Source organism: uncultured Ramlibacter sp. (genome assembly GCF_936925435.1).
In the GTDB taxonomy this organism is placed as follows: domain Bacteria; phylum Pseudomonadota; class Gammaproteobacteria; order Burkholderiales; family Burkholderiaceae_C; genus Ramlibacter.
Genome location: NZ_CAKZHQ010000020.1, coordinates 57,672 through 100,110, shown reverse-complemented (window position 1 = coordinate 100,110; position 42,439 = coordinate 57,672). Strand labels below are relative to the sequence as shown.

Genomic DNA, 42,439 nt, shown 5'->3' with positions numbered 1-42,439 from the left:
GCCAATCCGGGTCCCGCGACCGATGCGAGCGCCCGGCCCGACCGTCACGACCGGCGATAGCAGAACGCCCTCCTCGAGCATGGCCTCGGCGTGCAAGGCCTTCGAGGCAGGCTCGTGCCGTCGCGGCGCGTGGAGCCTGGCCACCGCGGCGGCCCACGCGGCCTGCGGGTGTCGGGTCAACAGCGCCGCGCAGGTCGCCGGAAGGAAGTCGCGATGTTCTGGACGCACGAAACAAGCGCCGGCCCGCGTCTCGGCGGCGGCGTCCTTGCGCTTTGCGTCGGAGAAGAAGGTGATCGCCTCGGCGTCAGCGGAATCCAGCGGCGCGGCGTGGGCGATGGTTTCCAGCTCCATCCACACCGACGGCTCGAGCACGCGCGCCGCCTCGAGGCTGGGCGTGAGGGCGGTGCGCACGTCGTCGCGCGAGAGGCGCGATCCGGCCAGGCCGGCGGCGAGCGCCAGGGCGCCGGCATAGGCCATCTTGGTCCACGGCACAGCCGTGGCGAACATCTGCACAGGAATGACGCCGAACCATGTGATCGCGGCCAGCCCGCTCACCAAAAGCCCGGTCAGGGCCGCAGGCGACAGGCGCCGCGCCGCAAGCGCTCGGCGTGCCGCGCGTGCTGGCGCTGCTGCGCTGGCCCGATGCCTTCCGCCCCGATGGCACCGTGACCGCCGGTAACGCCTGCCCGCTCAACGACGGCGCCGCCGCCGTGGTGGTGATGACGGCCCAGAAGGCCCAGGCGCTAGGCCTCAAGCCCCTGGCGCGCATCGCCGCCTTCGGCACCACCGGCCTGGACCCGGCCACCATGGGCATGGGCCCGGTGTCCGCGACAAAGAAGGCGCTGGAGCGCGCCGGCTGGAAGACCGGCGAGGTCGACCTGTTCGAGCTGAACGAGGCCTTTGCCGCCCAGGCCTGCGCCGTCAACAAGGCGCTGGACATCGACCCGGCCAAGGTCAACGTCAATGGTGGCGCCATCGCCATTGGCCACCCCATCGGAGCGTCGGGCGCCCGCATCCTGGTCACGCTGCTGCACGAGATGCAGCGCCGCGACGCCAAGAAGGGCGTCGCCGCCCTGTGCATCGGCGGTGGCATGGGCGTGTCGCTGGCGGTCGAACGCTAACTGTCATCCCGGACTTGATCCGGGATCCATGACCCCTGCGCGCATGGGACTGATGTCCAATGGACGGCGGCCGTGCGCCCCCGTCTACTGGGCGCTCACCTGGAAGGCGTCCCATGCTCGAGACCATCGGAGACCTGCTGCCGCTTGCCGTGGCGACCTCGCTGAGCCCGCTGCCGGTCATCGCCATGATCATTCTGCTGACGTCTTCCCACGCCCGCAGCGCCACGCCCGCCTTCCTGGTGGGCTGGATGGCGGCCATTGCCGCGGCCGTGGTCGGCTTTGCCTTGCTGTCCGAGCTGGGCATGGGCCAGAGGCGCGGCGGTGTCGTCGGGCCCATCGTCAAACTGGTGGTCGGGTTCTTTCTGCTGGCGCTGGCCTGGTGGCAGTGGCGCCAGCGGCCCGAGCCGGGCGAGGTGGCGCAATTGCCGCGCTGGCTGGAGGCGGCGCAACGCATGGGGCCGCTGCAGGCCGCCGGCCTGGGCTTCATCATCTACGCAGCCAACCCCAAGAACCTGGCCGTGGGCCTGGCGGCGGGCGTTGTCTTCGGTTCGGCCGACCTGCCCCTGCGGCAAGCCGCCTTTGTGTGCGCCTTCTACGTGCTGGCCGGCGCCGTCACCGTCATCGTCCCGGTGGTGGGCTACCTGGTGGCGGAGCAGCGCGTGCGGCCCATGCTGGGCGAGATGCGCGCCTGGCTGACGCAGAACAACTTCACCCTGATGGCCGCCTTGCTGCTGGTGATCGGCGCCCTGATGGTCGGCAAGGGCATCTCGGGGCTGGGCGCGGCGCTGCGGATTTGAGATTTGGTTTGTCATCCCGGACTTGATCCGGGATCCATCGTGGCAAGCACCGATCCTGGCCCGCGCCGGCCGGCATCCGGGCTGCGGCCTACGGGCATCGTGCCGCCTGCCGGCGGCATTCCCTGTGACGCCCGGGAAACGTGCCGCGCTCTCCGGGCCAACCGGTGCCGGTCGCCGGCGCATGCCCAAAGGCCGCAGCCCGGATGCCGGCCGGCGCTGGATCGGCCGTTGTGGCTGGCGTGATTGCAAAAAAGAGGTTCTGCAATCAGTTCGGCCTGTAGCCCCCGGAAAATGGACTTCTCTTGCTATGAATTGAGAAGCAGATGGACTGTGAAGTGAAAGTTTTAACGAGATTTGCAGCACGGGCTTCTGCTCATGCACGCACCAATTCAAGCTTGATCCATGGTTGCCAGCCAGACTTGCTTTCATTGAGCTCCCAAAGCCCTTTCAGGCGATTCTTCTGAGCGTCGAAGCTGCCGCTAAACCGCACCGTCTTTCCCTGGATGCTCCAGCGCCGCCCCTTGAGAGCGACAACAAAGACTTCCATCGACCCCTGATCATCGAAAGATCTGGCGAAATGCTGCTTCTTCGAAGCGTCGAACCCCATCACTTCCATCGATCGGGTGGGCTTGCCATCAAAACGCGCATCGACCTCATGCACGATGAAATGCCTGCCGGGCAACCATCGATAAGTATCTGTGGCCGACAAGGTGCTCGCTGGACTTGCCTGTGTTTCAAGAACTTCGCCGGTGGTGTTCCAGGTGCCAATGAAAATCTCGAACCGGGACATACGGTTTGCTGGCATAGCTTCTCCGTTTGCTGTGACTGGTCTTGGCGGTGCCATGATTCGCACTTCTGCGCTTCCCAAACGATCGCCGCAAGCCGTTTTATTGTCAAATCAGCCTCTAGCCCCTGCTGAATGGACCTTTCATGCTATGAATTCAGGAGCGGACGGTCCGCGCGCTTGATCCCCGCAAGCCCGCCACCACGGCCCATCCAGCGCCGGCCGGCGCATGCCGGGGTAGGGGAACGTGAAGATGCATCCCGGATCAAGTCCGGGATGACACTATCGAGCCCGGGATGACAAATGTCAGGCCGGGTCCGCCAGCGAGCGCACCCGCTCCTGCAGCGGCGGCAGGAAGCTGGCGTCAAACAGGCGCTCCGGCGAGGGCGGATGTGCCAAGCCCTTGGCCTGCGCCATCAGCTCGGTGGTGCGCGCCAGGCGCAGCGGGTCGGCGGGGCCTATGCCTTGCGTCGCGCCGTCGGCGTGGGCCATCTCCAGCGCCAGCGTGCCCGTGAGTCGCGCCTTGTTGGCGGCACGGTCGATGGCGGGGTTGCGGCGCACGACGGCGTCGATGGCGGCTTCAATTTCGTTGACCGTGTCCACCAGGCCGCGGTTGATGGCGCGCACCAGGCCTTTGACGGCCTCGGGATGGTCGCGCCGCAACGCCGGCGTGACCATCACCGCGCCGCCGTAGAGCGAAGGCACGTGGTGCTGCCATTCGAAGTGATGCAGCACCGCGGCGGGGTCGAGGCCGGCCTCGATGCTTTGCGCCTTGATGGTGTTGACGAAGCCAAACAGGCCGTCCCACTTGCCCTGCAACATCAGCGGCACGATGTCCTTGTGCGGCAGGGTCGACACCTCGATCTCGATGCCGCTCGCGTCGATGCCGCAGGCGGCGCAGAACTCGGGGAACATGCGCCAGGCCGCGTCATTGGGGTGGGTCACCAGCTTGCGGCCTTCCAGGTCTTTGGGGCTGCGCAGCGGGCCGGCCGCCGGCACGGCGATGGTGTAGGGCGAGCGGTTGTGCATGACGTAGACGCCATAGGGTGCGTCCTGCGGCCGTGCCGAGGCCCACTCCACCAGGGCGTTCATGTCGCCGTAGCCGGCGTCGTACAGGCCGTCGGCCAGCTTGGGCACGGCATTGGCCAGCGTGTCGCCCTCGGTGAACTCCAGCTCCAGCCCCTCGTCGCGGAAGTAGCCGCGGTCCTGCGCCAGGAAGAACCAGGCCTGCGGGCCTGAGTAGAAGGTGTTGAGGATGAAACGCAGCTTCAATGGATGCCTAGAGTTTGATGCCGGCGCTCTTGACCGTGGGCCCGAGGACAGTGACCTGATTTTTCACCAGCTCGTTGAACATGGCCACCGATTCCGGCTTGGCCGCGATGCCCAACTCGGCCAGCTTCTTCTGGATCTCGGGCATGACCAGCACCTCGTTGCAAGCCGCATTGAGTTTGGCCACCACGGCGGCCGGCAGCTGGGCCGGGCCCGACAGGCCGAAGAAGTTCTCCAGCACCAGCTTGGGCTGGCCGAATTCGACGATGGTTGGCACCTCGGGCATCAGCAGTGAGCGCTGGGTGCCGGTCACCGCCAGCGGTACCAGCTGGCCGCTCTTGAAGAAGGGCACGTAGGAGGTGATGACGTCGATGCCAATGGGGATGGTGTTGGCGATCAGGTCGGTGGTCATGGGCGCGCCGCCACGGTAAGGCACGTGGACCATGTTGATGCCGGTGAGCTTCTTGAGCAGCTCGCCATCCACGTGGCCGATGGAGCCGGGACCGCCCGAGCCGTAGTTGATGCTGCCTTCCTTGCGGGCCTTGGCTTCGAACTCGGCATACGTCTTGATGCCCGAGGCCTTGCTGGCCATGATGACCAGGGGCGCCGCGCCCAGCGAGGCAATGTGGGTGAAGCCCGTGACCGGGTCGTAGGGCAGCTTGTCCAGCAGAAAGGGGCCCAGGGCGATGGGCGTGGTGTTCGACAGCATCAGCGTGTAGCCGTCGGCAGCTGATGTCGCCACGGCGGCGCCGCCGATGGTGCCGCCGCCGCCGGGCTTGTTGTCCACCACGACAGGCTGGCCCAGCTTCTTGGTCAGTTGCTCGGCCATCAGGCGGGCCAGCACGTCGCTGGAGCCGCCCGGCGGGAAGGTGACGATGATCTTGATGGGTTTGTCCGGCCAGTCGGCGGCCAGGACCGGCAGGGTGGCAGCAGCCATGCCGGCGGCCAGCAGTTGCAGGGCGCGGCGGCGCGTGGAGAGAGCGCAGAAGTGGGTCATGGCAGGCCTTGGTTGTGCAGGCCACGGATTAGCAAGGATGGTGCCATTGGTCGGGTGCGCCTTCCAGCGCCTTCCAGCGCCGGCCGGCATTCGGGCTGCGGCCTGTTGGGCATGCACCGGCGACCGGCATCGGTTCATCCAGAGAATGAAGATGCATTTTCCCGGGCGTCACAGGGAATGCCGCCGATCAGGCGGCACGATGACCGTAGGCCGCAGCCCGGATGTCGGCCGGCGCAGGCAGCACCGAAAGCTCGAAGAGGGGCTTCGATAGGCTCAGCCCGAACGGGGTGCTAGGACAATTCAATCGCCACCGGCTGGTGGTCCGACACCTGGGTCTCGCTGTCGATCGTCATGCTGCGCAGCCTGTCCTTCAGGCTGTCACTGACAAAGACGAAGTCGCAGGCCACGGGCACTGGCCCATAGGTGCGGTCGTGCAGGCGGAAGGTGGGGTCGTGCGGCGCCTCACCGTGCAAGAGCTTCCAGCTGTCCCACAGGCGTTGGCCTTCGCCAAATGGCTCTTGTATCGCAGCGTACTCGGGCTCCGAGGGCTCCAGGTTGAAGTCGCCGCAGAGGATGGCATTGGCGGTGTGGGCCTTGCTCTGGAAGGGCGAGCCGTCGCTGCTTTGCGCCGACGGCTGCGCGGCCTGGGCGCAGGCTTCGATGTGCAGGGCGCGCAGGGCCTTGGCCTGGGCCATGCGCTGGGGCTTGGAATAGAACTCCAGATGCGTGGTCATGATGCGCACCGCACCCAGCGCCGGGTCGCACACCGTCACCACGGTGGCCATGCGCGGCATGCTGCGCACACCCTGGTCGGCCGGATAGGGCAGGGGGTGGTGCTGCACATGGGCAACGGGCAGGCGCGTGGCGATCAGGTTGCCGAACTGCTGGGGCGCACCTTGGGGCGACCACTCGTTGACCGCCGCGCCAAAGAACACCTGGTAGCCGGGCAGCAGCTCGCGCAGGATCTGGACCTGGTCATGGCCCGGGTTGCCCAGCAACCTGGGGTAGTGGACCGAGATCTCTTGCAGGCAGAGCACGTCGAAGTCGGCCAGCGCGCGCGCGCCATCGACGATGCGCTGTGGGCTGACGATGCCGTCGTTGCCGCAGCACCACTGCGTGTTCCAGGTGACCAGTTGCATGGCCGCAGTCTATTTGATGCCGGCCCGCATGAAGCTCTGCACGAACTGGCGCTGGAACAGCAGGAAGGCGATCAGCAGCGGCGCCGATGTCATCAGCGTGGCGGCCGTGATGATGGACCAGTCGACGCCCTGGTCGACCGAGGAAAACACCTGCAGGCCCACCGTCAGCGGCCGCGAGTTGACGCTGTTGGTGATGATCAGCGGCCACAGGAAGTTGTTCCAGTGGAAGCTCACCGACACCAGCGCAAAGGCGGTGTAGACCGGCTTGGCCAGCGGCACGTAGACGCGCCACAGCACCTGCATGGCGCTGGCGCCTTCCACCCGCGCCGCCTCGTCCAGCTCCTTGGGGATGCCCAGGAAGGTCTGGCGCAGCAGGAAGATGGCGAAGGCCGAGGCGAAGTAGGGCAGGCCGATGGCCAGCAGGGTGTCGACCAGGCCGAGTGCCGCCATGGTCTTGTAGTTCTCCACCAGCAGGATGTCCGGCATGATCATCAGCTGCACCAGCACCAGGGCGAAGGCCACGTTCTTGCCGCGGAACTCGTAGCGGGCGAAGGCGTAGGCGGCGAGGGTGGCCAGCACCAGCTGCACGCACAGGATCATGGCCACCAGGACGGTGGTGTTGAAGAAGTAGCGGGCAAAGGGCGCGGCCTCCCAGGCGCGGCGGAAGTTGTCCAGCGTCAGCGGGGCCAACAGGCTGAAGTTGGTCGAGAACTCCACCGGGTGGAAGGCCGTCCAGGCGGCATAGACCAGGGGCAGGATCCACAGCAGGGCCAGCGCCCAGGCTGCCACCGTGTCCAGCCAGCCCGGCTCGTTGTAGGCCAGGCGTTGCGAGGGTGCGGCGCTCATTTGTAGTGCACCTTCTTGTCCAGCACGAAGAACTGGAACAGCGCCACGCTGGCCAGCACCGCCACCAGCACCACGGTGATGGCCGAGGCGTAGGCCGTGTCCCAGAACTTGAAGCCCACCTCGTACAGGTGGTACAGGAGCAGGGTCGAGGCGTTGTCCGGCCCGCCGCGCGTGAGCACGAAGACGTGGTCGACCATGCGAAAGCCGTTGATCACCGCGTTGATCAGGACGAACAGGGTGGTGGGCATCAGCAGCGGCCACTGCACGCGCTTGAAGAAATACCAGCGTGATGCGCCCTCGATTGCGGCGGCTTCGCGCAGGCTGGGGTTGAGCGTCTGCAGCGCCGCCAGGTAGAAGATCATGAAAAAGCCCGCTTCCTTCCACACGGCGACCAGGGTGATGCAGGCCAGGGCCGTGCGCTGGTCGCCCAGCCAGTTGTGCGAGGGCAGGCCCAGCGCGCCGGTGACCTGCTCGAGCAGGCCGTACTGCGGCGTGTAGAAGAACAGCCAGATGTTGGCCACCGCGATCATGGGCAGCACGGTGGGCGTGAAGAAGGCCATGCGCAGGAAGGCGCGGCCGGCGATGCGCTCGTTGACCCACAGCGCCATCACCAGGGCCAGGCTTATGGACAGCGGGATGGTGGCGCCGGCGAACCAGAGGTTGTTGACTACAGCCTTCCAGAACACCGGGTCCTCCACCATCGACTGGTAGTTCCCGGGGCCGACCCACACCGCGGGCCGGCTGCCCTTGGGCGTGGAATAGAAGCTGTCGACCAGCGTGGCGACTGTGGGCCAGTGCGTGAACGCGACCAGCAGAACCAGCGCGGGCAGCAGCAACAGCCACGCGTGGATGGACGCGTGGCTGGGCCCGTTGAGGGACCGTGCGGACACTTACTTGTACTGGCGCAGGATGCGGTCGGCTTCGGCCTGCGCGTCCTTCATGGCCTGGGCCGGCGTCTTGGTTCCGGTCAGGGCGGCCTGCAGGCCGTCGTTCAGTGCCTTGGTCACGCGCTGGTTGTCATGGGTGGAGAACTCCGCCACCGAGACGGGCAGCTGGTCGCGCGCCACCAGGGCCGGCGGGAAGTCGCGGCCGTACTTGCGCAGCGTGTCGGTCTCGTAGGCGGCAGGCGTTACGGCCACATAGCCCGTGTCCATGCTCCATTGGGCGGCGCGCTCAGGCTGGGTGATCCACTTGATGAACTTGAACGAGGCTTCCTGCTGCGCCGGAGATGCCTTCTTCGAGATGTAGAAGTTGCCGCCGCCGGTGGGCGAGCCCTTGCGCTTGGCGCCGGGGATCATGGCCACGCCGAAGTCGAACTTGGCGTTGGCCTTGACGTTGGTCAGGTTGCCGGTGGTGGTGTACATCATGGCAACCTTCTTCTCGAAGAAGTCCTTGGGCGTCGTGCCCCACTCCACCACGCCGGGCGGGTGCACGCCGGCCTTGCCCAGGTCGACCCAGTATTGCAATGCTTCCACCACCTTGGGGTCGTCGAACTTGACCTGGGTGCCGGCCTCGTTGGCCAGGATGGCGTCGGCCGGCGTGGTCAGGGTCTGGAACAGCCAATAGGGGAAGCCGCTGGAGGGGATCTGCACGCCCCATTGCGTGACCTTGCCAGAAGCGTCCTTCTTGGTCAGCTTGGTGGCGGCGTCCTTCAGTTCAGCCCAGGTGGAGGGCGGGCTGTTCGGGTTCAGGCCGGCTTCCTTGAGCAGCTCCTTGTTGTAGAACATGACGACGGTGGAGCGCTGGAAGGGGATGCCCCAGGTCTTGCCGCCGGTCTGGCTGTTCATCATGAACGCCTTGTAGAAGCTGCCCAGCCACTTGCGGTCGTCGTCGGTCTTGATGAAGTTGTCGAAGGGGACGATGGCCTCTTCGTCGATCAGGGTGAACATGTCGGTGGACAGCAGCACCGAGGTGACGGGCGGCGTGCCGGCCTTGTGGGCCGTCAGGGTCTTGACCAGGGTCTCCTGGTAGGTGCCGGCGTAGACCGGCGTCACCTTGATGCCGGCATTGGCTTTCATGAAGTCGGCGGCGAAGCCATCGATGGCCTTGGCGATCGGGCCACCCACGGCCACCGGGTAATAGAAGGAGACTTCGGTGGTCTGGGCTTGGGCGCTGCCCCAGCCCATGGCGGCGGCGGCGCCAGCGGCCAGCAGGAAGCGGTGGAAGGTCTTGCGTTGCATTTTGGTTTCTCCTCGGTTGGCTGGTTTTTACTGGACGCGCTGGCCCAGGGAATCGAAGTGGTGCATGGCCTGGTCCGGCCAGTCCAGCAGCACCTGGCTGCCGGCTGCCAGTTCGGCCTGGCCGGCGGTGCGAACGGTGACGGTTTCGCTACCGATGCCGCAGTGCAGGATCAGGTCGGCGCCCAGGTATTCGACGCTGCGCACCGTGGCCGGCACGCGGCCGCCCAGGGTCACGGACTCGGGCCGCATGCCCAGCCAATGGGCTTCACGGCCACCCGCGACCGTGCTGCCGGCGATCTGGCCGCCATCGAGCCGCAGCAGGTTCATGGCTGGCGTGCCGATGAAGCTGGCGGCAAAGGTGGTGGCGGGCCGGGCATAGAGCTGGCGCGGTGTCGCGGCCTGCTCGATGCGGCCCTTGTGCAGCAGCACCACCTGGTCGGCCATGCTCATGGCCTCGGCCTGGTCGTGGGTGACATAGACCACCGTCAGGCCCAGGCGCTGCTGCAGCTCACGCAGCTCGGTGCGCATCTCCTGGCGCAGCTGGGCGTCCAGGTTAGACAGCGGCTCGTCCATCAGGCAGACCTTGGCCTGGGCCACCAGGGCCCGGCCCAGGGCCACGCGCTGCTGCTGGCCGCCCGACAGCTGGCCGGGCTTGCGCTGCAGCAAGGGCGTCAGGCCCAACAGCTCGGCGGTCTCGGCCAGCCGTCTGGCGGTCTCGGCCGCCGGCAGCTTGCGCACCGACAGGCCGAAGGTGATGTTGTCCGCCACGTTCAGGTGGGGGAAGAGGGCGTAGTTCTGGAACACCATGGCCACGCCGCGCTGGGCAGGTGGCAGATTTGTGACGTCCCGACCGTCGATGAGAACCTGGCCGCTGGTGGCGGTTTCGAGCCCGGCAATGATGCGCAACGTGGTGGATTTTCCGCAGCCAGACGGACCCAGCAGCACGCAGAAGCTGCCGGGAGCGATGCTCAGGTTGATCCCCTCCAGCGCCGTTGTGGACTCCCAGCGCTTCCCCACGTCAACAAGTTGAATTGATGACATCCACCGAGTCTATGAACTTTGGATGACGATTTGGAGACTACTTGCCCCTTTCCCTTCAGTGTTTTCCAGAGCCTGGGGCCTGGCGATTGTGGGTACAGTCCTTGCATCTGCTCTGCGCGAGCAAACAGAAAAGGAATCGAGACATGGCTGAGAAAAAAGTCGCTTACGTCACCGGCGGCATGGGTGGCATCGGAACCGCGATTTGCCAGCGGCTGCACAAAGAGGGCTTTACCGTCATCGCCGGCTGCGGCCCGACCCGCGACTTCGGCAAGTGGCTGGGCGAGCAAAAGGCCCAGGGCTACACCTTCTACGCGTCGGTGGGCAACGTCGGCGCCTGGGAGTCCACGGTGGAAGCCTTTTCCAAGGCCAAGGCCGAACACGGCCCCATCGACGTGCTGGTCAACAACGCCGGCATTACCCGGGACCGCATGTTCCTGAAGATGACGCGCGAGGACTGGGACGCGGTGATCGAAACCAACCTCAACTCCATGTTCAACGTCACCAAGCAGGTGGTGGGCGACATGGTGGAAAGGGGCTGGGGCCGCATCGTCAACATCTCCTCGGTCAACGGTGAGAAGGGCCAGGCCGGCCAGACCAACTATTCGGCCGCCAAGGCCGGCATGCACGGCTTCACCATGGCGCTGGCGCAGGAGCTGGCCAGCAAGGGCGTGACGGTCAACACCGTCAGCCCCGGCTACATCGGCACCGACATGGTCAAGGCCATCCGCCAGGACGTGCTGGACAAGATCGTCGCCACCATCCCCGTCAAGCGCCTGGGCCAGCCCGAGGAGATCGCCTCCATCATTGCCTGGCTGGCCTCGGAAGAGGGCGGCTATTCCACCGGCGCCGACTTCTCGGTCAATGGTGGTTTGCACATGGGGTAGCCCGCCGCAGGCGCCCAAAGGACAAGGCCCGCTTTCGCGGGCCTTGTTTTGTCTAGGCTAAGTCTTCAATCACCAGGCGCCTGTACTTCTGGGCGTAGGAGATCGGGTGACTCTGGAGCAGGTCCATGACGTGCTCGCTCTGTTCAGCCTTGGGCGCATGGACCATCAGGGCGTGGTGGCCCTGGCTGGCCAGTTGGCTGTACATGCGCACGGTGTCGGCCTCGGTGCCGGCCGACGGCATCTGCATGTCGGCGTCGCCTATGGTGCGGGCGATGTTGTCCCGGATCTGCTCGGGCGTGACAAAGGAAATCGACTCGCCGGAGTAGCCGTTGTCCAGCAGGGCCTGGCTGGCTTTGGCGGCATCGTCGCGGCTGGGGAACATGAGGAACATATGGCCTGTGGGGTAGAACACGCCGCCCATGGTCAGCATCCCGGGTTCGAGCACAAAGGGTTTCATCGCAACGCTCCTTCCGTTCAATATCTGCCTTCCATTAGCGCTGCAAACAGGCAACTTCGCTGTCAGCAGTTGCGGCGCTGCCCTGTAGGACGCAGGGCAGTCCCAGGACCACAATGGTTCGGCAGCGGGCGCTTGTCAACCCGGACCGGCGGGACGGTCGGCCGGCAATGTCTCTGGCGGCCTGGGCGCATTGGGGTCGGAAGCCACCCACCACATGACAATAGGACCATTGACCAACGCTGGCGGCCGTGCGGGCACGGCCGCCAGCGTTTAAGCTGGGCCGATTGATTGTTGCTGCAAACGCCCTTCCGGAGCCGTCCATGACCCCGTTTCCCTCGTGTCTGCGCAAGGCCGCCGCGGCCGCTTGCGCGGCCGGCCTGCTGCTGCTTGCAGGTTGCGCGACCCGCCCGGTCAATCCGCCCCTGGCCCAGGCCGATCCGGCCGCCGGTTACCGCTTCGAAACCCGCCAGGCGCTGGCGCAGAACAAGGACAGCCTGGTCATCCTGGCCTTCTCGGGCGGCGGCACCCGCGCCGCTGCGTTCTCCTACGGCGTGCTGGAGTACCTGCGGCGCACCGAGGTCCTCGGGCCCCAGGGCGAGCGCGGCCGCCTGCTCGACCAGGTCGACATCATCACCGGCGTGTCCGGCGGCAGCTTCACCGCCCTGGCCTACGGCCTGTACGGCGACAAGCTGTTCGACACCTATGAGCGCAGCTTCCTCAAGCGCAACGTCCAGGGCGAGATCATTTCGCGCTCGTTCAGCCCCGGCAACTGGCCGAACCTGGGCTCCCAGGGCTGGGGCCGCTCCGAACTGGCCGCCCAGCTGTATGACGAGATCCTGTTCAAGGGCGCCACCTTCGGCGACCTGCACCGCGGCAAGGGGCCGCTGATCCTGGCCTCGGCCACCGACATCTCCAGCGGTTCGCGCGTGGTGTTTCAGCAGGGCGTGTTCGACGTGCTGTGCGCGGACCTGAACGCGGTGCCGCTGTCGCGCGCCGCCGCTGCGTCGTCGGCCGTGCCGGTGGTGCTGTCTCCGGTGACGCTGAACAACTATGGCGGCTCCTGCAAGCACGCCATGCCCGACTGGACCAGGCGCTTTGTCGACACCGACACCCCGCCGCGCCCGGCGGCCCGCGCGATCCGCTCGCTCAGGAATCTCGGTGCCTTCGGCGACGGCGCCAACCGGCCCTACCTGCACCTGGTGGACGGCGGTGTCTCGGACAACGTGGGCATGCGTGGCGTGCTCGACGCGCTGGAAGTGCTGGAGGCCATGCGCGAGGCCGGCCTTTCGACCCCACTGGACCAGGTCAAGCGCGTCATCGTCTTCACCGTCAACTCGCTGTCGCTGCCGCCGACCACCTGGGACGCCTCCGAGACGCCGCCCGGCACGGTGGAAATCATGCTCAAGGCCAGCGGCGTGCCGATCGACCACTATTCCTATGAATCGGTTGAACTGCTGCGCGACATGGCGGCGCGATGGAACACGCTGCGCAGCATCCGCAGCGCACCGGCGGTGGCGGCCAGCAGCGATCCCAAACTGGCCAACCTGGTGCGCGGACCGGACGCCGAGATCTATGCCATCGACGTGTCGTTCGCCCAACTCAAGGACAAGAGCGAACTGGCCTACCTGAACCAGCAGCCCACGACCTTCGTGCTGCCCGATGAAGCGGTGGACCGCCTGCGCGCCGCGGCCGGAACCATCATTGCCGACTCGCCGGAGTTCAAGCGCCTGCTCAAGGACGTGGGCGCCCGTTTGACCGCGCCGCCGGCGCCCTGAGGGGGCCGGCCGCCGCTGTCAGCGGCCCCAGCGCAGCACCAGCGGGTCCAGGCTGCGGGCGGTGCGCAGCAGTCCCTCGCGCACGGCAGGATGCATGGCCGGGAAGGGGTGGCGCGGCGCTTCGCAGGCGATGACACCGCCTTCCTTCATCAAGGCCTTGGCCGTCAGGATGCCGCCCTGGCGGTTTTCGTAATTGATCAAGGGCAGCCAGCGCGCGTAGGCCGCGGCGGCGTCGTCCGCCCGCCCGGCCCGCCAGGCGTCCATGATCTGACGGATGCCGTCCGGGTAGCCGCCGCCTGTCATGGCGCCGGTGGCGCCGGCTTCCAGGTCGGGCAGCAGGGTGATCGCCTCCTCACCGTCCCAGGGACCTTCGATGGCGTCGCCACCCAGGCGGATCAGTTCGCGCAGTTTGCTGGCCGCGCCTGGGGTCTCGATCTTGAAGTAGCGCACATGCTCGATCTCACTGGCCATGCGGGCCAGGAAGGGCGCCGACAGCACGGTGCCGCTGACCGGCGCGTCCTGGACCATGATGGGGATGGCTATGGCGTCCGACAGGGCGGCATAGAAGCCGTGGATCTGCGGCTCGGGCACGCGGATGGAAGCGCCGTGGTAGGGCGGCATCACCATCACCATGGCCGCGCCTTCCTGCTGGGCGCGGCGGCAACGCTCAGCGCACACGCGCGTGCCGAAGTGGGTGGTGGTGACGATCACGGGCACCCGTCCGGCCACGTGGCGAAGGATGGTCGCGGTCAGGACTTCCCGCTCCTGGTCCGACAGCACGAACTGCTCGGAGAAATTCGCCAGGATGCACAGGCCGTCGGAGCCGGCATCGATCATGAAGTCGACGCAGCGCTTCTGGCTGTCCAGGTCCAGCGCGCCTTGCTCATCGAAGGTGGTCGGCACCACGGGAAAGACGCCTTGGTAGCGGCGGGCAGTGGTCGTCATGGCGTTCTCCCAGGTCAATCGGCGCAAAGGCCGAAGCGGTGCACGGTGGTGCTGGCATAGGTCTCGCCCGGTCGCAGCACGGTGGACGCGAAGGCGCTCTGGTTGGGCGCGTCGGGGAAATGCTGGGTCTCCAGGCACAGGCCGTCGCCCTGGCGGATGGCCAGTCCGGCGCTGCCGGCCAGGCTGCCATCGAGGAAATTGCCGGAATAGAACTGCAGCCCGGGCTGGTCGGTGTGGATCTCCAGGGACCGGCCCGATGCGGGGTGCTCCAGCAGGGCGGCCTGGCGCATGCCATTGGCCAGCGGTGAGGCCAGTTCCCAGTTGTGGTCGTAGCCGCGGGCGCGCAGCAGTTGGGGATGGGGCTGGCGGATGCGTTGGCTGATGGCCGTGGCGGTGCGGAAGTCGAAAGGCGTGCCCGCCACTGCCTCGGTGCCCAGCGGAATCAGGCCGGCATCGACCGGGCAATAGCGCTCGGCCGGGATGGTCAGCCTGTGGTCCAGGATGCTGCCGCCGCCGGCCAGGTTGAAGTAATCGTGATGGGTCAGGTTGACGACGGTGCTGCGGTCGCAGACAGCGTGGTAGTCGATGCGCCACTCCTGCCGGACGGTCAGCGTGTAGCGCACGCGGGCCTGCAGCCGGCCGGGAAAGCCCTGGTCGCCATCGGCGCTGTCCAGCCGCAGTTCGAGAGAGACGCTACCGTCCGGTCCTGGCAGCAGGGCTTGCACATCCCACCAGCGCTTGCCGAATCCGATGGGCCCGCCGTGCAAGGTGTTGGGCCCGTTGTTGGTGGGCAGGAAGAACTGCTGGCCGTCCAGGCTGAAGCGGCCGCCGGCGATGCGGTTGCCATAACGGCCGACGATGATGCCGAAGTTGGGGTTGCGCGTCTCGTAGTCCTCCAGCGTGGGCAGGCCCAGCACGACGCTGGCGCTATGGCCCTGGCGGTCCGGCACCCGCAGGCTGGTGACGATGCCGCCCAGGTTGATCGTGCTCAGCGACAGGCCGTGGCCGTTGTCCAGCGTGAACTCCTCAACCCGCTGGCCGTCGGCCAGAACGCCGTAGTCGCGACGGGTGATGCCGGCGACGCTCATGCGGTGCGAAAGCGCTCTTCCGGCAGGCCGCGCCGGCCCGGCTGCATGGCGAACACGCCGCCGGCCTGCGGCTGGCGCTCCAGTGCCCCGGCGTCCAGGCCGATGCGCGCCGTGGTCAGGTACAGGTCGCCCAGATCCGGGCCGCCGAAAGCCGGACAGGTGGGGCGCGACACCGGCAGGGTGATGCGCTGCGTCTCCTGGCCGTCCGCTGCGTAGCGCACCAGGCAGGAGCCGTCCCACTGCGCGTTCCACAGGCCGCCGTCGGCGTCCACCGCGGAGCCATCGGCAAAGCCTTCGGTTGAGGACAGCTTCACGAAGGGCCGGGGTTCGCCCAGGCTGCCGTCCGCGCCATAGGCCAGGCTGAAGATGGTGCGCAGCGGCGAGTCCGTGTAGTACATGGTGGCCCCGTCGGGGCTGAACGCGATGCTGTTGGCCACGCCGGCTGGCGGCAAGGGCAGGCGTTCGACCTGCAGGCCGGGACCGACCCGGTAGAAGTGACAGACCGGCGTTTCCGCGGCGTGGTACAGGCCAAACACGAAGCGGCCCTGGCGGTCGCAGCGGCCGTCATTGATGCGGGCGCCGGCCACGCCCCAGTCCATGGCGGTCAAGCCGGACACGCTGCCGTCGGCGGGGTCGAACAGGGCAATGCCACTGGCCAGGCCGACCAGCAAGCGCCCATCGGCCTCGCAAAACGCAAAGCTGCCGACCTTCTCTGGCAGGGGCCAGTGCTGGATGCTCCCATCCGCTGAACGCCGGCTGATGCTGCGGGCCTCGATGTCGGTCCACCACAGGCTGGCAGTGCGGTCGCACCACAGGGCGCATTCCCCCAGCCGGGCCTGGGCGTCGACCAGCAGGCTGGGCTTCACACCCAGCCTCCGTCAACCACGAAGTCCTGCGCCGTGCACATGGCGCTGTCTTCCGAGGCCAGGAACAAGGCCATCGCGGCGATGTGCTCGGGCATCAGCGGCTGGTTGAGGCACTGGCCGCGCGCAATCTCTTCTTTCGACGTCTCCGTGACCCACAGGCGCAACTGCTTGTCCGTCATCACCCAGCCCGGCACCAGGGTGTTGACGCGGATGTTGAAGGGACCGAAGTCGCGCGCCAGACTGCGCGTCAGCCCCTGGACCGCGGCCTTGGACGTGGTGTAGACCGGCATGCCGCCCTGCTTGAGCATCCAGCTGATGGAACCGAAATTGACGATGCTGCCGCCGCCGGCTGCCCGCATGTCGGCCGCGACGTTGCGGGCCGCGAAGAACTGGTGCTTGAGGTTGACGGCGACACCGGCGTCCCAGCTTTCCGGCGTCGTCTCCTCGATGCTGTGGCGGCGGTCGTTGGCCGCGTTGTTCAGCAGCACGCGGATGGGGCCGAAGCGTTGGCGCACGGTCTGGATCCCCGCGTCCAGTGCGCTGATCTGCGTCAGGTCGGACGCGACGAACAGGGGCGGGTGGAGGCTGGCAGAGAGCTTGTGCGCCAGCGCCGTGCCTGCGTCCCGGTCGATGTCGATGAAGCCCACTTTCGCGCCTTGGGCAGCGAAACGCTCCACCAGGCAGGCGCCGATGCCGGTGGCACCGCCGGTGATCAGGACGACGCGATCGCGCAGGCTGGGATAGATGGCAGAAGGGTTCATGGCGGTTTGGGAAGCTGCGAAAACGGCCATTATGAACAGCGGCTCACTGGCCTGCTAAGCCTCGCGGGCCGACAGCTCCATCCAAGGGCTTGACTATGGCTTCAGGCCGACAGCGCCTTGGAGCGCGTCCTGATCATGTGTTGCAGGATCGCCATCAGGCTGGAAGCGGTCATGCCCAGCATCAGCACGCCGTTGAGCGCTTCCAGCGGGCCGAGCAGCTTCCAGCGCTTGGCCATCACGAAGTCCCCGTAGCCCAGCGAGGTGAAATTCACCGCCGAGTGGTGAGCGGCTTCGTAGAACTCGGAAAACTCGCCCAGCAACAGGAACAGCGTTGCCCAGATCAGGATCTGCACGAGGGTGGCCGCCGTCATGGCCAGCATGGCCGTCAGCAGCGGGCGCACCTCGATGAAGATGCCCGGTGGATGCTCACTGGTGACCTGTCGGATGTACATGCGTATGCACCACCAGGTGGTGAACACCTCCAGGATCAGGCACAGCAGCATGACGGGCAGCCCGACCAGCAGGACGGTAAAGATCATGCGATATCTCCTTCAGGTGGTAAGGCCGCCAGAACCGGCTTGCGCGAGCCGCGCCAGCGTTCGAGCAGCCAGATGACGGCCCAGGCGTAGAGCGCCACGCCGATGAACAGGCTGGTCCGCATCGCGGCCCCCAGCAATACGCTCTTGCCGCTGGCGCTGTCCTCGATCGCCGGACCCAGCAGGATCAGCGCGGTGACCAGCGCATTGCTCCAGAACGAGGGGCGCGAGCGCGTCTTGCGCGTGCGGAACATGGCCGCACCGGTCCACAGCGCCGCGGCCATCAGCCACAGCACCAGCATCCAGAGCGTGGGCCACAGCGACAGGCCGCACCAGACCGCCCCCGCGACAAAGGCCCCCATCAGGGTCGAGCCGATCAGCTCGCGGCCGGCCGAGCGTGCGTCCAGTTCGCTGGCCTGCTGGCCCAGGGCGACGGTCTTCATGACGGCGGCCGTGTAGGCCGAGGGATTGCTCAGCGCCAGCACGAAGACGGGCATCACGATGGCGACGGTGCGCAGGGCGATCCATCTTGCATGGCCGCGGTCGGGCGGCGGCCGCTGCGGCTTGCCGGCCTGGCTGGCGTCCACCGGATCGGGGAACAGATGGCCGGAGACGATGCTCACCAGGGTGCCGACCGCAAAGCCGACCGCCAGCGAGACGCTCAGCAGCGACACCAGCGCCTGGTCGGCCACGCCAGCCACCGGGATCAGCACGAAGGAGATCAGCAGCAGCATCGTCGCCGGGCTGCCGCTGAGTTGGCCGACCTGGATCAGGCCGAACACGACCAGGGCCGTGATCAGGATGCCGGCGAAAGCGTAGTGCTCGAGCACCGGCACCATCAACACGCCCGCGAGGACGAAGCCGGCAAACAGCAGCGCGACGATGAGCCCCTTGATCAGCGGCAGCGGCGGCCCGGGTTTGCTCAGCACGATCACGGCGAGCACGCAGCTGACGAAGGGGATGGGCAGCGCAAAGCCATAGGCCAGGGCGCCGGCAAGGCCGAGGCCGATGCTCAGCCGCAAGACCCCCTTGTCGCGGGCGTGCATCATCACCTCAATAGAGGTAGGACAGCCAGCTCATGACGCGGATGTAGAGCGCGCCCAGCGGATTCATGATGGCCCGGTCCCCCGTATAGACCAGCACCTCGGCCTGGCCGCCAATGCGCAGGCTGGGCAGGCCACGCAGGCCGTCGATTTCGCCGGGCTGGAACTCGATCATCACCGGGATGCGTTGCGCCTGCCGCAGCCAGTCGCGGTTGTTCTCGACCGTTGGCAGGGTGCCCGGCGGCGATTGCTGCCCGCTGCCCACGCCGCTGCCGATGCTGCGCACCCGCCCTTTGAGGATCTTGCCGGGCATCACATCGAGCGCGATCTCGACCTCGTTGCCGGGCCTGATATTGCCCAGATTGTTCTCGGTCATCGCCGCATTGATCCAGAGGTCGTGCCGCGCGATCAGGGTCATCATCGGCGCGCCGGGCTGAACGAACTGGCCAATGTCCACCCGCAGGTCGGTGACGGTGCCGGCGGCCGGCGCCAGCACCTTGGTGCGCGCCAGGTCGAGCTCGGCCTTCTCGATCGCCGTCTTCGCGCTGACCATCTGCGTGTTGTCCTCGCCGGGCGAACCCGCCGCTTCGATGGCCTTGCGCAGATCGGCCTCGGATCTGAGCGTCTTTCCGATCGATTCCTCGCGTGTCGATTGCGCGATTTCCAGTCGGCGCACCGAGATCGCGCCGGGGTCCTCCTGGTGCAGGCGCTCCAGCCGGCTGGCGTCGCGCGCTGCCATGTCCTGGTTGGCCTTGGCGGCGCGCAGGGAGGCGCGGGCAGCGTCAACGCCGGCGGCCGACGCGCCGATCGAACCGCGCAGCGATTCATAGTCGGAGCGGGCGCGCTGCAGCGCGATCGCATACTGGTTCGGGTCGATCTCGAACAGCAGCTGCCCGGGCTTGACCACATCGTCGTTGCGAATGTGCACCTTCAGGATCTTGCCGCCGACCTCGCCGGCCACCGGCACGACAAAGGCCTGGATGCGGGCCTGCGAGGTGTAGGGCGTCAGGCGGTCGCCGGCGAAGTAGAGAATGAGGCTGAGCCCAATCAGCAGCAACAGGACGATGGTGCCGATACGGGTCCCTCGTCCGGCGGCGTCTGGAGCGGGGGCAGCGACGGGCGCTGCCGGCGTGGCGTCTTGCGTCATTGAGCCTCCTGCTGTGAGGCCGAGGAATCCTCGGCCGATGGTGGCGGCAGCGGCGCGTCGAGCAGCCCCTGCCAGCTGCTGCGCTTGGCCATCGTCTCGCGGGTGGCGTCGTCGAGCAGCGGCTGGGTGCGCCCGGCCTGCCAGCCCCCGCCTACTGCCTTGTACAGCGAAACAAGGCTTTGCGTGACGCCGCCCTGGGTGCCTACCAGCCTGTCCTGCTGGCTGAACAGGGTGCGCTGCGCATCGAGCACGCGCTGAAAATCGACCAGACCCTCGCGGTACTGGATGTTGGCGATGTCCAGCGAGCGCCGGGCGGCCTGCACCGCTTCCCGCAGGATATCGACCTGGACCCGACCCTTGGCGAAGCCAATCGCGGCGTCGTCCATTTCGCGGGCGGCACGCAGCACCGTGTCCAGATAGTTCTCGTGCAACTGCTGGAAACGTGCGTCTTCCACCAGAATCTGATTCTTCAGCCGCCCGTAATCGAAGATATTCCACACCAGCGCCGGCCCCAGGGCCCAGTCCAAGGTGCGCATCGACCAGTTCTTCGAGTTCGCCGACAGGCCCATCGAGCCCACCAGTGCGATCGAGGGGTAGAGCGCCGCCTCGCTGACGCCGATCAGCGCGGACTGCGCGGCCAGCAGCATCTCGGCCGTGCGCACATCAGGGCGCCGGCGCAGCAGCTCGGCGGGCAGATCGACCACCACGTCCAGATTGGCCAGCGGGATCTTCGCGCGCCCGGCGTCCATTTCCGCGATCGCACCCGGCGGCCGGGCCAGCATGATGCTCAGGGCATTCTGGGTCTGGCGCAGGCTGCCCTCGAGATCGGGGATCGTCGCCAGGGTGCTGAGGTACTGCGACTTGGCCTGCTGCACGTCGAGTTCCGACTCGTTGCCGCTCTTGAACAGGCGCTCGGTGATCTCCATGCTGCGTTTTTGCAACGCGGCGTTCTCCTGCGCGATCGTCAGGCGCAGCTCGATCGTGCGGACCGAGCTGTACAGGCTCGCCGTCTGCGCCGCCACCAGCACCTGGGCGTCATCGTATTGGGCGATGCTGCTCAGATAGTTGGCGTCGGCGGCTTCGATGCCGCGCCGGAACTTGCCCCAGAAATCGATCTCCCAGGCGATGCTGGCGCCGATGCCCGCCGTCGATGCGGTTGTTTCGGCGCCGCTCGAGTTGCCGGACCTGACCCGCAGCGCTTCGCCGGTCACCTGCTGGACCTGCGGGAAGCGGGTGCTGCCGGCAATGCCCAACTGCGCCCTGGCTTCGAGAATGCGCAGGCCGGCCACGCGCACGCCGACATTGCGCCGCTGCGCCTCGGCGATCAGCTGATCGAGCACCGGGTCCTTGAAGTGGCTCCACCAGACCTCGGTCTCGGCCCGCTTGGGCTGCGCTTGCGCGGACTTGCCCGTCGTCGCGCTCGGGGACCAGTCCGCTAGCCAGGGCACCTCGGGGCGGCTGAAGTTGGGCCCCACCGTCGTGCAGGCGCTAAGCAGGCCGGCCGCCAGCGCCGTCACGAGTCGGCTCGGTCGGGGGTACTTCGATCGGGCCGGCATCGATGCGCAGTGCTCGGTGGTCCAGTCTTGCCGTTCTCAGGTGGCCGGATCGACGACCCAGCCCTTGAAGATCTGGTAGCCCAGCGCCAGCAGGGTGGCACCGACGAACATGCCCTGGATCCCTCCCACGGCCATGCCGCCCAGCGCGCCGAGCAGGATGACGGGCATCGGCGCATCGACGCCGCGGCCCAGCATCAGCGGCTTGAGCACGTTGTCGGCCATGCCGGCCACGAACAGGAGCACCGTGTAGACGATCGCCTCGACATTGCCGTAGCCCTCGGTGCTCCAGATGTAGCCGATCGCCGGCAGGGTGATCAGGATCGCCGGAACCTGGGCGATGCCCAGCACCAGCACGATGACGGCCAGCACGCCGGCCCAGGGCACGCTGGCAAGCAGCAGGCAGAGACCGACGACGATGGCCTGGATGAAGGCGACGCCGATCACCCCCTGGGCGACCGCACGGATGGTGGCCGTGGACAGCTTGGCGAATTCGGCGCCCTTGGTCGGGCCGACGATGCGCTCGAAGATGGCAAGGCAGGCCTGGGCCCCCCCCTTGCCGAAAGCCATCATGATGCCGGCGACGATCAGCGAGGCGAGAAAGCCGAGCAGCCCGCCGGCGATGCCGGCCACCATCCCCAGCGCACCCTTGGCGATATTGCCGATCTTCGGCTGCATGCTGCTGATGAAGGCCGGCAAGTCGGCGTGCGCCTTCACCCACACCGCGTGGATCTTCTTGCCGACCAGCGGCCATTCGGCGACGCTGTCGCGGGGCGGTGGAATCTCCACCTCGTTCTTCTGCACCTTCTCGATCGTCGTATGGACCGAGTCGGCCAGAGAGTTCATCAGTGCGGCGCTGGGCGCGATGAGCAGCACGCAGCCCGCCAGCACCAGGATCGTGGCCGACAGGCCCTGCTTGCCGCCGACTTTCCTGGCAAGTTTCTGATGCATCGGATAAAGCGTCACCGCCAGGATCAGCGCCCAGGCCATCAAGGTCAGGAATGGGGAAAAGACCTCGAAGCACAGTACCGCCAGGGCCAGAATGAGGCCGGCGCGTATCAGTACGTCCATCAGATCGGCGCGGCGCTTCTGGCGATCGACCTCGTTGGTCTCATCAATGCTCATATTTGCCATCCTTTCCGGGGAGGAGTACTTACGCGAGAGATGTAGCCGGATCTGCCCGGACGAATTGTCGGTATCTATGCCAGCGAATTATGGTCCGTGTCGGGCGACAGAGACAGCGCTTGTCACCGCCCCTACATCGCATTGACAGAGTCAGATATTCGGAATAGGGCCTGTGCGGCACAGACGGCATTGCTTGACCCGCCCGCCGGCCTGGCTTAGTCTGAGGTCCCGCCCCGCGGCGGCCGCGCCGTCCGGCTCGGCCCGCCGAAACCAAGGAGACCCGATGAAAGTCATTGCCCCACTGTGCGTGGCCCTGGCGCTGATGCAGGCCGTGATTGCCGCCGCGCAGTCCGCATCGACCCAGCCCGCGCGGCAGCGCTCCACCGTCGAGACGCGCGACAACGCCAGGGAGCGCTACGACGACGCCAACGCCCCGGGCAATAGCGGCAACTCGAAGGGCAAGAAGGGCGACGCGCCAGGGCAGGAAAAGAAGAACAATGGCAAGAAGGAAAAGAAGAACAAGTAGCGGGACTCAGGCCGCTGGCGCTTGCGGCGCATCGAGCGGCACGCCATAGGTTTGCGCGGCCGCCGTCTTGATCGCAGCGAGCATCACCTGGCCGGCCGGCGACAGGGGCCGGTCGGTGCGCGTGATCAGCCCGAAGGCGTCCATGCGGCAGGGCAGGGCGATCGGCAGCAGCGCCACCAGCTTGTGCCTTGCGTAGTAGTGCCCCACGTCGCCCGCCAGCAGGCCGATCATGTCGCTGTCGCCGATCATCTTGGTCATGAACATCAGCGCGGTGGTCTCGATCAGGTTGATTGGCGCGTCCATGGCGGCCTCGCTGAACATCAGGTCGAAGCGATGCCGCAAGACGCTGCCTTCGGGCGGCACGATCCAGCCCCAGCCGCCCAGGTCGCGCAGCGTCAGCTTGCCCGCCGACAGCAGCGGGTGGCCGGGACGCACCACGGCCACCGCCGGCTCCTCCGCCAGGGCTTCGAAGCGCAATGCCGTCTTGTCGTGCTGGGCGAACAGCCGCGCCGTCAGGATTTCCAGCTTGCCCTGGGCCAGCCGCTCCATCAGCACGTCGCTGGTTTCGACCTGGACCGAGATCCGCAGCGTGGGATGGGACTGCTTGACGCGGGAGATGGCCCGGGGCAGCAGCGTCAGGGCGGGCGTGGTGATGGTGCCCAGGCTCACCTGACCGAAGTGGCCGCCCTTGAGCGCCTGCACCTCGTCGTGGGCCTGGTTCAGGCTGGACAGCGCCACCCTTGCGTGGCGGATCATCACCTCGCCATACGGCGTGGGACGCATGCCGCGCGGCAGGCGATCGAACAGTTGCACGCCCAGCACGTCCTCGATGTCCTTGAGCAGCTTGGAGGCGGCCGGCTGGGTCATGCTCAGCACCTCGGCCGCGCGGTGGATGTTGCCTTCCTCGGCCAGCGCGACCAGCAGCAGCAACTGGCGGGTCTTCAGGCGGGCGCGGATGAACCAATGCGAGTAATTGATCATCTGCGTGAGGCCGCCCTGGGGTTTTCCATGATTCGAAACTTTATATCGCTAAGGCTCTACGGAGCACTAGGCGTATATCCGTAGGGGCGGGTGAGGGGTTCCTAGGGTTTTCGAGAATCCGGAATCCGGTATCGCTCAGGCCTGAATCGCTATTGGGCAGGCATGCTTCGATTGCCTAGCATCCGCTTCACTTTGAAGACCGATGCCATGCAGTCCATGCTCAGGAATTTCATCAACGGGCGCTGGGAGACCGGCGCGACCACCGGCGCCAGCGAGAACCCCTCGGACCTGGGCAGTCCGGTGGCCGAGTACGCCCGCGCCGATGCGCGCCAGACCCAGCAGGCGATCCGCGCGGCCAGCGATGGCGCCGCCACCTGGGCCCACACCACGCCGCAACGCCGCGCCGATGCGCTGGACTTTGTCGGCAGCGAAATCCTGGCGCGCAAGGACGAACTGGGCGAACTGCTGGCCCGTGAAGAGGGCAAGACCTTGCCCGAAGCGGTCGGTGAGGCGGCGCGGGCCGGCCAGATCTTCAAGTTCTTTGCCGGCGAGGCGCTGCGCATCAGCGGCGAAAAGATGGCCTCGGTGCGACCCGACATCGACGTGGAGGTGACACGCGAGCCGGTGGGCGTGGTGGGCATCATCGCCCCCTGGAATTTTCCGCTGGCCATCCCGGCCTGGAAGATCGCGCCAGCCCTGGCCTATGGCAACGCCGTGGTGTTCAAGCCCGCCGAACTGGTGTCGGCCTGCGGCTGGGCCCTGGCCGAGATCCTGAGCCGGGCGGGCTTGCCGGCCGGCGTGTTCAACCTGGTCAATGGCAGCGGCCGCCAGGTCGGCCAGGCGCTGCTCGACAGTCCCCTGGTCGACGCGATCAGCTTCACCGGCTCCGAGGCCACGGGCGCCCAGGTGCTGCAGCGCACATCGGCCCGCGGCGCCAAGGTGCAACTGGAGATGGGCGGCAAGAACCCGCTGGTGGTGCTGGCCGATGCCGACCTGGACCGCGCCGTGGAGTGCGCCGTCAATGGCGCCTTCTTCTCCACCGGCCAGCGCTGCACGGCCTCCAGCCGCATCATCGTCGAGCGGCGCATCCATGGCGACTTCCTGGGCCGGCTGCTCGAGCGCATGAAACAGCTCAAGGTCGGGCCGGCCCTGGCGCGCGGCATCGACATCGGCCCGGTGGCCAGCCGGCCGCAACTGGAGCAAAACCAGGCCTGGCTGGAAATCGCCCGCCAGGAGGGCGCTGAACACATCACCGGCGGCCAACTGGTGGAATGCGAGAGCAAGGGCTATTTCATGAGTCCGGCGCTGTTCCTGGCCGCACCGGAGCACAGGGTGGCGCGCGAAGAGATCTTCGGTCCGGTCGCGGCCCTGCTGGTGGCCGACGGCTACGAGCATGCGCTGGCCTTGGCAAACGACACGAAGTATGGCCTGTGCGCCGGTGTTTGCACCAGCTCCCTGAAGCACGCGACGCATTTCAAGCGCCATGCCCAGGCCGGCATGGTCATGGTCAACCTGCCCACCGCCGGCGTCGACTACCACGTGCCCTTCGGCGGGCGCAAGGCGTCGAGCCACGGTCCGCGCGAGCAGGGCCGCCATGCCGCCGAGTTTTACACCACGGTCAAGACGGCCTATACCTACGCCTGACCCGGCCCCCGTTCCCATCCCGCAACCACCAACGAGGAGACGACGACATGCAAAGCAACCGCCGCACCGCCATCCAGGGCGCCGCCGCCCTGACCCTGGCCGTCACCATGCCGCTGGCCTTCGGCCAGAAGAAGATCACCCTGGGCTTCAGCCAGATCGGCGCCGAAAGCGAATGGCGCACCGCCAACACCGAGTCGGTCAAGTCGGCGGCCAAGGAGGCCGGCATCGACCTGAAGTTCGCCGACGCGCAGCAAAAGCAGGAGAACCAGATCAAGGCCATCCGCTCCTTCATCGCCCAGAAGGTGGACGTGATCGCCTTCTCGCCTGTGGTGGAAACCGGCTTCGAGACGGTGCTCAAGGAGGCCAAGGCCGCCAAGATCCCGGTGATCCTGACGGACAGGGCGGTGAGCACCAAGGATGACTCGCTCTACGTCACCTTCATGGGCTCGGACTTCCTGGAAGAAGGCCGCAAGGCCGGCCGCTGGCTGGTCGAGAAGATGAAGGACAACAAGGGCGAGGTCAACATCGTCGAACTGCAGGGCACGGTGGGCTCGGCCCCCGCGATCGACCGCAAGAAGGGCTTTGAGGAAGTCATCAAGGCCGACCCGAAATTCAAGATCCTGCGCAGCCAGACCGGCGACTTCACCCGGGCCAAGGGCAAGGAAGTGATGCAGGCCTTCCTCAAGTCCGACGCCAAGAAGATCAATGTGCTGTATGCGCACAACGACGACATGGCCATCGGCGCCATCCAGGCCATCGAGGAAGCGGGCCTCAAGCCGGCCAAGGACATCATCATCATCTCCATCGACGCAGTGAAGGGCGCCTTCGAGGCCATGATGCAGGGCAAGCTCAATGTCAGCGTGGAATGCAGTCCGCTGCTGGGGCCGCAGCTGATGAAGGCGGTCAAGGAGGTGGTGGCCGGCAAGCCCGTGCCCAAGCGCATCGTCACCGAGGAAGGGATCTTCCCGATGGAAGTCGCGGCCAAGGAATTTCCCAAGCGCAAGTACTGATTGATGCCCCCGGCAACGGCCGACGCCCGCCCGCTGCTGGAGCTGGGCGGGATCCACAAGAGCTTCACCGGCGTGCGCGCCCTGAGCGGGGCCGGCCTGCGCCTGTTTCCCGGCGAGGTCCATGCCCTGATGGGACAGAACGGCGCCGGCAAGTCCACCCTGATCAAGCTGCTGACCGGCGTCCACGCGCTCGATGCCGGCACCATGGTGCTCGAGGGACAGCCCATTGCGCCGCGCTCTCCGCTGGAGGCGCAGCGCATCGGTATCAGCACGGTCTACCAGGAGGTCAACCTCTGCCCCAATCTGTCGGTGGCGGAGAACATCTTCGCCGGGCGCTACCCGCGCAAGGCCTGGCGCATCGACTGGGCGGCCATGAACCGCGATGCGAAGGCGCTGCTGGCGCGCCTGAACCTGGACATCGATGTCAGCCGCCTGCTTTCCGCCTACCCGGTGGCGGTGCAGCAGATGGTGGCCATCGCCCGCGCCTTGAGCGTCTCGGCCAAGGTGCTGGTGCTGGACGAGCCCACCTCCAGCCTGGACGAGGAGGAGGTGCAGCGGCTGTTCGCCGTGTTGCGCCGGCTGCGCGAGGAGGGCATGGCCATCCTCTTCGTCACCCATTTCCTGGACCAGGTCTATGCCTTGTCGGACCGCATCACGGTGTTGCGCAATGGCGAGTTTGTCGGCGAGTGGCCGGCGCAGGACCTGCCCGAGCCCGCCCTGATCGCCGCCATGGTGGGGCGCGAGCTGGCGGCGCGGCGCCTGGCCTCGGCGCCGCCCGGCGAGGCCGAGGGCAGTGAGGCCGAGTTCGAGCTGCGCGACGTGGGCCGCAAGGGCATGCTGCAGCCCACCGACCTGGCGCTGCGCGCTGGCGAGGTGCTGGGCCTGGCCGGCCTGCTGGGGTCGGGGCGCACCGAGCTGGCCCAGCTGCTGTTTGGCCTGCGCCAGCCCGATACCGGCGCTCTGCATGTTTGGGGCCGGCCCATCCGTGTGGCCAGTCCAGCTGCCGCTGTGCGGCTGGGCATGGCCATGCTGCCGGAGGACCGCAAGACCGACGGCATCGTGGCCGGCTTGTCCGTGCGGGAAAACATCGTACTGGCCTTGCAGGCGCGGCGCGGCATGTGGAGCCGCCTGCCGCTGCCCGAGCAGTCGCGCCTGGCCGAAGGCTTTGTCCAGACCCTGGGCATCAAAACGGCGGATATCGACACGCCCATGGGCCAGCTTTCGGGCGGCAACCAGCAGAAGGCCTTGCTGGCCCGCTGGCTGGCCACCGGGCCACGCCTGCTGATCCTGGACGAGCCCACGCGCGGCGTGGACGTGGCGGCCAAGCAGGAGATCATGGACGAGATTCTGCGGCTGGCCGGGGAGGGCATGGCCGTGCTCTTCATCTCGTCCGAGATCGACGAGGTGGTGCGCGTGTCGCACCGCATCGCCGTGCTGCGCGACCGGCGCAAGCTGGGGGAACTGCCGGCCGGCTGCACGGAGCAGGACATCTACCATCTGATCGCGGAGCAGGCATGAAAGGCTTCTTGCAGCACCGCTTGTTCTGGCCGCTGGTCACCTTGCTCCTGCTGCTGGGTCTGAACGCTGCTTTCAGCAGCAGCTTCCTGCACATCGAATGGCGCGAGGGCCATCTCTACGGCAGCCTCATCGACATTCTCAAGGGGGCGGCGCCACTGATCCTGGTGTCCCTGGGCATGACGCTGGTGATCGCCACCCGCGGCATCGACATTTCCGTCGGCGCGACCGTGGCCATCGCGGCGGCCGTCGCCGCCTGGATGATCGGCGGCTCGCTGGTGGTTGTGGACGGCGTGCCCACCCATGTCAGCCGTTTCCCCATGTGGCTTGCGATCGCCGTGGCCCTGGGCATCGCCCTGGTCTGCGGCGCCTGGAACGGCCTGTTGGTCTCGGTGATCGGCATGCAGCCCATCATCGCCACGCTGATCCTGATGGTGGCCGGCCGGGGCATCGCCCAGCTGGTGACCGGCGGCCAGATCATCACCGTCTACTACGCGCCTTACTTTTTTATCGGCAACGGCTACCTGCTGGGCTTGCCGTTCCCGTTCTGGCTGGCCATGGGCGTGCTGGCCGCCTTGCTGCTGATCACCCGGCGCACGGCGCTGGGGCTGTTCATCGAGGCCGTGGGCATCAATCCCTCGGCTGCCCATCTGGCCGGCCTGCCGGCGCGCCGCATCAGTTTCTGGGTCTATGCCTTTTGCGGCGTCTGCGCCGGGGCGGCTGGCCTGATCGTCAGCTCCACGGTCAAGAGCGCCGACGGTAACAACGCCGGCCAGCTGATGGAGCTGGACGCCATCCTGGCCGTCACCCTGGGCGGCACGGCGCTGACGGGGGGGCGCTTCAGCCTGGCTGGCAGCGTGATCGGCGCTCTCATCATCCAGACCCTGACCTACGCCATCTACTCCCTGGGCGTGCCGCCGGAGGTCAACCTGGTGGTCAAGGCCGGCGTGGTGTTCGCCGTGATGCTGTTGCAGTCCCCGGAATTTCGCCGCACTCTCGTCGGCTGGGCCAGGCGCCCGGCCGCGGTCTGAGGCGATGGCATCATGAGCGCCAACCCTGCCATGGACATCACGCCAATGCCGTTGCCGCAGCCGGCCGCCGCGCACCGGCGCATCGCTCCCAAGTACCTGCCCCTGGCGGTCACGATGGCGCTGTTCGTGGCCATGGCCAGCTTCGGTTCGGTCTTGTACGACGGCTTCTTCTCGCCACAGGTGTTCCTGAACCTGCTGATCGACAACGCCTTCCTGTGCATCGTGGCCGTCGGCATGACTTTCGTCATCCTGTCCGGCGGCATCGACCTGTCGGTGGGCTCGGTGATCGCCCTGACGACCATGGTCTGCGCCTCCCTGGTCGAGCGCCACGCGGTCAGCCCGGCCCTGGTCCTGCCCCTGGTCCTCGTGCTGGGGACGGCATTTGGCGCAGTGCAGGGCGTGCTGATCCAGCGCTTCCGGCTGCAGCCCTTCATCGTGACCCTGGCTGGCATGTTCCTGGCCCGGGGCCTGTGTTATCTGATCAGCATCGACTCGATCAGCATCACCAACGGCTTTTTCAGCCAGGTGTCGGAGGCGCGGATTCCCATGCTGCCGGGCGCGTCGATTTCCATCGGTGCTCTCATCGCGCTGGGCGTGGTCGCGGTCGGCATCTGGATCGCCCATTACACCCAGTTCGGGCGCACGGTCTACGCCATCGGTGGCAATGAGCAGTCGGCGGTGCTGATGGGCCTGCCTGTGCGCTCCACCCTGGTGGGCATCTATGCGCTCAGTGGCTTTTGCTCGGCCCTGGCCGGCGTGGTTTTCAGCTTCTACATGCTGTCGGGCTACGGCCTGCACGCCATCGGCCTGGAACTGGACGCGATCGCCGCCGTGGTGATCGGCGGCACGCTGCTGTCGGGGGGCTTTGGCTATGTCTTTGGCACGCTGTTCGGCGTGCTCATGCTTGGCATCATCCAGACCCTGATCATGTTCGACGGCACGCTCAGTTCCTGGTGGACCAGGATCGCCATCGGCGGCCTGCTGTTCGCCTTCTGCCTGCTGCAGCGCCTGTTCGAAGCCCGACGCGGCCGCTGAAACTAGCGCAATGTCGCTGCGTCGAAGATCCGTCGCTTGGCGTGGAGGATATGGAGCCGTGTTGCCTCGGCGGCCTCGACCGGGGAACGCTTGTCGATGGCGTCGAGGATCTGCTGGTGCTCCATCTGTACCAGACGGACACGCGCGATGGTCATCTTCGTCCGCACGCTGCGCGCCAGTTCCATGAATTGCCTGATGGGCGCGACACTGGTTTCAACGGCGGCCACGAAGAACTGGTTGTGCGAGGCCCGCGCAACCGCCATATGGAAGCGGACGTCGTCTTCGATGCCCTTGTTTCCGCCCTCCATGGCCAGGGTCTGCGCGTCCAGGCAGGCTTTGATCGCCGCCAGGTCGTCGGCAGTGCGAAATTCCGCAGCAGCGGCCGCCGCCCCCGATTCAACAACCGTGCGGTAGGCGTAATACCGCTCGATGTCCGAATAGTTCCTGATGGGAGGCATGCTCGATGCCGGTGTGCCCGGAGCGCGCACGATGTGGCTGCCAAAGCCGCGCCGGGACTCGATGATTCCATCCGATCGCAGCCTCGACAGCGCCTCGCGGACAGTCGGCCGCGAGACCCCGAAGCGGGAGGCCAGATCGCTTTCCGTGGGCAGCTTTTTCGAGTCGGCGTAGTCCCCGCGCAGGATGGCCTCGACCATCCGGGAGTAGATCTGGTCGGGCAATGTGCCGCCGTTCACGTCTAGCAAGTGTTCCGCCATTGAAGCGTATCCGCGAGTCTTTGTCAGACAACTATAGCGGATGTTCGCAGTTTGACCGAGAGCAGTGCATCACCATCTCCCCGTGTTCCTGTTTCTTCCAGTGAGGGAGTGGTTTCGTGGTTCAGTGAAAACCCGCATGACAACCAAAAAGTTGTCTTACAAAATCGCCGCTTGCCAAGCCACCAACAGGAGACTTTCGAATGCGCCAAACTTCTCTCTCGCGGCATCGCCGCGCCCTCATCGCGGCCGTCCTGGGGGCGGCGGGCTGTGCCGGCATCGGCATGGTCCAGGCGCAGGCGCTGCCCAAGGCTCCTGTGGTGATCAACGTGATCGACGCCGCGGGCAACCTGGCGCTAACGCAGGGGGCTTTCGAGGCCTACCAGGCGCAGAACCCCAAGCTGGTGTCCAAGTTCACCTTCACCAAGGCGCCCGCGCCCGAGATTCCGGCCAAGATCAAGGCCATGCAGAATGCGGGCCGCAGTGACATCGACATGATCATTGTCGGCACCGATGCGCTCGCCGCCGGGCTGGAGATGAACCTGTGGGTCAAGCTGTTCCCCGACCACGCGGCGAAGTTCCCCAAGCTGCAGGAGAACTACCTTCCCAGCGCCTACAAGATGCACCAGCTGGCCAAGGACCACGGCCTGGCCATCGTCTTCATGCCGGCCGGCCCCCTGGTCGAGTTCAACCCCGACAAGGTCAAGACGCCGCCGACGACGCCGCAGGAGCTGCTGGCCTGGTGCAAGGCCAATCCCAACAAGCTGATCTACGCGCGGCCCGCCAACTCCGGCCCGGGCCGCACCTTCATGATGGGCCTGCCCTATCTGCTGGGTGACAAGAATCCCGCCGACCCGAACAATGGCTGGGAAAAGACCTGGGCCTATCTGAAGGAACTCGATTCCTGCATCGAGTACTACCCGACGGGAACCGGCGCCCTGATGAAGGAGCTGGGTGAAGGCTCGCGCGACATGACGCTGACGGTGACCGGCTGGGACATCAACCCCCGGGCGCTGGGCATCGTGCCGAAGAACTTCCAGGTGCTGCCGTTCAAGGGTATGACCTGGGTCAACGACGCGCACTACATCGTGATTCCCAAGGGTGTCCCGCCGGAGAAGCAGGCCGTGGTGCTGGACATGATGGCGTTCCTGCTCAAGCCGCAGCAGCAGGCGATGACCTATGACAAGGGCTATTTCTATCCTGGCCCTGCGGTCAAGGACGTGCCGCTGTCACTGGCACCCAAGGAAAGCCAGGACGTGATCAAGGAGTTCGGACGGCCTGAATACGACAAGTGGCTGGCCCAGTTCCCCCACGCGGTTCCGCTCGAGCCCAAGGCCATGGTCGATGCGTTCCGCCGCTGGGACCAGGACATCGGCGCGCGCAAGACCAAGTGATTCGCGGCGCGCGTTGCGCGCCCGACCGACGCCGCAGGCGCCCACGCGGGCGCCTGCCGGCTGATTCCCCTCCAGAGATTGCGTCTCCATGACTTCAAACTTTTCCGAGTTGCGCCTCGATGGCGTCACCCGCCGCTTTGCCGCGGGCAAGGGCGCGCAGAGCTTCACTGCGCTCAATGCATTGAGCATGACAGTCAAGCGCGGCGAGTTCATCGCGCTGCTCGGGCCTTCGGGCTGCGGCAAGTCGACGGCGCTCAATTGCCTGGCCGGCCTGCTGCCCCTGACGGATGGCAGCATCTGGCTCGACGACACGCGCATCGACGTGCTGCCGCCTGAAAAGCGCGGCTTTGGCATGGTGTTCCAGAACTACGCGCTGTTTCCGCACATGAGCGTGGCGCGCAATGTCGCGTTCGGGCTGGCGATGCGCGGCGTGCCCGCCGCCGAGTCGGCGCAGCGCGTCAAGCGCGCGCTGGACCTGGTCCAGCTCAATTCGCAGGCCCACAAGCTGCCCGGCCAGCTGTCCGGCGGGCAGCAGCAGCGGGTGGCGATCGCCCGGGCCATCGTCATCGAGCCACCCCTGGTGCTGATGGACGAGCCCTTGTCGAATCTCGACGCCAAACTGCGGCTGGAGATGCGCGCCGAGATCCGGCGCATTCACCGCGAGCTGGGGCGCTCGACGATTTACGTCACGCATGACCAGGATGAGGCGCTGTCGCTGGCTGATCGCGTGGTCGTCATGAAGGACGGCGTGGCCCAGCAGATTGCGCAGCCGCAGCGCATCTACGCGGAGCCGGCCAACCTGGACGTGGCCCGCTTCATGGGCTATCGCAACCTGGTGGAGCTGAACTTGCGCTCGACGCCCGGCGCGTCGGTGCAGCTCGGTGGCAGCGGCCTGACGCTGACCGCGCGGGCGATGCAGCCGCTGACAGGCGGCAAGGCGATGCTCGCCATCCGGCCCGAGGAATTCGATGTCGTTTCCGGTCCGGTGGACAACAGCTTCGCCGCCCAGGTGCTCAACGTCGAATACTGCGGCCACGACAACATCGTCGATGTCGAGGTGGCCGGTGGCCTCAAGCTGATCGTGCGCACGACGGCGCGCCTGCGTGTCGGCGAAGCGGTCACGCTGGCCATCGCGCCGCACAAGGCGCTGGCCTATCCAGTCGATGCAGCCGCGGGCGTGGCGCCATGAGCAGCGCCAGAGTGTCCTCGTTCGACCGGTCTCTGCTGCTGCTGGTGCCGGCGACGTTGTTCATGGTGTTGCTGTTCGTCTATCCCTTCCTCTACGGCCTGCAGTTGTCGTTCCGTCCGATGGAAGGCGACTGGCTGGCGAACTACAGGCAGTTCTTCACCACCGACAACCTTCGCGACACGGTGTGGACCACGCTCAAGCTGGCCATCCCCGCCACCGTGATCAATGTCGGCGTGGCGCTGCCGATCGCCTACCAGATGCGCCGCAGCAGCCGCTTCCAGAAAATTGTCACCACCTTGCTCGTGATTCCCCTGACGCTGGGAACAGTCCTGATCGCCGAGGGCATGCTGAGCTACTTCGGCCCCAAGGGCTGGCTGTCGCAGTCGCTCCAGTGGCTGCATGTCTACGAAGGCCCGATCCGGCTGACGCACAACTACTGGGGCGTGCTGATTTCCCTGGTCATCTCGGGCTTTCCGTTCGCGTTCCTGCTCACGCTGTCGTATATCACCGGCATCGACCCGAACCTGCCGCGCGCCGCCTCGACCCTGGGCGCATCGCCGTGGAACCAGTTTCGGCATATCTACCTGCCGCTGCTGGTGCCGGGACTGGCGATGGCCTTCGCGCTGTCGTTCGTGCAGGCCTTCTCGGTGTTCCCATCGGCTGTCCTGCTCGGATCGCCGGCCGGCGCCACCCGCGTGATCTCGATCGCGGCGTATGAGGCGGCCTTCGAGCGCTACGACTACTCCATGGCCTCGGCCGTCGCGATGCTGATGGGTGTGGTGCAACTGATCGTCGTTGCAGCCGTCCTGGGGGCGCGCGGCATGTTTTATCGGGGACCCGTCTCCGGCGGGAAAGGTTGAGCATGGATACGCATCGCCTGCTGATGAAGCTCTGGAAGTCGCTGATGGCCCTCGTGATGGCCTTCTTCATCATCAATGTCGCCCTCATGGTGGCGGCGGTCGGCACAAGTTCCGTGGCCAAACGCTGGCTGGGCACCTGGCTGCCCGATGGCTACACGCTCAATTGGTACCAGTCCGCCTGGAAGGAGTTCCAGCTCGATAGCGTGCTGTGGGTGACGATAGAGGTGGTCGCCGCCGTCGTGTTCCTGTCCATCCTGATCGGCGTGCCGGCGGCCTACGCCCTGGCGCGGCGCAACTTCCGCGGCAAGAAGCTGCTGATGGGGCTGTTCCTGCTGCCGCTGATGATCCCGCCCATCACCTACGGCATTCCACTGGCCACCGTGATGTACCAGGCCCACATCGCCGGCACCATCTTCGGCGTGATCCTGGCGAACATGATTCCGGCCGTGCCGTTCATGATCCTGGTGATGACGCCGTTCATCGAACAGATCGACGCGAACCTCGAATCCGCCGCCCGCGTGTTCGGCGCCAACACCTTCAAGCTGTTCTGGCATGTGCTGTTGCCGCTGCTGGCGCCGGGCATCCTGGCGGCATCCCTGCTTGTGCTGGTGCGCACCATTGGCATGTTCGAGCTGACCTTTCTGACTGCGGGACCCGATTCGCAGACCCTGGTGGTGGCCCTGTATTACGCGGTCTTCGCAGCGGGCGTTCGCGCGCCGCAATCGGTGGATGCGATGGCCATGGTCTACATGGCGGTCACGCTGGTCTGGCTGCTGATCGCGCTGCAGTTCGTCAACCCGACGCAGCTGGTCAGCCGCGTCAAGGAACATCCAAAGACGGCCTGAGGCCGACCCCCATGAAGATCACGCAAGTCGACACGGTCCACGCGGCCGCCTATCCCAACATCGCGTGGGTGCAGGTCCACACCGACACCGGCCTGGTGGGCCTGGGCGAAACCTTCCGGGGCGCCCAGGCCGTGCAGGCGCAGATCCATGAACTGGCCGCGCCCTACCTGCTGGGAAAGGATCCGCTGGCCATCGAGGCCCACAGCCAGCACCTGCTGTATGGCTACATCGGCTTTGCCAGCAGCGGCGCCGAAACGCGAGCCGCTTCGGCGGTCGACATCGCGCTGTGGGACCTGTTCGGCCAGGCCACGCAGCAGCCGCTCTACCAGTTGCTCGGCGGCGCCGTGCGCGAGCGCGTCCCGGTCTACAACACCTGCGCCGGCTACACCTACAACAAGGCCCCGCAGCGCCGGTCGGTGACGCAGGCCAGCGCTGACGTCGCGCCCGAAGGGCCTTACGAGGACCAGGTGGCCTTCGTCAAGCGTCCGGCGGCACTGGCAGAAAGCCTGCTGTCCGAGGGCTACAAGGCGATGAAGATCTGGCCCTTCGATCCCTTCGCCCAGGCCAGCGGCGGGCAGGCGATCTCGGCCCGCGACCTGGACATCGCGCTCGAGCCGTTCCGCGAAATCCGGCGTGCCGTCGGCCACGAGATGGACATCATGGTGGAGCTCCATTCGATGTGGAACCTGCCCATGGCCGTGCGGATCGCGCAGGCGCTGGAGGAGTTCAAGCCCTACTGGATCGAGGACCCGGTCCAGATGTCCAATCTGGACACGATCGCCGAATTCCGGTCTCGCACCCGGATTCCGGTCTGCGCCAGCGAGACCCTGGCCACTATTCAGCCATTCATCCAGCTGCTCAAGAACAATGCGGTGGACTACGTGATGCTGGACCTGGGCTGGGTCGGCGGTCTTTCGGAAGCCAAGAAGATCGCCGCCCTGGCCAAGGCCTTTCACAAGCCGGTCGCGCCGCACGACTGCACCGGCCCGGTCGTGCTGACGGCCTCACTCCATCTGGCGATGAGCACGACCAACGTGGTGCTGCAGGAAGTGGTGCGCGCCTACCTGGCGGGCTGGTACCGCGAACTCGTGACGCAGTTGCCCGACGTGCACGGCGGCTATGCAACGGTTCCCTCCGGCGCAGGCCTGGGCCTGGCGCTGTCGCCGACGCTGCTGCAGCGGCCAGACGTCACCATCCGCAGTTCGAAGCTGTGAGCGGACGGCGATGCATCTGAGCGTGACACCCGAGACCACGCTGCGCTGCGCAGCGCTGGCCGTGACGTTGGCGCCGGCTGCTGGTGGGCGCATCACCAGCCTCAGTTCGGTCGGCACAGCGGGCGAACCCATCGACTGGCTGGTGCCGCTTGCTGACACCGTGCGCGCCACCGGTTTCGAATCCACGCAGTGGCCCAAGGCCGGCTGCTATCCCCTGGTGCCGTTCTCCAACCGCATCCGCGACGGCCGCCTGGCCGGGCCGCAGGGCCGGGTGCAGATGCCACTCCACCCGGGCGAGCGGCACGCGCTGCACGGCGTCAGCCAGCAGCGGCCATGGTCTCTCGAGCAACACGCAGCGGACCGCGCCACCATGACCTATGTCCATGTGGCGGGGGACCACGGCTGGCCCTGGGCGTTCCGGGCCGAGCAGCTGGTGGAGCTTGACGCCGCAGGTCTCTCGCTGAGTTTGCGGGTGAGCAACGAGGACAGTGAGCCCATGCCCAGCGGCTGCGGTTTCCATCCCTATGTACCGGCCCGCTTCGCGCACAGCCTGCAGTTCGAGGCGTGCGGCGTCTGGCCGGCGGACAGCGAGTTCCTCGCGAGCACGCCGGTGCCCACCGGTGCGGCGGACGACTACGCATCGGCGAAAGCCTTGCCCGAGGTCGAATGCACGCGCTATTACGGCGCGTGGAACGGCCAGGCGCGGATGGTGGCGGCCGACGGCCCGGCGATCGAGCTGCAGGCCACCGCACTGCAGCACCTGGTCTTGCATCGGCCGGGTCCGGCAGCGTACTTCTGCGTCGAGCCGGTCTCGCATGTGGCGGACGCCGCCAACCTGGCCGCGGCGCGTGCCGACACCGGCTGGCGGGTGCTCGCGCCCGGCGAGGCCATGGAGTGCAGCTTGCGCCTGTCTGTCTTTTCCCATTCGAAGTGAGCCAATATGACTGAATCCACAACATCCCTGCGCACCGCGCTGGACGGAATCTCCGGCATCCTGGTGACACCCTTCGACGACAGCGACCAGCTCGCGCCGGACCGCCTGGCGCCGGTCGTCGACCGCGCCATCGAGGCCGGCGTCCATGTGCTGGTGGCCAACGGCAACACCAGCGAGTTCTTCGGACTGACCATGGCGGAGGCCGAGCGCATGGTGCATGCCGCGGCTGAACATGTCCGTGGCCGCGTGCCCTTGCTGGGTGGAGTGGGGCGCAGCGTGCACGACGCCTGCGCCCTGGCGCGCGCCTCACGCAAGGCAGGGGCTGCTGCCCTGATGGTGCACCAGCTGACCGATCCCTTTGTCGCGCCCAGCGGGGTGGTCACCTATGTGCGCCGGATCGCCGATGCGGCGGACGGCCTGCCTGTCGTGCTCTATCTGCGTGACGACGCCATCGGCTTGCCGGTGATCGAAGCCCTGTGCCGCATTCCCCAGGTGGTCGGCGTGAAATGGGCGTCGCCCACGCCCTTGCGCCTGGTCCAGGCCATGGCGCAGGTGGCCGATCGCGGCCTGGCCTGGGTCTGCGGCCTGGCCGAGCCCTGGGCCCCGCCCATGTATGCGGTGGGCGCGCGAGGTTTTACTTCGGGCTTGATCAACGTGCGGCCCGACCTGTCCGTGCGCATTCACGCGGCGCTTGCGAAAGGGGATTACTCGCCGGCGATGGAATTGATCGCCGGCATCGCGAGCTTCGAGGAATTGCGCACCCACGAGCGCAACGGCTCGAACGTGAGCGTGGTGAAAGCGGCGCTGCGGTTCGCCGGGCAGGACTGCGGAGCGGCCCGGCCGCCCAGCACCTGGCCGCTGCCGGAAGCGGACCTGGCCCAGCTCCAGCGGCTGGTCAGCGGCTGGAAGTAACGCCAGCTTCCCCGAAGGGCATAGAGAAATATCCGCCCGCTGCACTGTCCCGCCATCGCCCACTGTCGCGATGCGCCACCCAAGCCGCGCCTGCACACTGAAGCATTGAATCTTCCGGACGGAACCGTCCAAAGGAGCTTCCATGCCACTGCCTTCCTACCCTGCGGCCCAGACCGGCTTGTTGCTGGTCGATCCCTACAACGACTTTCTCAGCGAGGGAGGCAAGCTGTCTGGTCACGCCCAAGCCGTTGCGGATGCGGTGGGCACCCTCGAGAACATGCGTCAGGTGGTGGCCGCCGTTCGCGCTGCCGGAATCCAGGTCTTCTACGTGCCGCACCACCGCTCGCGGCCTGGCGATTTCTCCGCATGGCGGCACATGTCGCCATACCTGCAGGGCAGCCACAGGGCGCAGGTGTTTGCCGTGGGCACGTGGGGCGGCGAGTGGCATCCGGATTTCCAGCCCCAGCCTGGTGACGTGATGGTCCAGGAACACTGGGCCTCCAGCGGCTTTGCCAACACCGACCTGGACCTGCAGTTGCGCCGCCATGGCGTCGACCAGGTGATCGTGGTGGGCATGCTGGCCAACACCTGCATCGAAACCACGGCCAAGTACGCGGCGGAACTGGGCTACCACGTCACGCTCGTGCGCGATGCCACGGCGGCGTTCTCACATGAAGCAATGCACGCCGCGCATGCCATCAATGGTCCCACTTACGCGCATGCGATCCTGACCACGCAAGAGGTGATGGCCGCATTGACGAACGGCGCAACGGAGAAACTTGCATGAATGGCCGCTTGAAGCTGGACGCGAGCAACCCGTTGATCTGGCGAGTGACCATCGACAACCCGCCGGTCAACCTGTATGACCCGGAGATGTTCGCCGAACTGCGCCTGCTGATGGACAGGATCGAAGCGGACAAGCAACTCAAGGTTGTTGTCTTCGACAGCGCCAATCCAGACTACTTCGTCGCGCACTACGACATGGTGCGAGGCAATGTCATCCCCGATGCGCCTGGCGCCGCCGAGTTCAGCGAGTGGCCCAATTTCGTGACGCGCCTGGCGCATTCACGCGTGGTGAGCATCGCGTCGATACGGGGGCGCGCGCGTGGACACGGAAGCGAGTTGGCTCTGGCGTGCGACATGCGGTTTGCCAGCCGGGAAAAGGCCGTGTTTGCCCAAATCGAGTTGGGGGTCGCGGTGGTTCCAGGCGGCGGCGCGATGGACTGGTTGCCGGCGCTGGTGGGGCGCTCACGCGCGCTGGAGATCGTGCTCGGGGCAGACGACTTCGACGCCGACACCGCCGAGCGCTATGGCTGGATCAACCGGGCGCTCCCGGATGCGCAGCTGGATGGCTTTGTCAATGAACTCGCGCGACGCATTGCTGGTTTTGAGAGGCGTCCGCTGGAGCTGGCCAAGAAGTTCATCAATGAACGCGCAGGGATTCCATCCGAGGCGCAGCGCTGGGCCTCCAACCAGGCGTTCATAGGCACCACGCACTGGCCGGAGCCTCGACAACGCGTGGCGCAGCTGATGACCCAGGGGCTCCAGCAAGACAGCGATACCGAGCGCCGGCTTGGCTTTCATGTCGGGCAGCACGGGCCCGGAGGAGAAGAAACCTAGCTTCCCAATGTCATTTGAGATGCATTAAAATTGAATTTCTCAAATGAAATCAACAACTTACGTTGCAAGTCGCCTGTCCGTCGCCCCAATGATGGATCGGCCTGAAAAGCTAGGATTTGCGCGGGTTCCAGGTTAATCGTGTGCATTGGGTGTGCAATTTGTCCGCGCCCGGGCAATCTCGTCGTCCCTCATTGACCGAAATTTTGTGGACCTGACTCAAAGTGCGGCGCTGGCTCCGCGATTTGTTGCCTCGATTCGTAGCCAAGTGGCTAGCTTCTCGGCTTAGGGGGCGAGCGTGCTGGCGCTGCGTGGGCTCCGTCTTCCGCACGCAGGTACTTCTTACGCTGTTGCGAGCTAGGCCTGTACGCCTTGCGGTCTCTCGAATGGGACATCTGATCTCGGAGTCCCCAACGCCTGATGACATTCAATGCCGTCACGTCTATTCCTCCTAATTTCTCCCCGCTTTAGCAAGCTAGGGCTTATGTGAGGTCAGGTCTGGATGGCAATTACTGTTCTATCTGGAGCAGATTTCGACGGCATTCAACATCTGCAGCTGTTTGCAGCAGATAAGCGGGAAATTGGACTCGGACTGGAGCAGTTCAAGCTGCATCCCGACGTGGCCACACACGAGGTCCGGGAAGTGAAGTCCCAGTACTTCAGCGCGGCGCTCGCAAGCTATCGACCGCTTCCGACCGGTGTGAGAAGATCGTGATAAGGAGAAAGTCGACATGACAGACGATCTGAATAGCGAACTCGTTGACGATGTGGATCCAGAAGAGGAGTCTGCTGACTACTCGTTCGATCTAACCTTTTACGGTGCTGACTATCCGGTTGACGGACTGGTGAAGCGCCTAGCCAACAACGATATCGTCATACCGACTTTCGATCCAGACAACGAACTTGTGACCGATGTCGAGGCGTTCCAGAGAAAGTTTGTGTGGAAGAAAATTCAGTGCGATCGCTTTGTTGAATCGCTACTTCTTGGTCTTCCGGTCCCTGGAATTTTTCTGGTGCAGCAAGAGAACAAAAGACTTTTGGTGCTCGATGGACAGCAGCGTCTTGTCACGTTGGCAGCCTTCTACTCCGGGGTAATAAACAAGAAGGAATTCGCACTGGAACATGTGCAAAAGAAATTTAAGGGTGCGACGTATAAGTCTTTGGAGGAGGCAGACCGCCGGACGCTCGATGACTCCATTATTCATGCGACCGTGATTAAGAGGACCGCCGAAGGCCAAGATCTTGGAAGCGTCTATTCGCTCTTCGAAAGACTCAACTCGGGTGGAACCCAGTTGTCCGCACACGAAATTCGCGTGGCGCTCGTTCCTGGCCCCCTAATGCATCTTGTTCGAGAAATGAATGCGGCACCAAAATGGAGGGAAATCTTCGGGCCAGTCTCGAAGACGTTAAAGGATCACGAGTTAGTTCTTCGGTTCTTGGCCCTGAGATTCTCTGCAGATAAATACAAGAGTCCGATGAAGGACTACTTGACGTCGTTTGCACAGAAGAATCGCGAGCCGGGGGGGATAGGCGCCGACAAGATGAAAGCGGCGTTCAGCTCGACTGTCGACCTCGTCTTCGCAGCCATAGGGAAGGATGCATTTCGCATCGGAAGGGCATTGAACGCGGCTGTATTTGACTCGGTAATGATCGGAGTTTCGGAGCGAATTGACGCTGGACCTGCCTTGACGAGTGTCGCATTGAAAGCGGCCTATGAGAAATTGCTAACTGACAAAGAGTATCTTGCGGCGGTTGGCAAGGCGACTGCTCGGGAGGATCAAGTGGCCGCTAGGCTAACTAAGGCTAGGAACGCCTTTGCCGCCGCCTAAGAAGTCATATGAGGCGGATTTGGATGCGACGTTTGCACGCATCCAACTGCTGGATGTTGGCCAGCTGGAACTACGGGCAGATTTCGCACGCTACCTATGCGTACTCGTCTCCGGATACCTTGATCAAACTATTCGCGAGATTACTGGTGAGTTCGTCCGTCAACGGGCCCAGCCACTGATTGCGGATCTTGTCGTAAAACTAACCGATCGAACAACCAATTTGACCGCCGCGAAGCTTCGCACTTACCTTCTTCAGATTGATCGAACATGGGAAGGTGCAATTGATGCCTTACTCGTTGATCGGGCGAAGGACGCGCTCGATAGCGTCATCGCACTCCGGCACAGAATTGCCCACGGTCAATCCGCAGATGTGACTATCGCGAGGATGCTTGGCTATTACGTCGAAATCAAGAAACTGCTGTTGGCGATTCGTGCTGTTATGGGTCTTCCATAGAAGGTTCCACTACCTGCATAGGGCATTAGCTTCGAGGCAGCGCCTCCGAGGTAGCGATTCAGAGAATGCTTCAATACACGCGGGAGCCTTCATGAGCCGCACATTCCAGCTGATAGGAGAGCTACTTTGGTTGACAAAGCACGAGCGGCAAAGGACGGTAATGAGTTTCACGAGACGTGGGCAGCACGGCGTTCTTTAGAGCTCTTGATGCCTCGTGACGAGCTCAATGCCATTGCCGTCGAGGGGTTCTCGGTTGAAGATGGTCGGCACGTCTCCAATGCTGCTACGGAAATTGCTGATCTAGTCCTCTACTATGGAATTGACAGCGCTTTTGAGACGGCGAAGCGCGTTGAGATCTCGCAATTCAAATACTCCGTTGTCA

General features: G+C 65.8%; 43 protein-coding genes and 1 pseudogene (1 of these 44 running past the window's edge). 23 read left to right on the top strand and 21 right to left on the bottom strand.

Annotation, left to right across the window (positions count from 1 at the left end; translation table 11 throughout):
• The coding region (locus Q0632_RS10050; RefSeq protein WP_298928341.1) for an LpxD N-terminal domain-containing protein at nucleotides 1–570 on the bottom strand (570 nt) is incomplete at its 3' end.
• An 89-nt stretch (nucleotides 571–659) separates the two neighbouring features.
• Between Q0632_RS10050 and Q0632_RS10045 the strand changes: the two are divergent.
• Both Q0632_RS10045 and Q0632_RS10040 read left to right on the top strand, forming a co-directional pair.
• A pseudogene (locus Q0632_RS10045) lies at nucleotides 660–1,121 on the top strand (acetyl-CoA C-acetyltransferase); the annotation flags it as partial.
• 113 nt (nucleotides 1,122–1,234) lie between these two features.
• Nucleotides 1,235–1,918, top strand: a complete 684-nt coding sequence (locus tag Q0632_RS10040) for a GAP family protein (protein ID WP_298928325.1) — start codon at nucleotides 1,235–1,237, stop codon at nucleotides 1,916–1,918.
• A gap of 373 nt (nucleotides 1,919–2,291) precedes the next feature.
• Here the strand turns inward: Q0632_RS10040 and Q0632_RS10035 are convergent, their stop codons facing one another.
• The 8 genes from Q0632_RS10035 to Q0632_RS10000 form a co-directional block, all read right to left on the bottom strand.
• Nucleotides 2,292–2,708, bottom strand: a complete 417-nt coding sequence (locus tag Q0632_RS10035; protein WP_298928322.1) for a DUF1579 family protein — start codon at nucleotides 2,706–2,708, stop codon at nucleotides 2,292–2,294.
• A gap of 300 nt (nucleotides 2,709–3,008) precedes the next feature.
• Nucleotides 3,009–3,974: an ABC transporter substrate-binding protein gene (locus Q0632_RS10030; RefSeq protein WP_298928319.1), complete on the bottom strand. Its 966-nt coding sequence runs from the start codon at nucleotides 3,972–3,974 to the stop codon at nucleotides 3,009–3,011.
• A gap of 7 nt (nucleotides 3,975–3,981) precedes the next feature.
• Entirely contained in the window at nucleotides 3,982–4,968 is a 987-nt protein-coding gene (locus Q0632_RS10025) for a tripartite tricarboxylate transporter substrate binding protein (protein ID WP_298928316.1), read from the bottom strand.
• Nucleotides 4,969–5,258: 290 nt separating this feature from the next.
• Nucleotides 5,259–6,107, bottom strand: coding sequence for an endonuclease/exonuclease/phosphatase family protein (locus Q0632_RS10020; RefSeq protein ID WP_298928313.1), 849 nt, complete (start codon nucleotides 6,105–6,107; stop codon nucleotides 5,259–5,261).
• 9 nt (nucleotides 6,108–6,116) lie between these two features.
• Nucleotides 6,117–6,953: a carbohydrate ABC transporter permease gene (locus Q0632_RS10015; RefSeq protein WP_298928309.1), complete on the bottom strand. Its 837-nt coding sequence runs from the start codon at nucleotides 6,951–6,953 to the stop codon at nucleotides 6,117–6,119.
• On the bottom strand, nucleotides 6,950–7,843 hold the full coding sequence (locus Q0632_RS10010; protein ID WP_298928305.1) for a carbohydrate ABC transporter permease: 894 nt from the start codon (nucleotides 7,841–7,843) through the stop codon (nucleotides 6,950–6,952). Before Q0632_RS10010 ends, Q0632_RS10015 begins: the two co-directional genes overlap by 4 nt.
• Nucleotides 7,844–9,133 (bottom strand): ABC transporter substrate-binding protein, encoded by a 1,290-nt coding sequence (locus tag Q0632_RS10005; protein ID WP_298928302.1) that lies wholly within the window; start codon nucleotides 9,131–9,133, stop codon nucleotides 7,844–7,846.
• A 27-nt stretch (nucleotides 9,134–9,160) separates the two neighbouring features.
• Entirely contained in the window at nucleotides 9,161–10,174 is a 1,014-nt protein-coding gene (locus Q0632_RS10000) for an ABC transporter ATP-binding protein (protein ID WP_298928299.1), read from the bottom strand.
• A 143-nt stretch (nucleotides 10,175–10,317) separates the two neighbouring features.
• Between Q0632_RS10000 and phbB the strand changes: the two genes are divergently transcribed.
• Nucleotides 10,318–11,058, top strand: a complete 741-nt coding sequence (phbB, locus tag Q0632_RS09995) for an acetoacetyl-CoA reductase (protein ID WP_298928296.1) — start codon at nucleotides 10,318–10,320, stop codon at nucleotides 11,056–11,058.
• A gap of 52 nt (nucleotides 11,059–11,110) precedes the next feature.
• Here the strand turns inward: phbB and Q0632_RS09990 are convergent, their stop codons facing one another.
• Nucleotides 11,111–11,515 (bottom strand): RNA-binding protein, encoded by a 405-nt coding sequence (locus Q0632_RS09990; RefSeq protein WP_298928293.1) that lies wholly within the window; start codon nucleotides 11,513–11,515, stop codon nucleotides 11,111–11,113.
• 320 nt (nucleotides 11,516–11,835) lie between these two features.
• Here Q0632_RS09990 and Q0632_RS09985 point away from each other — a divergent pair, with 320 nt between their 5' ends.
• Nucleotides 11,836–13,290 carry a patatin-like phospholipase family protein gene (locus Q0632_RS09985; protein ID WP_298928290.1) on the top strand — a complete coding sequence of 485 codons (1,455 nt, stop codon included), beginning with the start codon at nucleotides 11,836–11,838 and terminating at the stop codon, nucleotides 13,288–13,290.
• 18 nt (nucleotides 13,291–13,308) lie between these two features.
• Here Q0632_RS09985 and Q0632_RS09980 read toward each other — a convergent pair whose 3' ends face one another.
• From Q0632_RS09980 to Q0632_RS09940, 9 genes are all read right to left on the bottom strand, one after another.
• Nucleotides 13,309–14,235 carry a dihydrodipicolinate synthase family protein gene (locus Q0632_RS09980; RefSeq protein WP_298928287.1) on the bottom strand — a complete coding sequence of 309 codons (927 nt, stop codon included), beginning with the start codon at nucleotides 14,233–14,235 and terminating at the stop codon, nucleotides 13,309–13,311.
• Between the two features lie 14 nt (nucleotides 14,236–14,249).
• Nucleotides 14,250–15,323, bottom strand: coding sequence for an aldose epimerase family protein (locus Q0632_RS09975; RefSeq protein WP_298928285.1), 1,074 nt, complete (start codon nucleotides 15,321–15,323; stop codon nucleotides 14,250–14,252).
• The gene (locus Q0632_RS09970; RefSeq protein WP_298928282.1) at nucleotides 15,320–16,189 is read right to left on the bottom strand and encodes an SMP-30/gluconolactonase/LRE family protein; all 870 of its coding nucleotides are present in this window, start codon (nucleotides 16,187–16,189) and stop codon (nucleotides 15,320–15,322) included. Before Q0632_RS09970 ends, Q0632_RS09975 begins: the two co-directional genes overlap by 4 nt.
• Nucleotides 16,186–16,980: an SDR family NAD(P)-dependent oxidoreductase gene (locus Q0632_RS09965; RefSeq protein ID WP_298928279.1), complete on the bottom strand. Its 795-nt coding sequence runs from the start codon at nucleotides 16,978–16,980 to the stop codon at nucleotides 16,186–16,188. Before Q0632_RS09965 ends, Q0632_RS09970 begins: the two co-directional genes overlap by 4 nt.
• A 71-nt stretch (nucleotides 16,981–17,051) precedes the next feature.
• Complete coding sequence (locus Q0632_RS09960; RefSeq protein WP_298928276.1) at nucleotides 17,052–17,489, bottom strand: ion channel; 438 nt, start codon at nucleotides 17,487–17,489, stop codon at nucleotides 17,052–17,054.
• Nucleotides 17,486–18,535 carry a hypothetical protein gene (locus tag Q0632_RS09955; RefSeq protein ID WP_298928268.1) on the bottom strand — a complete coding sequence of 350 codons (1,050 nt, stop codon included), beginning with the start codon at nucleotides 18,533–18,535 and terminating at the stop codon, nucleotides 17,486–17,488. Before Q0632_RS09955 ends, Q0632_RS09960 begins: the two co-directional genes overlap by 4 nt.
• 4 nt (nucleotides 18,536–18,539) lie before the next feature.
• Nucleotides 18,540–19,676, bottom strand: a complete 1,137-nt coding sequence (locus Q0632_RS09950; protein ID WP_298928265.1) for an HlyD family secretion protein — start codon at nucleotides 19,674–19,676, stop codon at nucleotides 18,540–18,542.
• Nucleotides 19,673–21,193, bottom strand: coding sequence for an efflux transporter outer membrane subunit (locus Q0632_RS09945; protein WP_298928260.1), 1,521 nt, complete (start codon nucleotides 21,191–21,193; stop codon nucleotides 19,673–19,675). The genes Q0632_RS09950 and Q0632_RS09945 overlap by 4 nt, the downstream gene beginning before the upstream one ends.
• Nucleotides 21,194–21,268: 75 nt before the next feature.
• The gene (locus Q0632_RS09940) at nucleotides 21,269–22,354 is read right to left on the bottom strand and encodes an AI-2E family transporter (RefSeq protein ID WP_298928257.1); all 1,086 of its coding nucleotides are present in this window, start codon (nucleotides 22,352–22,354) and stop codon (nucleotides 21,269–21,271) included.
• Between the two features lie 283 nt (nucleotides 22,355–22,637).
• Here Q0632_RS09940 and Q0632_RS09935 point away from each other — a divergent pair, with 283 nt between their 5' ends.
• Nucleotides 22,638–22,880 carry a hypothetical protein gene (locus Q0632_RS09935; protein ID WP_298928254.1) on the top strand — a complete coding sequence of 81 codons (243 nt, stop codon included), beginning with the start codon at nucleotides 22,638–22,640 and terminating at the stop codon, nucleotides 22,878–22,880.
• 6 nt (nucleotides 22,881–22,886) lie between these two features.
• Here the strand turns inward: Q0632_RS09935 and Q0632_RS09930 are convergent, their stop codons facing one another.
• The gene (locus Q0632_RS09930) at nucleotides 22,887–23,861 is read right to left on the bottom strand and encodes a LysR family transcriptional regulator (protein WP_298928251.1); all 975 of its coding nucleotides are present in this window, start codon (nucleotides 23,859–23,861) and stop codon (nucleotides 22,887–22,889) included.
• A 162-nt stretch (nucleotides 23,862–24,023) separates the two neighbouring features.
• Between Q0632_RS09930 and Q0632_RS09925 the strand changes: the two genes are divergently transcribed.
• From Q0632_RS09925 to yjfF, 5 genes are all read left to right on the top strand, one after another.
• A complete protein-coding gene (locus Q0632_RS09925; protein ID WP_298928248.1) occupies nucleotides 24,024–25,505 on the top strand; it encodes an aldehyde dehydrogenase family protein in 1,482 nt (493 codons plus the stop codon).
• A 107-nt stretch (nucleotides 25,506–25,612) separates the two neighbouring features.
• Entirely contained in the window at nucleotides 25,613–26,515 is a 903-nt protein-coding gene (locus tag Q0632_RS09920) for an ABC transporter substrate-binding protein (protein WP_298928338.1), read from the top strand.
• A 3-nt stretch (nucleotides 26,516–26,518) separates the two neighbouring features.
• Entirely contained in the window at nucleotides 26,519–28,033 is a 1,515-nt protein-coding gene (locus tag Q0632_RS09915; protein WP_298928245.1) for a sugar ABC transporter ATP-binding protein, read from the top strand.
• A complete protein-coding gene (locus tag Q0632_RS09910; RefSeq protein ID WP_298928242.1) occupies nucleotides 28,030–29,061 on the top strand; it encodes an ABC transporter permease in 1,032 nt (343 codons plus the stop codon). Before Q0632_RS09915 ends, Q0632_RS09910 begins: the two co-directional genes overlap by 4 nt.
• Nucleotides 29,062–29,091: 30 nt before the next feature.
• Entirely contained in the window at nucleotides 29,092–30,096 is a 1,005-nt protein-coding gene (gene yjfF / locus Q0632_RS09905; RefSeq protein WP_298928335.1) for a galactofuranose ABC transporter, permease protein YjfF, read from the top strand.
• A 2-nt stretch (nucleotides 30,097–30,098) separates the two neighbouring features.
• Here the strand turns inward: yjfF and Q0632_RS09900 are convergent, their stop codons facing one another.
• Nucleotides 30,099–30,791 (bottom strand): FadR/GntR family transcriptional regulator, encoded by a 693-nt coding sequence (locus Q0632_RS09900; RefSeq protein ID WP_298928239.1) that lies wholly within the window; start codon nucleotides 30,789–30,791, stop codon nucleotides 30,099–30,101.
• 302 nt (nucleotides 30,792–31,093) lie between these two features.
• Here Q0632_RS09900 and Q0632_RS09895 point away from each other — a divergent pair, with 302 nt between their 5' ends.
• From Q0632_RS09895 to Q0632_RS09835, 13 genes are all read left to right on the top strand, one after another.
• Nucleotides 31,094–32,203 carry an extracellular solute-binding protein gene (locus tag Q0632_RS09895; RefSeq protein ID WP_298928332.1) on the top strand — a complete coding sequence of 370 codons (1,110 nt, stop codon included), beginning with the start codon at nucleotides 31,094–31,096 and terminating at the stop codon, nucleotides 32,201–32,203.
• 88 nt (nucleotides 32,204–32,291) lie between these two features.
• Nucleotides 32,292–33,392: an ABC transporter ATP-binding protein gene (locus Q0632_RS09890; RefSeq protein ID WP_298928236.1), complete on the top strand. Its 1,101-nt coding sequence runs from the start codon at nucleotides 32,292–32,294 to the stop codon at nucleotides 33,390–33,392.
• Entirely contained in the window at nucleotides 33,389–34,252 is an 864-nt protein-coding gene (locus Q0632_RS09885; RefSeq protein WP_298928233.1) for an ABC transporter permease, read from the top strand. Before Q0632_RS09890 ends, Q0632_RS09885 begins: the two co-directional genes overlap by 4 nt.
• A 2-nt stretch (nucleotides 34,253–34,254) precedes the next feature.
• The gene (locus tag Q0632_RS09880) at nucleotides 34,255–35,097 is read left to right on the top strand and encodes an ABC transporter permease (RefSeq protein ID WP_298928229.1); all 843 of its coding nucleotides are present in this window, start codon (nucleotides 34,255–34,257) and stop codon (nucleotides 35,095–35,097) included.
• An 11-nt stretch (nucleotides 35,098–35,108) separates the two neighbouring features.
• Nucleotides 35,109–36,311 (top strand): mandelate racemase/muconate lactonizing enzyme family protein, encoded by a 1,203-nt coding sequence (locus Q0632_RS09875; RefSeq protein ID WP_298928226.1) that lies wholly within the window; start codon nucleotides 35,109–35,111, stop codon nucleotides 36,309–36,311.
• Between the two features lie 10 nt (nucleotides 36,312–36,321).
• On the top strand, nucleotides 36,322–37,245 hold the full coding sequence (locus Q0632_RS09870; RefSeq protein WP_298928223.1) for an aldose 1-epimerase: 924 nt from the start codon (nucleotides 36,322–36,324) through the stop codon (nucleotides 37,243–37,245).
• Between the two features lie 6 nt (nucleotides 37,246–37,251).
• Complete coding sequence (locus Q0632_RS09865; protein ID WP_298928219.1) at nucleotides 37,252–38,157, top strand: dihydrodipicolinate synthase family protein; 906 nt, start codon at nucleotides 37,252–37,254, stop codon at nucleotides 38,155–38,157.
• 142 nt (nucleotides 38,158–38,299) lie between these two features.
• A complete protein-coding gene (locus Q0632_RS09860) occupies nucleotides 38,300–38,944 on the top strand; it encodes an isochorismatase family cysteine hydrolase (RefSeq protein WP_298928215.1) in 645 nt (214 codons plus the stop codon).
• Nucleotides 38,941–39,777 (top strand): enoyl-CoA hydratase/isomerase family protein, encoded by an 837-nt coding sequence (locus Q0632_RS09855; RefSeq protein ID WP_298928212.1) that lies wholly within the window; start codon nucleotides 38,941–38,943, stop codon nucleotides 39,775–39,777. The genes Q0632_RS09860 and Q0632_RS09855 overlap by 4 nt, the downstream gene beginning before the upstream one ends.
• Before the next feature lie 499 nt (nucleotides 39,778–40,276).
• A complete protein-coding gene (locus Q0632_RS09850; protein ID WP_298928209.1) occupies nucleotides 40,277–40,489 on the top strand; it encodes a hypothetical protein in 213 nt (70 codons plus the stop codon).
• A gap of 16 nt (nucleotides 40,490–40,505) precedes the next feature.
• A complete protein-coding gene (locus tag Q0632_RS09845; protein ID WP_298928202.1) occupies nucleotides 40,506–41,603 on the top strand; it encodes a DUF262 domain-containing protein in 1,098 nt (365 codons plus the stop codon).
• Between the two features lie 19 nt (nucleotides 41,604–41,622).
• Nucleotides 41,623–42,057 (top strand): HEPN domain-containing protein, encoded by a 435-nt coding sequence (locus Q0632_RS09840; RefSeq protein ID WP_298928198.1) that lies wholly within the window; start codon nucleotides 41,623–41,625, stop codon nucleotides 42,055–42,057.
• Between the two features lie 126 nt (nucleotides 42,058–42,183).
• On the top strand, nucleotides 42,184–42,439 hold the start of the coding sequence (locus Q0632_RS09835) for an NACHT domain-containing protein (RefSeq protein ID WP_298928196.1). It continues 6,155 nt past the right edge of the window; only the first 256 of its 6,411 coding nucleotides appear in the window; the start codon lies at nucleotides 42,184–42,186; its stop codon lies off the right edge, out of view.

Coding starts and splice junctions, on each gene's coding strand:
- Q0632_RS10040 (WP_298928325.1), top strand. CDS start 1,235: ATGCTCGAGACCATCGGAGACCTGCTGCCGCTTGCCGTGGCGACCTCG.
- Q0632_RS10035 (WP_298928322.1), bottom strand. CDS start 2,708: ATGTCCCGGTTCGAGATTTTCATTGGCACCTGGAACACCACCGGCGAA.
- Q0632_RS10025 (WP_298928316.1), bottom strand. CDS start 4,968: ATGACCCACTTCTGCGCTCTCTCCACGCGCCGCCGCGCCCTGCAACTG.
- Q0632_RS10020 (WP_298928313.1), bottom strand. CDS start 6,107: ATGCAACTGGTCACCTGGAACACGCAGTGGTGCTGCGGCAACGACGGC.
- Q0632_RS10015 (WP_298928309.1), bottom strand. CDS start 6,953: ATGAGCGCCGCACCCTCGCAACGCCTGGCCTACAACGAGCCGGGCTGG.
- Q0632_RS10005 (WP_298928302.1), bottom strand. CDS start 9,133: ATGCAACGCAAGACCTTCCACCGCTTCCTGCTGGCCGCTGGCGCCGCC.
- Q0632_RS10000 (WP_298928299.1), bottom strand. CDS start 10,174: ATGTCATCAATTCAACTTGTTGACGTGGGGAAGCGCTGGGAGTCCACA.
- phbB (WP_298928296.1), top strand. CDS start 10,318: ATGGCTGAGAAAAAAGTCGCTTACGTCACCGGCGGCATGGGTGGCATC.
- Q0632_RS09990 (WP_298928293.1), bottom strand. CDS start 11,515: ATGAAACCCTTTGTGCTCGAACCCGGGATGCTGACCATGGGCGGCGTG.
- Q0632_RS09985 (WP_298928290.1), top strand. CDS start 11,836: ATGACCCCGTTTCCCTCGTGTCTGCGCAAGGCCGCCGCGGCCGCTTGC.
- Q0632_RS09980 (WP_298928287.1), bottom strand. CDS start 14,235: ATGACGACCACTGCCCGCCGCTACCAAGGCGTCTTTCCCGTGGTGCCG.
- Q0632_RS09975 (WP_298928285.1), bottom strand. CDS start 15,323: ATGAGCGTCGCCGGCATCACCCGTCGCGACTACGGCGTTCTGGCCGAC.
- Q0632_RS09965 (WP_298928279.1), bottom strand. CDS start 16,980: ATGGCCGTTTTCGCAGCTTCCCAAACCGCCATGAACCCTTCTGCCATC.
- Q0632_RS09960 (WP_298928276.1), bottom strand. CDS start 17,489: ATGATCTTTACCGTCCTGCTGGTCGGGCTGCCCGTCATGCTGCTGTGC.
- Q0632_RS09955 (WP_298928268.1), bottom strand. CDS start 18,535: ATGATGCACGCCCGCGACAAGGGGGTCTTGCGGCTGAGCATCGGCCTC.
- Q0632_RS09950 (WP_298928265.1), bottom strand. CDS start 19,676: ATGACGCAAGACGCCACGCCGGCAGCGCCCGTCGCTGCCCCCGCTCCA.
- Q0632_RS09940 (WP_298928257.1), bottom strand. CDS start 22,354: ATGAGCATTGATGAGACCAACGAGGTCGATCGCCAGAAGCGCCGCGCC.
- Q0632_RS09935 (WP_298928254.1), top strand. CDS start 22,638: ATGAAAGTCATTGCCCCACTGTGCGTGGCCCTGGCGCTGATGCAGGCC.
- Q0632_RS09930 (WP_298928251.1), bottom strand. CDS start 23,861: ATGATCAATTACTCGCATTGGTTCATCCGCGCCCGCCTGAAGACCCGC.
- Q0632_RS09925 (WP_298928248.1), top strand. CDS start 24,024: ATGCTTCGATTGCCTAGCATCCGCTTCACTTTGAAGACCGATGCCATG.
- Q0632_RS09920 (WP_298928338.1), top strand. CDS start 25,613: ATGCCGCTGGCCTTCGGCCAGAAGAAGATCACCCTGGGCTTCAGCCAG.
- Q0632_RS09915 (WP_298928245.1), top strand. CDS start 26,519: ATGCCCCCGGCAACGGCCGACGCCCGCCCGCTGCTGGAGCTGGGCGGG.
- Q0632_RS09910 (WP_298928242.1), top strand. CDS start 28,030: ATGAAAGGCTTCTTGCAGCACCGCTTGTTCTGGCCGCTGGTCACCTTG.
- yjfF (WP_298928335.1), top strand. CDS start 29,092: ATGGACATCACGCCAATGCCGTTGCCGCAGCCGGCCGCCGCGCACCGG.
- Q0632_RS09895 (WP_298928332.1), top strand. CDS start 31,094: ATGGTCCAGGCGCAGGCGCTGCCCAAGGCTCCTGTGGTGATCAACGTG.
- Q0632_RS09890 (WP_298928236.1), top strand. CDS start 32,292: ATGACTTCAAACTTTTCCGAGTTGCGCCTCGATGGCGTCACCCGCCGC.
- Q0632_RS09885 (WP_298928233.1), top strand. CDS start 33,389: ATGAGCAGCGCCAGAGTGTCCTCGTTCGACCGGTCTCTGCTGCTGCTG.
- Q0632_RS09880 (WP_298928229.1), top strand. CDS start 34,255: ATGGATACGCATCGCCTGCTGATGAAGCTCTGGAAGTCGCTGATGGCC.
- Q0632_RS09875 (WP_298928226.1), top strand. CDS start 35,109: ATGAAGATCACGCAAGTCGACACGGTCCACGCGGCCGCCTATCCCAAC.
- Q0632_RS09870 (WP_298928223.1), top strand. CDS start 36,322: ATGCATCTGAGCGTGACACCCGAGACCACGCTGCGCTGCGCAGCGCTG.
- Q0632_RS09865 (WP_298928219.1), top strand. CDS start 37,252: ATGACTGAATCCACAACATCCCTGCGCACCGCGCTGGACGGAATCTCC.
- Q0632_RS09860 (WP_298928215.1), top strand. CDS start 38,300: ATGCCACTGCCTTCCTACCCTGCGGCCCAGACCGGCTTGTTGCTGGTC.
- Q0632_RS09855 (WP_298928212.1), top strand. CDS start 38,941: ATGAATGGCCGCTTGAAGCTGGACGCGAGCAACCCGTTGATCTGGCGA.
- Q0632_RS09850 (WP_298928209.1), top strand. CDS start 40,277: ATGGCAATTACTGTTCTATCTGGAGCAGATTTCGACGGCATTCAACAT.
- Q0632_RS09845 (WP_298928202.1), top strand. CDS start 40,506: ATGACAGACGATCTGAATAGCGAACTCGTTGACGATGTGGATCCAGAA.